Consider the following 48403-nt stretch of genomic DNA (forward strand, 5'->3'; position numbering starts at 1 on the left):
CCACACTCAACCCAACATCGAGGTGATCCACGCTCGCTTCGCGGCACTCGCCAAGAAATGGGCGCCGCGCCCGCGGAAACCCAAATAACCCTACGTCAACGCCGCCTTCCGTCGGCGCTTACTGACAACCCGCCGGGCAGGCGGGATTGGCAGCCACTGCCGAATGACCCGATGCCCAGCTCTCGGGTCTCAGCGCATTGAGGAAAAGCTACTGGGCGCCGGCATGTCTGCTTTGACCCGCGGCATGTTCGAGCGTGCGAGCCGCGAGAATGATACCCGAGAGAAGGGATATGAACGCTGCGGTGGGGATCGGAGCATGCGAGTCCTCACGAACAGGGTGAAGGCAGCCGGCGCAAGGCTGTGCTGGTCGATGAGTGGAGACGATGACCTGAAAGGCAGCGCAAAGGCTTCAGCGCCCTGGAATGAGGCGGCCGGAGGGTACGCTGTCGCATATTAGGAGAGTAGGGCAGGCGCTGCACCGGCCCGCACCGGGCTTGGTTGGAAACTGGCCCTGTCGCATCGCCTCGATCCGGGTGGCAACGGCGCGTTCGAACTGGCGAAGCGCGCTGGCGTCTGCCTTGACGCTATGACCTTGGGCGCCATCGGCAAGGGAAATGCGCTCCAGGCGCACGCCAGGATTGTCCTTGGGCACGCGGATGCTGAGCAATCGTGTGGCCAACCCCACGACATCGTCAGGCCGCAGCGCCCGCGTTTCGATAACGCGCGCAACCATGCCGCCATCGTCCGAGATCATGTCATGCGCGCGTGCGGTAATGCGCGTTCCGCTCGCGAAGAGCTGCACTTTAGGCGGCGTCGCAATGGTCATGCCTGCCAGGGATGCCGCATAGTTGCCGACGAGGCGCGCTACCAGTGCTTGCAGCGCTTCGCCATGCGGCATGTCCGTGATGCCGGCACGCATACACTCTCGGGCGATCATCTGATCGATCGTCTCGGACGGCGGCAGATGGGGAAGAGCGGCTAGTTCTTCGCACAGCGTGCGGGCGACGCTATGAGCGGCCCGAGACGGCGACAATGCCGCCGATCCGCCCGATCCGATCAGATGACGGTAAAGAAAGCGCCGAGGACAGCGCATATAGTCGTCAAGCTTCCAGGCTTCGATTTCCCAGCTCGGCGGCAAGGCAATATCGACGTCCGGGGCAGTCGTGCGTGGGATAGAGAGCGCAGGGGAGAGTTCGCGCCTGTCGATCAACGCACCAAGCCGCTTCACGAAAGAGGATGGCGGGCGTTCTTTTGTACTCCCGCGCTTCCGCCGAGCACGGTAAAGATGCAAGCGCTCTTGGGCGCGCGAAAGGGCTACATAAAAAAGGCAGTCCTGCTCTTCCAGATGGCTTGCAAGCGCTTCTTCCTGCGCGGTGCCGCGTGCCGCCACGACAAGACCTTCGGGTGGCGGAAAGCGTATTGCCTGCGGCTCTCTCGGCATGGTGTCTTTGTTCAGTCCCGGGAGATGCACGCTGTGGAACTGCAGCCCCTTGGCGCCATGGATCGTCATGAGCCTGACCGCATCGATCCCCTTGGCGGCCGCCGGAAGCTGGCGGATATTTCGATCTTCCCCCAAAGCAAGTAGGCGTCGGATGCGGGCGATCAGGTCCGCAATGCTTCGCGTATGTTCTTGCTGGGTACGCACGAAGGCCATGAACTGCCATACCGCCATGGCTGCGGCCTTGCCGGCCGGATCCGTGCGCGCGGCAAGCCGTGCTGCGATCCTGGTTCTGTCGAACAGCAACTGGGCAAGAATGGAAAATGGATGGGAAAAGGGGTTGAGACCTCGCAACACGCGTGACAGCGCAAGGAAACTCGCCGCGCCGTCGGATGTCAGCGCGCTGGCGATCGGCGCGGGATCATTGATCCACGCCGGCGTCCTGCTATTTTCCGTCCTGAGCTGAGCGATTGCCTGTTGAACATCGGACATTGGCATCGCAAACTCGGGAGAGCAGGCGGTGCGTACGAGCGCTGCGGCCCATGGGTCTGTCAGCAGCGATAGAAGGGACAGCAGATCCTTGACCTCGCCGCGTTCGAAGACGCTGCCTAGAAATAAAATGGGAAGGCCCAGGCTTTCCAGCTGTGCGCCGTAGCGTGCAAGCTTGTCATTGCCTGAGACCAACAAGCAATGATCGCGATAGCGATGGTCCGCCGTAAGAGACTGCCGTATCTTTTCGGCAATCGCCGGAACGAGAGCATCGCCATCGGGTACGATCGTGAGATCGGGTTTGAAGCCGCAATTCCCGTGATGGGGCCCCAAGGGTTCATAGCGTGGAGGAGGGGGATCGTTCTTCGCGACCTTGATCGTCATCGTCTTGCCGAAATGCGAAACGAGCGACACGATTTCGGGCCTCGAGCGATAATTGACGACGAGATTGCTGCCTGTCGCACCGGGGAAGTCGTGCTTGAACCGGGCCATGCTGCGCGAAGACGCGCCCCGGAAGCGGTAGATCGACTGCCGGGCGTCGCCGACCGCCCAAAGGCCTTCGCCGCTGCCTGCAAGTATTTTGAGAAGGCGCACGCTCGCTTCGTTTACATCCTGATATTCATCGACCAGAATATGACTATAACGCGCGGCGGAGCGCCGGGCGTCCTCGTTGCCTTCGAGCAGCTGGACCGAGAGCAGGACGAGGTCGCCGAAATCGACATAATCCTTGTCGATCTTGAGTTGCTCATAGCGTTCGTAAACGGTGGCTATGTCCAGAATTTCCTCGGCCGAACGCACGGCATCGTCGCGCGCCGCGCCGGCGGTCGTCTTTTTCGCCTTTTCGAGGGCCGCGACCCCAAGATCACGATAGCGCCCGGATGGGCACATTTCATCCTGCGCCCGGGAAATGGCGTCGAGTATCGGGTCGATAAGCCTCACGGGATCATAGCTGTCATTGAGATGTTTGAGGCCGAGCCTGGGAAGCTCATGTTCGAGCAAATCGATCGCGCCGGCGCGATCGAGCAGGCGAGGGTCGCGGCTCCGCCCGATACGATTCCCGAAGATACGCAGAAGGTCGAGGCCAAATGCGTGAAACGTACCGATCCACATCGCCGCGAACGCGTCCGCATTATCGCCGGCGATGCGCTCAGAGAGCTCACCTGCCGCCTTGTTGCTATAAGTGAGGATGAGGATTTTGCGCGGATCGACACCGCGTCCAAGAAGGTGGGCGACCCGGGCTACTAGCGTCTGCGTCTTGCCTGTGCCTGGCCCCGCTTCAAGAAGATAGGCTTTTCCGTGATGGTGCGCGGCATCGGCCTGACTGCGAGTGAGCTTGGTCGATCGCTCGACCGCCTCTTCGCTTATCTCGGGGATCAGCAAGGCGTCGAGCAGCTGCTGCGCGACGAGACCGGGCGGCGCGCCAATCCTATTTGCGATGTCGTTTCCCGAGAGCTCTTCGTCTAGATGGCAGCGGCGCACAAAGGGGCGCGGTAACAGCAGTTCGCGCGCGAACATATCCATCTGGATTTCGCGGCGTTGACGCGGACCGTGCGCGACGATCTGGTCTTCGCTACCGGTTTCCGCGTCCGTTTTGCCCTCGATATCAACTTGGCAGGCGCCGGCGGCATCCCCGAGCAGCGCGTGGCCCAGCTCATGAGCGATCAGGAACGCCCGGTAAAAGGCCGTCCCGGTGTCGCTGTAGAGAATGAGCCCGATGTCCGGGAGGAATTTCGCAAGCGCGCCGTCAAGCTGCGCCGCATTGGGTTCGATGGGCTCGGCGGCAAAGCCGGCGTGCTCGACCTCTTCGATAACGAATGCGAGCGGCGACCAGGGATCGGCTCCGCGCGTCAGCGCGTCCGCATGAATTGAGGCCGCCCGCCGCCGAGCGGCCTCAATAGCATCCATCAGTCGAGATCCGCCATGATCTGGGCGCGACGCTCCGGCGGCACCTGCGCCTCTATCAGAATTTGCTCGAACGGAATGGGTGACTGAACGGCCACGGCGCCGGTTGCCTTATATTGCGCGGCGAGAGTCGGACCCGCGCCCATGCTCGCAAGAAGATCAGCCACACTTCCCTCGAGCGCATCGGCCATGCGCCTCAGGAACCCGCCCGGGATTGTCTCAGGGATCGCGCGACGATTGCGAATGGCGGCGATGACCTGACGCGGCACGTTCAGCGACTTGGACAGTCGACCATAATCAGCAGGTCCCAAGACGGCAAAAAGATCCCTCGATCCGGGAGCTTGAGCCGGCCAGATCACGCTCGCCTTGTCCAGTGCGCCATCGACGACGGCGCGCTCATTCGCTCCGAGCATTCGAGGTTCATCGTCAAGCGGACGCGCCGCCTCGAATTCGAGATCGAGAAGTTCGAGCGCAAATTGAGGATATTGCGCAACATAGCGCTGCACGGTCGTGGTTCCGTCCCTGTCGAGAAGAAACGCCTCGAGCACCTGCTCGAGTGTCATAGCCGCAGTCACAACTCATCTCCCTCTACGGCAGCACGGATCGCGGCATAAGCCTTGTGCTTCCAATTGAGGATGGTGCGGGGCGTGGTCCCAAGCATGCCCGAGATGCTGTGTTGCCCCTCCGCGCCGGTTCCGACCGGCAATCCCGAATGCATCATGATTATGACCCTGTTTTGTTCCGTTGGCAGGGCGTCAATCGCCGCCCACGTCCGAAATCGGAAATCTTCGTCGGCGAGACGCGCCGGATCGAATGGATCAAAGCTGCCCACCGACCGCTCGACCTCGGCTATGATGGCGGGATCATCAGCAATACCGACGGTGTCTGTCTCCTCTGCGCTATAAGCGCGGCGAAAGGCGTCACGGCGCAGATTGGCGAGCGCAAGATCAAAACGGGCCTCCCAGATATCAAGGCGTTCATCATATGCCTCAAGATCCGGCCCCAGCATCGCAACGAAACGGTCGAGCGCATATTCCGCGCGCTCGAGGTTGGCGACTGGTACGCTACTTTCCGGTCGCTGCATGAGCCTTGCGCCTATGCGCTCGAGCACGAGGGCGCACCAGCGGTTATAAGCCCTCCGGTCTCGATTACGGCCGGCACGGCGCATCATATGAACGAGACATTCGCCCGGCAGCCATCCGGGTGCCGAGCGGCGCCTGATCGCGGCGCGCGCGAGAAGCTCGCCTTCGTCGATAGACATCAGGCCTACAAGCAGGCGCTCCATGTCGGGAGGTCGCAGATACAGCGTCCCGTCCGCCTTGCGCTTGCGCAAGGGCTCGACCGTCTCGCTTCTTCCTCCTTCAGATTGCGCCATTTTCCATCCTCATATCAGGCGATAGCCAAGGAGTTCGGCTTCGCCAACCAGACAATCGAGAAAACATATCCGTACCGGAAATAACGACATGAAATATCTGGCGTCGCTTCGAAAAAATCCGCACACCTCCGCGCCGAACGATCTTCGAGGCGGTCGCGAGAAGAGGCATAAGAGGGCATTAGGGCATATGTTGCATTTCGATCGCACTGATGAGCCCGCCCCAGCCTGCCTGTCCGATGAGCGTACGGCGCGCGCCCGCGACATCCTGCGCGAGGCTTTCGCTCGCGATGCGGTAATCGCCGCCCAGACCCGGATCGGCACCAGCGAGCTTCTCCTAGAGGACCCCGAATTACAGGCTGCTCTCGAGCGTCTGTTTAGGGGCAAATGCGCGTTTTGCGAGCGCCCGGCAAACACGCAGGCCTATCGCTTTCGCCCGAGCGAGGAAGCCGGGCCGACATCTGACGCACCTGAGGCGTTCGCCGACAGGGCGCATCTCTATTATAGCTGGCTCGCCAATTCCTGGGAAAATATCTATCCCGTCTGCGCCGATTGCCGCCCGCTCGAACCAACGGTTTTTCCAGTCCGCGGCCAACGCTGTCCTCTCCCCGAACGCCATGAGATCGAAAATTATGCGGACAGGCCGACAGGATTGTGGCGGGGGAAGATGAGGGAATCGCCCTTGCTGCTCGATCCATGCGGCAAAGATGATTTGCGATCCCATTTGCAGGCTCTCCCCGGCGGACAACTGATGGGCTTGACCGAACGCGGCCGCTTCACGATCCGGCATTTCAACCTCGACCGCGACAATCTTCAGTATGACCGCCATGATGCCCTGCGAACTTATTTCGAACGGCTGACTCGTGACGAACCCGAAGACATGTCATCGCTGTTTGCATTTGCAGACATGGCCCACGGCGGCAGCTGGTATCTCCTTCTCTGCCAACTGGCCAAAGCGGTCGGCAGCCAGGCCGGAGCGCGCCCGGCCCTATCCCAAACGCGCATCGAGGCCTTTTTTCGCGACGGACTGCGCCGCGCGGATTTTCATGACGCGATAACGCAGGTGTTCACCGATATTTCGGAACGGGATGAGGTCCTGCCAGTCCAAGACAAGGTTTCTCGGCCACTTTCGAACAGTGCGCCTTATCCGATCGCGTTCCATATACGAGATTTCAAAAGCCTCGAGGACTTGGAAGTCCGCCTGCCCATGCCGGCGGTCGCCCCCGAGGAAGGCGAGCCGAGCGGGGCCGCCCTCATGATCCTGGGCGAAAATTCGGCGGGCAAAAGCTCCATCTTGGAAGCGATCACGCTGGCTCTCACCTCTAAAGCGGCGCGCGCGGGAATGTCCGAAAACGTCAGCCGTTTCATGCTCAACCCTGCCTATCTGGGCGGGTCCGGCGTGCCGCGCTGCGGTAGTATCGAAACGAGGTTCGAGGACGGCAGCGCCGAAGCCCTGGGCGTTCAGCCGGGCTGGCCTGTTCGCATCGGGAGCAGGGCGCCAGAAGGGCAGTTGCCGCTCTTTGCCTATGGCGCGTTCCGGATGTTCCTCTCAGGCGACCGGCGCGGCGGCGTGACCGGATCGATCCGATCCCTCTTCGAACCTAACTATGTCCTCCCCAATCCTGAGGACTGGCTCGCGAAAATATATGATACACCGGCATTTTCCGAGGTCGCGCGCGCACTGCGGTCCATCTTGGCCATCGATCAGCCCTTCGATGTCATCGAGCGGAATCAGAACGGCGAATTCTGCCTCTCGGTTCTATCGCCCGGCGATCGGAAGGCGCCTATCAAGATCCAGACGCCTCTAAAGGTGGTGTCGTCCGGCTTCCGCTCGGTACTTGGCATGGCCTGCGCCATCATGCGGGGAGTTCTTGGTCAGCAAGGATCCCGAAGCGCTACCTTGGCGCGCGCACGCGCCGTGATCTTGATCGACGAGATCGAAGCGCATCTGCACCCGCGCTGGAAGATGCGGATCATGACAGGCCTGCGCCAAGCCTTGCCGAACGTCATTTTCATCGTGACAACCCATGATCCACTCTGCCTAAGGGGGATGGCGACTCATGAGGTCATGGCATTGCGTCGCACGCACCGGCCCGATGCCGAGGGGGAGCAATGTGCGGAAATGGTGGAAGTTCTCGCCGAAATACCGCCCATCGATGCGCTTACGGTCGAGCAGCTGCTGACCTCGGATCTCTTCCAGCTCTTTTCGACCGATGCTGCCGACATTGAGGACAGCTTTGCTCAGGCCGCCGACCTTCTCTCTCTCGATGCAGCCGACATGACCGCACAGAGCGCCGAAAAACTCAAGGACATGCGAAGCAAGCTGCGCGAACAGGTTCGGCGATCGATGCCGGTCGGCTCGACGCAGGTCGAACGCCTGATCCAGGAAGCCGTCGAAACATATCTTAAGCGTCGCAGGATAAGCACTGCGCAGCAATTAATTGCTCTGGATGCCGATACGCGGGCCTCCATCGTCGCGGCACTGGAGCAGCTCTAGTGCGCCGTGTCGATCGCACTGTCGTGGGCGCGCCTGCCAGTCTCACCGACAGCCGCCGTAAGGGGGCATTGGAGCTGAAGCGTGCGCGCACCTATTTTGCGCGACGGCCACGTCCCAAAAAGGCTTTCACCTTTCTAGCTTATAAGGAAGATGACGTCCGCCATGCGCTCGAAGCCCTCTTCCACGGCAAATGCGCATATTGCGAGACGCGCTACAATGTGAGCGGTCCGGTCGATATCGAGCATTTTCGTCCCAAGGGTAAAGTGGAGGAGGATCTCGGTCATCCAGGCTATTGGTGGCTTGCTGCCGTCTGGACAAATTTGCTGCCCAGCTGTCTCGACTGCAACCGTCGGCGATTTCAGGCGACGCCTGACAGCTTGTCGAGCCTGACAGGCGTCCTGGAGATGCAGCGCCAGAACAAGCTGCAAAGGATCAAGACCGGAAAGGACGCATGCTTTCCCATTGGAGGCGCGCGAATGGCGGCTGAACCGCCGGTGGGCGGGCTCAGCCTTGCTATGGCCGCAGAAGAAGCTCTTCTGATCGACCCTTGTTCCGACGATCCCGACGAACATATCAGTTTTCATATTGACCGACAGGATCCGCTCGGCGTCGTATATGCCGCCCCTTCTGGCGCTGGTGCGACCGGCGCGCTGCCTGCGCTCTCCGAAAAATCCCGGGATGTAGAGTTCGCGGCGCGACTTGCAGGGATCAGCGTGCGCGGAGCTGTCTCTATCCAGACCTATGGCTTGAACCGGCTCGCCCTGGTCCAGGAACGCACCCGGACCCTGCGACGGCTTGAGACATTGGGCTATATCGTCATCGAACTCTCCAGCGCCGCAGACGCTCTCGGCCAGCTGACCCTGAGCGCGGAAGGCGATGTCGTTCTTCGGCAAAAGGCCCAGGACCAGCTGCGCGGCGTCGTTGCTCGCACGCTCGCCGATATTCGCGCCATGGCACAGCCCCATGCGCCGTTCTCGCGCATGGTGGCGGAGTGGATCGAGGCGTTTAAACGCGACATGGCGGTCTGAGCCGTGCGGCCGCTGCTACGGCCGAGTTTCGACATCATCACCTTGTTCGATGCCATATGACGACTGTTAGCGCCCAAGGGAAAGCTACGGCCCACTCGCTGCTGCCAGCTGAGCCGTCGCCCGGTCGACTGCGAGGGGGTGGGTCGAATGGGTGAATTCGCTTCAGAAGTTCGCCTCAGTCGATGCCAATGTTCAAAACCATTTCGCCTTTGAGCGTTATCTCGTCGATGGACAGCAGGCCAGAACGACGTTCCGCCGCCTTGGCGGAGTGGAGCATCATCGTAAGCTAAGCCGCCAGCCTCAAAGACCGAACTGCATCATGTAGAGACGGGTTCGCATTAGATTGACAGCACCAATCGCGGATATAGCCCAGTGACTGCCTCCAGCTTGTGTATGAAGCGGCGGCAGCTTTGCCACTCGCTACGCTTGAAACCGGACTGGCAGAAAGTCGGCCAATGTGAGCTCCGAATGCTGGCAAGCGGACGGTCGGCACCTGGTAATCGAAAATCGTACCCTGAACGGCTGACATGGGTCGAAGATCGAGCTCGAAGCGGTCTACCCGATGGCATACGGGACATTTCAAGTTCCGACACGGGAGAATTTCCAGGGAACTGGTGCAGCAGATCGCAGGCTCATTGCCATCACCAACTGTCCTATTCTGATCGCCAGGAGGTTTGCGAAGATCAGTATCCGCAAGGCAGAAGCTGCGCTAGAGCGGAGTATCACATCGGCGCACGAGCCCACGACACATGGCAACTCGCGACCGCTTTCAGGGTCCTGTTACATGTCTACCGCGCCGATCATCGATTTTCCGTCCGTTCGCGCGACCGCGCAATTCCTGAGCGGCGGTGGCAATTGTGCGCGGCTTATTGCTGACCGGGACTGGTCCGCAACATCGCTTGGCCCGATCGAGCGTTGGCCGCACAGCCTGACCAGTGCGCTATCCATACTTCTGCGATCGCGCGTGCCTATCGTCATGCTTTGGGGGCAGGACGGTGTCATGCTGTACAACGATGCCTACTCGGTATTCGCGGGAAACCGCCACCCGGCATCGCTCGGCTCGAACGTGCGCGAAAGCTGGCCCGAACTCGCCGACTTCAACGATACGGTTCTGGCCGAGGGTCTTGCCGGGAACACGCTCCACTTTCGGGATCAGGAACTGACCATCCTGCGCAACGGGTTGCCCGAAACGGTCTGGATGGACCTCAACTATTCGCCGGTGCTGGACGACGACGGCATGCCAACCGGGGTCATATGCTTCCTGGCCGATACGACAGAACGAGTGGCGGCAGAACGGCGCGCGGAATTTTTGCTGGCACTCTCTGACGAACTGCGGCCATTGACCACACCTGCGGACATCATGAACCGGACGGCCGCCAGCCTCGGCGAACTCCTGGGCGCAAGCCGGGTCTTCTATGCCGAGATCACCGATGCCGGGATGATGACCGTCGAGCGCGATTATGCGCGAGGAGTGGCATCGATCGTCGGTGTGCACTCACTTGCATCATTTGGTCCCGACCTACTTGCCGCCTATCGCGCCGGAGAGCCCGTGGTGGTGCGCAACGTCGGCGGGGACGAGCGATTGAGCGCTCCGGCCCGCTCAGGCCTCACCTCGCGTGAGGTCGGCGCATTCATCGACGTCGTTTTGTTCAACGAAGCCCAATGGGTCGGCCTTCTCGCTGTCCAGAATGCAAGCCCGCGCATCTGGAGTGAGGCAGAGGAGAGACTGGTCCAAGAGGTGGGCGAACGCGTCAAGGTCGCGATCGAGCGCGCCCGGGCGGAACGCGATCGGCTGTGGGACCTTTCTCAGGACATGCTGGCGAGAGCCGACTTTGCCGGAATGATGTCGGCGGTCAATCCTGCGTGGACCAAAGTCCTGGGGTGGAGCGAGACGGACCTTCTGACCCGCGGCTATGCCACCTTCATGCATCCGGATGATGTCGTGCCGACCACTGACGCGATCGCCGAAATGGCAGTGACCGGGAAGCCTGCACGCTTCGAAAACAGGATTGCCACTCGCGACGGCGACTGGCGGCACATTGAGTGGACCGTCGCGCCCGAACCTGATGGCGAGAATTTCGTCGCTGTCGGCCGCGACCTCTCTGACGCGAGGGCGCGAGCGGCTGAGCTGGAAACCGCTCAGGAAGCCTTGCGTCAAAGCCAGAAGATGGAGGCCGTCGGTCAGCTCACCGGCGGGATCGCCCACGACTTCAACAATATGCTGACAGGCATCATCGGCAGCCTTGATCTCATCCAGCGGAATATCGGCGCTGGACGATTGGAGCGGGTCGATCGGTACATCGATGCGGCAAACGCATCCGCCCAGCGCGCAGCCGCTCTGACATCGCGTCTGCTTGCATTTGGCCGGCGCCAGTCACTGGATCTGCGGGCACTCGACATCAATGCTCTGGTTCGCAGCATGACTGAGCTGCTGGATCGGACGCTTGGCGAGCAGACGGCTCTTGAAACCCATCTGAAACCGGACCTGTGGGTCGCCTCCTCCGACGCGAACCAGTTGGAAAGCGCGCTTCTCAACCTGTGCATCAATGCTCGTGATGCGATGCCAGGCAGGGGAAAGCTCGTCGTAGAAACCGATAATGTCATTTTGGATGAGCACTACACCACGAACCACCCGGGCCTCGCGCCCGGCAGTTACGTGGTGCTGAGCGTCAGCGATACCGGGATCGGTATGTCAGCCTCGATCCTCGAGAAGGTTTTCGAGCCGTTCTTCACGACGAAACCGGTTGGACAGGGCACGGGTCTTGGCCTGTCGATGATCTACGGGTTCGCCAAGCAGTCGGGTGGTCACGTACGCATCTACAGCGAGCTGGGAATGGGCACGACCGTCAAGCTGTTCATCCCCCGCTCGCACGAGGCAACCGAGCCTGCAGCGGCTCCGAAAACGGAGATCTCGAGTGGTCAGGGCGAGATGGTGCTGGTGGTTGAAGATGACCCCTCAGTCCGACTCATCGTCACCGAGGTCCTGGAGGAAATCGGATATGGCGTCATCGAAGCGCTCGATGCGACTGCTGCGCTGCCGATGCTGCGGTCCGATATGAGCATCGATCTGCTGATTACCGATGTTGGCTTGCCCGGGATCAACGGTCGTCAGCTTGCCGAGATTGCGCGCGAGACCAGACCGGACCTGAAGGTGCTTTTCATAACCGGCTACGCGCAGAATGCCGCGGTACGATCAGGATTTCTGGACGAGGGCATGGACATGCTCACGAAGCCATTTGCCATGGATGCTCTGGCAATGAAAATCCGCAATATCTTCGATTCCTGAGCAAGCCTCACATTCTGAAGCGATCGGCGGCGGGCTTCGTTATCTCGGGCACTTCTCGAGCGACGTTGGGCTTGTTGGGGGGATTTGTATGACGTGACTGGTCGCGAGCTGCCGGGAGAGCAGACCGTCCGTACCCGGGAAGCGAAAAATTGGGTGCGAACGACCGATTAGGGTCGACATCGCATACTAAACAGGATTCCTAGGTTCGTCCGCAGCTTCATGCTGATCGGTAAGACGTAGCCCCTTGATGTTTACTGGAACTGCGCGATTTGCACGACTGCCCTCGGTTCTCTCCTAGGCGGGTAACCCTCTCGACGAAACGGCCCATCCACCGCCTCCGGTAAGTTGAGAAAACCGTTCATAAGTAGCTGTTTACGAAGCTTCGCGTCGTCCACGATACGCATGCCATCAAGATGGCAGCGCGCTCGGCCTGATTCGACGACGCTGGCTTGGGTGATAGACAAGGATAGATCTTGTTTATCACTGGCTGAATTTTGGGTGCTGTTCAGATCGGTCGACAACAATCAGGTTGGCGTTTGTGGACGACCTGCGGCTGGCGGGGCGGCCTTAGTCACTGGTTCTTTGTCAGGAACGATGCAAATCAGGCGCAAGCCTTATATGCATCGCACTAATCCACTAATATCCGATATTGGTGCGCTGCTTATTCCGGCTTCCATGAGGCTGGATGCGGAATAAGATAATCAAGCCAGATACTGGTCAGGAGGCACGGGGTACTGATCCGACGTTCGATCCGGACAGGCCATCATTTCAATTGCAGCTGCGTCCACTCGCCTGTGCGGGGTGTGGAGTGCTGTCCGGTTCATGAGGGGTGTGAAATTGACCAGAGTTCGTAAATCGTCCGATCGCAAGATGCTGGCGTGCGTATCGGCGTTGATGGCAGGGGCTTCGACCCTGATCGCTTGGCCGCAGGTGGCGCAGGCTCAGAGTGCTGATACCCGGCCCGCTGCGGACAGCACGTCTGCAGATGGCGACATCGTAGTCACTGCACGCCGACGCGAGGAGCGCATCCTCGACACGCCGATCGCGATCACCGCCCTCACCAGCGAGGCGTTGGAGCAGCGCGGCGTGAAGAACCTGCAGGACCTCGGTACTTTCGTACCCGGCATGAACATCGTCGGTCAGGCGACCGGCGGCGGCGCGCGCGCCGACCGTTCGTTCGTGGGCGTCATCCTGCGCGGCATGCAGCCTTCGACCTCCTCCGCGCAGACGACCTCAATGTTCATCGACGGCGTTCCGGTCACGCAGGCGACCGCGCTCCAGACGATCACCAACCCGGCGCGCATCGAAGTGCTCAAGGGACCTCAATCGGCCACCTTCGGCCGTCAGACCTTCGCAGGCGCTATCAACATTGTTACCAAGGAAGCCAGCGACACTCTGTCCGGATCGCTGAGCGGCATGGCCGGCACCCGAGCCAACTACGACGTCTCGGGCGAACTCAGCGGTCCGTTGCTGGGCGACGTGCTGAGCTTCCGCGCAACTGCGCGCGCTTTTGGCAAGCACGGTTCTTACAAGAACGCGGCCAACCCCAACGGGACGCTGGGCGACCAGTCGTCCAAGGCGGCCACGTTGCAGCTGACCTTCAAGCCGACCGATAGCCTGACGATCAAGGGCTTCGGCCTCTATTCGCAACTGAAGGACGGTCCGCCCGCCAACGGCTACATCAGTGCCTACGCGCTGCGCGATCCGCAGGGCAACCTCGTTCGCGAGGACCAGTCGAACTGCAACGTGACGGGTTCGAGCGGCCGCACCACCCGCTTCTTCTGCGGCGTCGCGCCTTCGCTTTCGTCGCTGGCCCCGCAGGCGAACACCGCCAATACCAAGCAGGTGGTCGACTTCGTCAACAATCCGGCGGGCCGCCTGTTTCCGAACAAGCTCCAGGGCTACGGCCTCATCAACGACTACTACCACCTGCATCTCGACGTGAACTGGGACATCGGCGACAGCGGCTTCTCGGTCCGCTCGCTGAGCGGCTGGAACCGTGAGCAGAAGAGCGAGCTGGGCGATCTCGACAACTTCAACGGCAGCAGCTTCACCGGGACCGGCGCGTACTACCGCGAAGGGTTCTACAACTTCCTGTTCCTCGTCGAGGCCGAAAGCCGGGACTTCTCGCAGGAAGTGCGCCTGAGCTACGACAACGGCGGCAAGCTGCACGCGGCTTTCGGCGGCAGCTATCTCAATGCCCGCCAGCAGGGTTCCAACGGCAGCCCCAGCATCATCGGCGCCCGTCGCAGCGGCGCCACCCAGTCGCGCACGCTGGGCGCCTTCGCCAACGTCAGCTACGATTTCACGCCCGAATTCTCGCTGGCGTTCGACGGGCGCTACCAGATCGACAAACTCTATGCCTACGCGGGCGAAGGCGGCGCGAACTCGAGCGGGGCGACCATCCCGGCGGGCTTCTATGCCGAGGACGAGCGCATCGCCAAGGGCACTTACAAGAACTTCCTGCCGCGCGTCATCGCCAAGTACGATTTCGGCAGCAGCATGGTCTATGCCTCCTATTCCAAGGGCGTGAACCCGGGCGCGTTCAACACGCTGTTCATCACCTCGCTGCCGCCGGTCGTCGCCGAGGCGGAGCGCCTGGGTTACTCGGTGCAGGTCGATCCCGAGAAGATCACCAACTACGAGATCGGCGCCAAGGGTCAGTTGTTCGGCAACATCGTAACCTATGACCTTGCCGCGTTCTGGGCCGACTGGACCAATCAGATCCAGAACCAGTCGACCGTGATCTTCGTCGATACCGACGGCACCGGCGTACGCCAGCTGCAGGTCTCGGGCCAGACCAATACCGGCAAGACGCGGGTGAAGGGTATCGAGGCCAACGTCTCGGCACGCCTGTCGCGGGCGGTGACGCTGGACCTGACGGGCGCCTACATCGACAGCAAGGTCCGCGCCGGCACCAATACCGCCGCTACCGCGCTGACCGGGATGACCGACTTCCGCGGCAAGGAAAGCCCCTTCACCTCCAAGTGGTCGGGCACGGCGGCGCTCAGCTACAACGCGCCGCTCACCGACGAGCTGGACGGCTTCGCGCGAGCGGACTTCGTCTACAAGTCCGGTTCGTACACCGACATCTCGAACATCGTGCGCTCGCCCGACATGACCCAGGTGAACCTGCGCGCGGGCGTGGGCAACGACACCTACCGGATCGAGGCGTTCATCACGAACCTGTTCGACAACAAGGCGTACTACAACGTCTCGAACAACAGCCTTGTCGTGCCGGTGAACCCGTCACCGAACCCGTCGGTGGTCGGCGGCCTCGTCGCCCAGCTGCGCGAACTGCGCACGGTCGGCATCCGCGGCTCCTTCAACTTCTGAGCGACCCCATGACTGCACCCGGTCCGCTTCGGCGGGCCGGGTGATCTTTATTCAGGAAGGCGCGATCCGATGCCCATCGAAATCACGGGGATCATGTCCCATCACGTGTCCAACGAGGACATGGTGCTGCCGCCCAAGGTCTTCGACAAGGCGGTGCTGCGCTCCCATGCGCAGGCGCACGAGCAGGCCGGGTTCGACCGCGTGCTGATCGCGCAGAGTTCCTACTGGCCCGATTCCATGCCGGTCGCCGCCTACATGGCGGGCGTGACCGAGCGACTGGGTTTCATGGTCGCGCATCGCCCCGGCTTCGTTTCGCCGACAATGGCCGCGCGCCAGTTCGCGACGCTGGACCACCTGAGCGACGGGCGCGCCGCGATCCACATCATCACCGCCGCCAACGACCGCGAGACGCAGTGCGACGGCGATTTCCTCACCAAGGAGGAACGCTACCACCGCAGCCGTGAATTCGTGGAGGTGCTGCGCCGGATGTGGGCCGCGAAGGAGCCCGTCACGCACGAGGGGCGGTTCTACAAATTCAACGAAAGCCTGCCCGAGATCGGCCCTTACGAACGCTCCGCAATCCCGGTCTACTGGGCGGGCGGCTCGCCGGTCTCCATCCAGTACGCGGGCGAATGCGCCGATATTTACGCGGTCGGCATGGAATCGCTCGCCGATACCGGCGCGGCGATCGAGCGGATCAGGGCATCGGCCGCCGAGGCCGGGCGCACCATCGCGGCGCAGGGTACGGTGCGCTACATCCTTGGTCGTACAGAGGGCGAGGCGTGGGACAACGCGCGCGAGATCCTGCGCAAGTTCGTCGCCAATGGGGAAGAACGCCTGAAGCTGACCGGCAACAGCTGGTTCCAGCCCGGTGGCCGCACGGAGAAGGACTTCTCCAACGCGGCGGGCATATCGAACGAGGATCGCTTCGGGGCGCTGACCGGATCGGACTCGGTGCTGGACGAACGGCTGTGGATCGGCCCGCAGCGGCAGGGCATCCCCATGGCACCCTCGCTGGTCGGCACGCCCGAGCAAGTGACTGAAGCGATCATGCGTTACTACGACCTTGGCATGACCGGGGTGCTGTTCCGCGGCTTCGACCTTTACGAGGACGCGCTGCGGGCGGGGGACGAACTGATCCCGCGCCTCAAGGTCGCTGCGCTCGATCGCGATGCTGCTGCGGTACGCCAGATCGCGGGCGAACCGCAGCATGCCTGACGCCGATCAGCGCGCGCCGCTGTCCGTCGCCATCGCCTGGGGCTCCGGTTCGTTCTGTCAAAGTCTGGTGATCTACGCCTACAGTGTACTCGTACTGCGCTATCTCACCGATACCGTCGGGCTCGCGGCAGCGCTGGCGGGGACGCTGATGGCCGTGTTCAAAATCTACGACGCCCTGATCAACCCGGTGATCGGCTGGTTCACCGACCGGATCGACACCCCGATGGGCAGGCGCAGGCCCTGGCTGCTGCTGGGCGGGGTCTTCTCCGCCGCCTCGCTGGTTCTGGGCTTCAACATTCCGGTTGATGCTCCCATGGCGCAGAAGATCGCCTGGGCCTGCCTTGGCCAGTTCCTGTTCTCCACGGGCTTCTCGCTTTTCGCGATCCCCTGGCTGGCGATGCCGCAGGAGATTTCGGGCAGCGGGCGGCAGCGCACGCAGATGATGGCGTGGCGCGTGGGCTTCTCCTCGCTGGCACAGGGCGCGGCATCGCTCAGCGGGCCGATGCTGCTGGCGGCGCTGGGCATGGGCGCGGCGGCCTATGGCGCGATGGGCTGGACGATGGGGGCACTGTGCCTGGCGGGCGCGCTCGGCACGGTGATCTTCACCCGCCACGCGCGCACGCGGGTGGTCGAGAGCGGCGCCCGCCCGGCGCTGGGCGCGCAGTTCGGGCTGCTGCTGACCAACCGCCCGTTCCTGGTGCTGGTAGGGGTGAAGGTGTGCCTCTACTTCGGGCTGGCCGTGGCCGCATCCGGCATGGCGCTGCTGACGCGCTGGGTCTTCGCCTTCAGCGACTACTGGCTGGGCATCTACACGATGGTGAGCACGCTGGCGCTGCTCGCCTCCCAACCCGTGTGGCTGTGGCTGAGCGGCAGGCTGGCGACGCGCGGCGCGCTGGCCTGCGCTTTCGCGCTCCATGGCCTTTCGCAGCTCTCGCTGTTCTTCAACGCCGGTTCGGTGCCGCTCCTGATGGTGCAGGCACTGCTGCTGGGCGCGGGCGGAGGGGGCGTCTTCATGCTCAGTCAGGCGTTGCTGCCCGACGTGATCGAGCACGATTACCGCCGCACAGGCCTGCGCCGGGGCGGGGCCTTCGCGGGCGTCGTATCGCTGCTGGAAACCGGATCTTCGGCGCTCGCGCTGTTCGTGCTGGGCCTTGCGCTGTCGGCGGGCGGCTACCTCGCGGGCGTGGCGGGACAGGCGGGGCAGCCGCCGCAGGCGATCGAGGCGATCCGCTGGTGCGCCTGTGTGCTGCCCGCTGTGGCCGAACTGGCGGGCATCCTGCTGCTGACCCGGTTTCGCCTCGACCGCGAACCCGAAGGAGCCGTCGCATGAGGACCATTGCCGCTCTTCTCCTCGCCCTCTCGGCAGACGCCGCTGCCGCGCAAGACATGCCGCCCGCCTACAAGCGCAACTTCGATACGCAGGACGGCTCGCTCGACCGCGTGGCGCGCTGGGACAAGTACGTGCCGACCGAAAGGATCGAAGGTGCGCCGGGCCGCCCGCTCGCCATGGCGCGCGTCGACGAGCGCAGCATCCGGCCCGAAGCGCTGGCCGCCGCGAAGGCGCAGGCGGACGCTTCCAACACGATGGCGCTGTTGGTCTATGCGCACGGCAAGGTGCAGATGGAGGAATACGCGCCGGGCTTTTCGGCCGCGTCGCAGTTCGACAGCTATTCCAGCGCCAAGGGGCTGCTTGCCCTTGCCGTGATGATCGGCGTCGACAAGGGCTATCTGCGGCTCGACGACCCGGCATCGCGCTATATCCCTGCATGGCGTACCGACGGGCGCAAGGCGATCACGGTGGGCGACCTGCTGTGGATGCAGAGCGGGCTCGCCATCGGCAGCTTCGAGGTCAAGCCCTACAATCCGGTGCTGGACATGTTCATCGGGCTCGACATCAAGCCCTTCGGCGATGGCGCCCCGCTGGCCCGTCCGCCGGGCGAGGCGTTCGAGTTCAACCACATGAACGCGCAGGCCCTGCACGACGTTCTCGTCGCCGCCAGCGGCGTGCGCTACGCCGCGTTCCTGTCGCGCCACTTGTGGAAGCCGCTGGGCCTGCGCGACGCGATGGTGGCGCTGGACCATGAAGGGGGAGAGGCGCGCACGGTCTGCTGCTTCGTCAACACCCCGCGCAACTGGCTGCGCATCGGCGTGATGCTGGCGAACGGGGGCAGGTTCGCGGGGCGGCGCATCCTCTCCGAACGCAATGCGCGCCTGCTGGCCATCCCCGCGCCGCGGAGCCCAGCATTCGGGATGTTCATGCAGGTGGCCAACCCGAACGGAAAGCCGGGCGATCCCAATACCGGCTTCCACGCTGACGACCTCTACTACTTCGAGGGACACGGCGGGCAGCGGCTCTACATAGTCCCGTCGCGCGGCCTCGTAGCGTACCGTACCGGGCGCGTGGACTACAAGTGGGACGACGTGCGCTTCGCCAACACCCTGCTGGACGGCCTGAAGTGAGCAAGCCCGCAGGCGCGCGGGGCATCGCCTGGGCATCCGGCGCGTTCCCGCAGGCCATCGCCTTCAACGCCTTCGCGGTGTTGTTCTTCCGCTACCTCACCGATACGGTCGGGCTGGAGGCGGCGCTGGTGGGCACGATCATCGGCGCGTCGAAGTTCTACGACGCGCTGATCGCGCCGGGCATCGGCCACCTGACCGATCGGATCGACACGCCGATGGGACGCCGCCGCCCTTGGATGCTGGCGGGTGGGCTGGCCATGGCGGCATCGCTGGTCGCCTGCTTCAACATCCCGGTCGAGGCGTCCTACGCCGCGCGGATGGCGTGGGCGGCGGCGGGATACTTCGCTTTCGCGACGGGCTATATGGTCTTCGCCATTCCCTGGCTGGCGATGCCGCCCGAGGTCACGCCGAGCGTTCAGGCCCGCACCGGCATGATGGCCTGGCGCGTGGCGTTCTCCTCGGTGGGGCAGGGACTGGCGACTTCGATCGGTCCGATGCTGCTGGCTGCCGTCGGGGCTGGAGCGATGGGATATCGGCTGCTCGGCTGGGGGCTGGGTGGCCTGTGCTTCTGCGGTACGCTCATCACCGTGATCGCGACGCGCGGTGTCGCCCGCACGGCCCTTCCTGCGCGCCCGCCAGCGGGTGAACGAGCGCAGTGGCGCAGCCTGCTGGCCAACCGGCCTTTCGTGACGCTGCTGTCGCTTAAGGCGGCGCTCTATTTCGGCCTTGGCTTTAACGGAGCGGCGCTGGCCATGCTGACGCGCTGGGTGATCGGCGTATCGGACTACTGGTTGGGCATCTTCACGCTGGCGCTGGTCGCCATGTCGCTGCTGTCGCAGCCGGGTTGGGTCTGGCTGGCGGGGCGGTTCGGCAAGCGGCGGGCGCTGACGGTTGCCTTCGCGGGGCTTGCGAGCTTCCACCTGACGCTGGCTTTCAATGCCGACTCCACGGCGCTGCTGGTGGCGCAGGCCTGCGCGCTCGGCGTGTTCGGAGGAGGCGTCTACATGCTCACGCAGTCGCTCCTGCCCGATGTAATCGAGCATGACGCGAAGCTGACGGGTCGGCAGCGCGGCGGGTTGTTCGCGGGCGCGGTCTCGTTCCTTGAAACCGCGTCGTCCGCGCTCGCCATCTTCGTAATGGGCCTGATGCTGTCGGTCTTCGGCTATGTCGAGGGGATGACGCCGGGAACCGCGCAACCCGCATCGGCGCGATTGGCCATCATCCTGTGCGGAGCGGTGATCCCGGCATGCTTCGAACTGATCTCGCTCACGATCCTGCGCAAGCTCGATCCGGACTTATAAGGGTGCCGCCAGAGCGCCGGCCAAATGCGCGGGTTCGCTATCTTGCAGGCTCGGATGGCGTGCGTGGTCGCCGTGGTCCCGTGAGCCACGTCGCCAGCAGCGCTTCCTTCCATGCCATTGAATCGATCGCACTATCAAATCGTGGGCCCAAGCAACTTTTTCACTGCATTGCCACGCGGCATGAGCGAAAACTCAGTTTTGAGGAAGGGGGTCGCGCCGGAACATCTGTTATCAGAACAACTGTCTTCGAATAGCGGACCGGCTGCATTTGAGGTTCGACAATTTTGCATCGAATGACCGACAAGGGTCGACCGCAGAACGCTTGCTAAGCGCCCGTCGACATGGTTCCGAGATAGGCGAGATTTCTTAAGCCGTTCAAGGCGGAGAAGGGCCTTTCGATGACTCCTTGCTCATTGACTTCCCTCTTCCGTGAGTGTTGCGAAGGTGGGGTAGTCAGTTCGTTCTGGGCAATACGGCCTGGCCGTTTTCGCACGCGACCGTCCCCTCTATGCTCGCCACCTGCACGGGAGCGGAACAGGCGATGCGAACATTCCCGTGGGTGCCGCTGAACTGAACCTGTGTGCTGGCTCCCATCGCGAGATGTGCGGTGAGCTTCGCCAGCGAGTCAAAAATGACCGCGCCGGAGCGGCGGACATAGCTGGCATCCACAACCATGATCTCGTCAGGGCCCGTGATTGCGTCACGGCGCGCGGGGTGGCTGACAGCCAGAATGTAAGCGTCAGTGTCGAGCCCGGCTATCGTGGCATTGGCATTGCGATGGCGAAGTCTTCCGTCTGCCAGAAGGTTGAAGTAGACCTCGGTGATGCGATCGGTGCCAGTGATGCGCACGCCGATCCAGTCCGTGCCTTCAATGCGCCCGATCCTTGACGCAAGCTTACCGTCGACGCGGGGTTGCAGGGCAACCAGGAACTTCTCGCGATCGCTCTCCCCGACGGGCTGGAAGCCGAGGTAGGTTTGCTTGATTTTCGGGTCCTCGTCGGCGAGACCCTCATGGCTGACGAGACGCAGGGCATAAGGATAGTCGGTCGGCAAGCCGCCGTCCGGCAGAGCCGCCGGGAACAGCGGCGTGACATCGACACCAGCGTCCCCGTCGCGAATTTCGACTGTCTGGCCTTTGCGCGTCGCCGTACCGCCATGATGCAGCAGCCATTCGAACTGGCCGGGATCGCGGCTGCGCAAGTCGTCGATGAGGAGGATCGTGTCTCCCACCCACAGGATGTTGCGGTAGTTGCGCTGGAAATATCGGCTCGTCGGACCGGTGGCATCCGCCCAAGCGTAGCGAATGTTGGGGGTATCGAGCACGTGGTCAATCGTGCCCATCGATGCCGACCCGTCATACAGGTCGCTGGCAGGCTCAGCCCGGCCGTCGATAGTGACGACGTTGTGGGCTTCGCTTTGCCGGTAGTAGCCATCGTACTCCGGCGTTGAGTAGCTCGAATGACCGGAATCCGCAATCAGCGTGCGCCCTTTATGGTAGAGGATGAAGCTGCCGGCATCGGCGTGGTTGTGGTTCCAGGTGAACCCGGATTTGACCCCGAGGAGCGTGGCATCGGCGGACCAGTCGCTGCGCATGGTCAGCAGGCCCTGGTCGCGCGATACGTAAGTGCGCGATGCGCCGCTGGATGCTGATATTGACGCGCGTGCCGAGGCGTCCGGGAGATAGGGAAGGTTGGTGGCATCCTTCCATGCATCTTTCGCGGGCACGCCAGAGAAACCGGCGATGTACTTCAGGTACTCGGGATTGTGGTCGCCGAGCGCCCACAGGTCGGCCAAGGTGTGGCAACCGCAACTTGGCGGGCGGCTGTCTCCGAAGTTGAGCGATACCCACCCCTTGCTGCGGGGATAGCTGGTGGCGAGAAAATATCCCGCGATCTTGTCGAGACCCTTGATGGGGGAGGGCGCTGTGCCCATCGCCTCGGTCCACGAGCGGCGGAAAAGCATCAGGCTGTGCAATGCCAACTCGGCGTAGGAGACAGTCTCCGAGTAGGCCCCGTCGCTTCCGAAGGTGGGAGGCTTGCTGCCGATGCGTGTGCCCGGGAACTCGAACCATTCCACGCTCGCCTCATCGATGCGGCGAGCCCACTCGAGGCCACGCGGATCGTCCTCGCGCACGGCAAGAGCGGCGACGCCGGCGCCGAAGACGATATGCGCCCACCAGTTATGCCCCATCGTGTCGAGCGCATGGATGCGCTTTGCGCCATCGACCCAGTCGTCCATGATCGGGAGGATGGCGCCTCGGATGAGGCCCTGGACGATGGTCTGGCGGTCGGCTTGCGACAGCGTGTCGCGCACGGCGTCATAAGCAATGCCGGTGCTCGCGGCGGCATAACCCATCCCGAGGTCGGATCTCCAGGGCGGATCGCGGCGCGCGAGGGGGGTGTCGGTCAGCCAGTCTTTTCTGGCCGCGCGATGCAGCAGGAGGGCCTTGGCTCCTTGCGCGTACTTCGCCTGTCCCGTGACGCGGAATGCGAGCCCCAGCGCTTCCAGAGCACTGTCGATCTCGCGGTCGCCGCGCGGCGGCGAGGACAGCGCCTTGTCCGCCGTCTTGCGCAGGGCATTCCAGCGCGCGCGGGCTTCCGGGTCGCTGGCGACGAGTTGCTTCACCCGCGCGATGTTGCCGGGATTAAATGCCAGGGTGGCAGGCGATGATCCGATCTGCTCGTGCGCCTGGCCCTGTGCCATCGCGGGCGCGGTTGACAGTATCACGGCCATGGCGGCCAGAACACTTCGCATCATTTCATCCATTCCCCGTCCAGGCCGTAGCGCCTGGACAATTTGCCGCACGGTTCGTTGTCGGGCCCATGATCACATCACGCGTTCGAAGAGGATCGCCTGGCCGCCGCTCGGTTGCATCACGACGGTCAGGGTAGCCGCAGGAGTCACGTCGCGCCGGGAGATGTCCACCTTGGTCAGCCGGGGCTCCTGCGCTCGGGCGCCGTCGGCAAAGACTTTCGCCTGCCATTTGCCTTCGCCCAGGAACGCGAGGGGAACCTGGATCGTGCGCGCTTCCTCGTTGGTCATCGCGCCCAGGAACCAGCGATTGCCGCTTCGCCGGGCGACCGCCACATATTCGCCGGGCTCGCCAGCGATGGGATGGGTCTCGTCCCAGGTCGTAGGACACTCGTCGAACCAGTGCAGCGAAGGCCAGTTTCCGGTGCGGTACTTGGCCGGAGCGTCGTACCAGTAGAGGAACGTGAGCGGATTATAGTAAACGGCCGCCATCGCCAGTTGGTGCGCGTTGGTGGTCTTGTTCATGTAATGGTCGTAGCAGATCGTATAGTCGATCGGACCAGACAGCGCGCGGGTGAAGGGCAGGGTGACGTTGTGCCTTGCGGTTGGGAACTGTTCGTTCCCGCGCACCCCTTCGAGTGCGACGTAGTTCGGCAAGGTGCGCTCCAGCCCGGCAGGACGCAGGTTGTCGTGCAGGTTCACCAAGAGGCGGTTGTCGCCGCAGGTCTTCACGAGGTTGTAGATCCAGTCCACATCCTCCTGCCGTCCTTCCCAGATGAAGCCGAACTTGATCCCGGCGATGCCCCACTTTCTGTAGGTGGTGACGATGGCATCGAGCTGGCGCATCGCGGGCACACGGTCGACGTAGACGATTGTGCCAATCCCCTTCGCGCGCGCGGCGGCAACGATGCCCTCGATGTCGAAGCCGTCGATGGGGCGGGTCGCATCACTGGGGTCGGTGCCGTCGCCATACCAGTGCGCATCGAACTCGATGTAGTCGAGCTTGCGCTCGTAAGCGAAGGCGATGCCTTCCATCGCTCCGGCGTTCGAATAGGGTTTGCGGATGCGGAAGGCGCGGCCCGGGCGGATCCAGTCTTCGGAGCCCAGCCTGTCCGGCGTGGCAAGGGTGGGGACGAGTCCAGCCTTGTCGATCAGCGCGGCAGGACGTTCGCCGACCATTATGACGCGCCAAGGCGTCGTGAAAGGCGCTTCGACGGCGAACACGGGAGCAGCATGGGTGTCACCGGGCCCCGAATAGCCGGTGGCGCGGCCGGGATAGTGCATCAGGCGGCTGACCATGGTCTGCTCGTCCTCGCCGGGCGCGAACATCATGCGCGGGTAGTGCAGCCGGTCGGATTCGCACAGCAGCATGGCAAGGCCTGCAGGCGTCTGGGCCAGCGCCGGCGTGTCGGCCAGCGCGCCCTTGTCGGTGCTGGCGGTCAATTCGGGATGGGGCGCAGGTGCTATGCGGCCCGGCGAGGAGACGGCGTATTCGCCCTCGTCGCGGCTGGTCCAGACGCGGGTCTCCGCTGGCATGCGGAATTCGATCTGCTCGCCGCCCAGCGTAACGGACTTCTTTGGCGCGGAGATCAGGACGAAGCGGCAGGCGATGCCGTCATCGTGCGCAAGCAGGCGGATTGCGAAACGGATGCGCGTCCGGCGGTCCTCGAACCGGGCTTCCAGCTGGTTTGCCCTGCCGTCATAGCGCGCGGCAATGCCGTAAGGGGGCTGCCAGGTGCCATCGACAGGCGTGATTTCCGAGCCGAGGAACTTCGCATCCGGTCCGAGGCGTTTGCCATCGCCCAGCACGAGCGCCAACCGCGATGGCTCCAGCATGACGGCATCGCCGTGCCGGGCCGCCCAGCGCGGGTGCTCGCCGCGCGATGCGGGAACGAGCAGTTCGAGCGTGGTGCGTCCATCGGGCGATGAGACGGTCAGGCCCTGACCCGCTCCCGGAGAGTTGGCCTGGGCTATAGGGATGGTTGCGACCATGCCCGTAGCAGCAGCGCCAAGGCTTGCCAGGACGGTGCGGCGATTGGTCTTCATGCTTATTCTCTCCCGGCGGGCGTGCAGTCATCAGCGGATGCGGAAGCCCTCGACATGCTTGCCCACCACCATATCCGCCGCCTGCGGGGTGTCGATGCGCTGACCGGCGATGCTGAGGTTCTCGATCGTGACGTTGCGAACGGCGGTCTTCGCGGAAAGGCCCGAGATGATCGACTGGCTCGGCATGCCTTCGCCAGTGAAGGTGACGTTGCGGATGGTAACACCGTCGATCCCGCGTCCCGGCGCCTTGTTGTAGCGGGCGTTGTTGCCGGCGACGATGTTGATCAGCTTGCCTTCCTCGATCCTGTCGACGCGGATGTTGCTGAAGGTGATATTGCGGATCAGCGTGCTGTCGCCCGAATAGGCCGCGATCGCGCCCTCCCAGTCGGGATCGTCCTCGTCGAGATTGGCGATGTCGATGTTGTCGAAGGTCACGTCGCGGATCGTGCGCGGGTCGGCATTGTCGCCGAAATGCCCGATATAGAGCGCGTGGGCCACATCGTTCCAGATGCGCAGGTTGCGAACCGAGATATCGAAGGTGTCCCCCGGCGGGTCGATGTCGGGAATGCCCGTCTGCGCCGCCCGCTGCCGGCACAGCGGACAATCGGCAACAGCGTAGACCACCACGGCGTCATCGGACACGCGCAGATAGCCGCCGTCCACCGAGACATTTTGCGAGGTGGAGATGTTGATCCCGTCCGACCACTTGCCCGAGGTGAAGCCTGTGACATTGCGCAGCGCGACATTGCTGGAGTTGCGGATGTTGATGACCCGCGCGGCGTCCTTGCGGTCGCTGTTGACCATGATCAGGTCCGAGATCGCGACGTTCTGCGCTTTCTCGAGGTCGATCCCCCGTCCGGGATCCCAGAGCATCCCGCGCCCCGATATCTTGACGTCCTTCACGCCTTCCAGTGCGAAGGCGCCTTTCAGGACGGCTCCGCCTGCAAGGTAGATGCGCTCTCCCGACTTGACCGGGAACACGTCGCTGCCCTCAGGCGGGACATGGAGCCCGGGTTCGAAGACGCGCACGTTCGGACCGTTCGGTGCGGCTGCGGGCACGGCGCCGGCCAAGATGTGCAGATTGTGAAGCCGGTCGTCATCGAACTGGAGCGAGAAGCTCTCCGGACGGGTCAGCGTCATGCGCACCAGACTTCCGTTGCGTTCTGGCTTCACTGCGCTCGACAGTGGTGCAACGGTGATCTTATCGAAGCGGCCGTTATTCTTGAGGACTTCGATTTCCACGGTGCCCTGAAAATCGAAATACACCATGGAGGCATTCTGCCTCGTGTCCGTGTCGACCTGTACGCGGTACTCGTAGAGATCCTGCCATGCTCCGCCCGGCTTGCGCACGCGGACGGTGAAGTCGTCGTTATGCGCGGCATAGAGCAGTCCCTTCGGCACGGGATAGACCTGCAGAGCATCGTCCGCCGCGAGAACGGCAGGGGCCGCCGCGCAGGACAATGCGATAGCGGCAAGGCCGATGCCGGTCCGGCGCAGGATCGCGGGTTTGCGCATCGAAGTGGCTCCTGAGCTGTGCGATCGCATCAGAAATTCGCTGTCCCGGTCAGGAAGAACGAGCGCGGCTGGGTGGTAAGGATACCAGTGGTCGCATTGGGGTACATGCTGATGATCTGGGCCTGCGACAGTCCCGAGACTGGCAGGTTAGGGTTCTGGATGGAGAAGATGCCGATGTCGTTGAACACGTTGTTGACGTTGAAGCCGAGGCGGAAGTCGGGCGTCACTTCGTAGGACAGCGACAGGTCGGTCTGGGTCTGCGTGGGGAACGTCGTCAGCCCCGTGAAGCTCGACGGACGGGAGCCCAGATAGGTGAAGTTGACGAGAGCCGTGAACGGACCCGTCGCGTATTCCACGCCGATGCGTCCCTGCACCTTTGCAAGGTTCTCAAGCTTGCTGTCAGGATAGGCTTCCAGCTGATCGTCTGCCCGGCCCGTCTGCCCCATGTTCCAGTTGTACCATTCGAGCGCCTTGCCCTTCTGGAGCGTCACGGCCGCCGTCAGCCGCAGCTGGCGCGTCACGCGGACATCGCCCTCGATCTCGACCCCGTAGACCCTTGTCTTGTTGAAGGCGGGCGTGGTTACGTAAGTCGTGCCGTCAAGGTCGGTCCCCTGGCCGACGACGTTCACCTTGTCGAGCAGGGTGAGGAACGGGGTCAGCGTCAAGCGAACAGCAGGGCTCACATAGCTGAAGCCCGCTTCGTACTGGGTGATCAGCGGCGGCGTGATCGGCTGGTTCTGCGCCTTGAACACGGTGTCGTACCCGCCCCAAAGTCCGTCGCCGTTCTTCTTGCCGCGGGCGTAGCGGACATAGGCCGAGAAGCGATCGGAGAAACGGTAGTTGGCGGCCGCCGTATAGTTCACGAAGCTCAACTTCTTGTCGAAGGGCACTTCGCGGTTCAGCACGCCCACGAGATTGTCGTAGATCGTCAGCGGGTCGCCATCGACGCCGCCGTAAGCGCGGTCGCGCGCCTGCGGGTTCGCCGAGGCAAGCAGGTTCGTGCCCTTGTAGCCGAAGCGCTCGTAGCGGATGCCGGCGTCCAGGGTGAGATGGTCGGTCGCCTTCCAGTTGAGGCCGCCGAACAGCGAGGTCGAGCGGTTCTTCACGGTGTTGCGTACCGGCGCGGTACCGATGGAACCGAACCCGGCGGGATTGGTCATCTGATAGACATTGCCGGTCGCGGCGTCGGTGAATGTGACTTGGGTTGCCTCCATGTCGGACTCGATCGGGGCGATGTAGCCGCCGGGCGGCAGCAGTTCGCGCACGAACTTCGAACGCGAGAGATAGCCACCGGCGGTCACGGTCAGACGGCCGATCCGCTTGGAAATCGTCAACTGATCGATGAACGACTGCTCGTCGAAATCGGTCGAGGTGCCGGTCCCCGAAGTGACGCCGTTGGCCAGAACCTGCTGGTTGGGCAGATTGTTGGTCAGCACCGTGTAGCCGCTGGCGGCGCTGGCCACGCGGGCGAGCAACTGGCCGTTGCTGCCGGTCACCGTGATCGTTCCCGGAACGCGGCTGAGCCCTGCGGCGCTGAAGCCCAGGTTGTTCCAAAGGTTCTGGTTGTCCAGGCCGAACGTTCCGACGCCGTTCTGATTGAGCTTCAGGCGGTTGTCGTTGTACCGGAAGTGATTGCTGATCTGGAGCGTGTCGTCGACATCGTGCTCCCACTTGAGGCCCACGGTCCGCGCGACGGTGTGGTCGAGATTGTCCGGATCGAAGCGCTGGCTGTCCACGACGCCTGATCCGGGGATGGTGAAGGCCGATTTGCGGCCTAGCGTGTAGTTGTCATAGCGCGACAGGCCGGGCGCGATTTGCGGCTCGTCGAAGCCGATCGAGGGGATACGCTCGGAATCGTAGGATCCGTTGTGATCGTCGAGGTACTTGCCGTAGAGGACCAGCGAGCCGGAGCCGTAGTTCCAGCCCAGCGATGCCTTGATCTGCCCGCCCCGGTTGAACGGATAGGCGGTCGGCCGTGCGCCGAACGAACGGCGATAGAACCCGCCTATTGACCCGTAGACGCCGCTCTCACCGAATTCGGTGCCGTAGTAGGCGTCCGCACGCTGATAGGGCTGGCTTTTGCCTTCGAGACCGAGGCGAACCGAAGCCACGCCACCGTCGTGATCGGTGAGGGCGTTCTTGGAGATGTAGTTGAACAGACCGCCGGGTGCGTTGGGCCCCGTAACAGTCGCGCTGCCGCCGCGCAGCGCCTCGACGCGCTTCAGCGTCAGGTCCTGACGATAGAAACTGTCGGGCTGGAAGCCGCTGCCCTGGATGCCGATCACCGGCAGGCCATCGTCGAGCAATGCAACGAAGTAGTAGCCCGATGTCGCGGACTGCGTTCCGACCGACAAGCCGCGCGCATAGACGATGTTGCGCGCCTCGCCGATCGACGAGTTCACATAAACACCCGGCACGTTCTTCAGAAGGTCGGCCGCGCTGACCGGGGCCGAGCGCTGCACCGTATCTGAATCTATGGTCGAGATGGCGACGGCGGCGTCACGCTTGGCCGTGCGGTTGAGCACGCCGGTGACGATAATCTCGTTGGCCGAGGCATCCTGTGGAGCCTGGGGCGCAGGGGCGGCGTCCTGCGCAAAAGCCGGAAATGCCGAGCACGAGGCCAGAAGCAGCGAGGCCAGTCTGGCTGTTGTGGATACGCGTCCGCGGCAGCGGAGCGAGGCGTTGCGATTCATGTGCGCTCTCCCGAGGGCGTCTGGTTGTTGCAAATCTGATATCGATATCAGTCGATACGTGCAAGGGGATATCGATACCATGGGTTTGTCTTTCCGATGTTTCGAGGTCGGACGGCTTGCGCGCTGGCCTAGCGCCGCACGTCGCCGCCACTGGCCGAGAACGCCTCAAGTTCGTCCGGTCCAACAAGACACATGTCGCCCGGCACGGTATGCTTGAGCACGGTATAGGCGAGGCCCGCCTGCGCGGTGGCGACGAGGTCCGCGCCCCGTAGCCACTTGTGCAGCACGCCTGCGGCAAAGGCGTCTCCGGTGCCGATGCGATCGACGATGCCGGTAACGTCCACCTCGCTCGTCTGGTGCGCCGCGTCCCGCGCATCGAGGCGTGCGGCGATGCGGTGATGGCCGGAGTTCACAACGTGCCGCGCGGTCGAGGCGATCAGCTGCAGCTTGGGGAACGCCGCGAACGCGGCCAGCGCCGCTTCGCGCCGCCGGTCGGAGCCGTCGCCGGAGAACGCCTCGCCCAGCAGCAGCGAGATGTCGCGGTGGTTGCCGATCATGACGGTGGCCGACTGCATCAGGTCGGTCAGGACGGCGCGCGGATCGCTGTCCCAGGCATCCCACAGCAGGGCACGGTAATTGCCGTCAAAACAGACAGGCACGCCGGCGCTGTTGGCCGCGGCGACGGCGGCCCCTGCAAGCGCGACGCCTCCGGGGCCGAGCGCCGGCGTGATGCCCGACAGGTGGAGCAGTCGGGCGCCCTCGAGCGCGGAGGCGAAGTCGAACTGGTCCGCCCTGGAGGTTGCGAACACGGAACCCGCGCGATCGTAAGTGATCGACGAAGGCCGAAGACCAGCCCCGCTCTCGAGGAAGTAGAGGCCCATGCGACCGGCATCGCGCCCGACGTGGGCGGTATCGATCCCGGCGGCATTCAGGGCCGCGCGCGCCTTGTCGCCCAAGGGACTGGACGGCAGGCGCGTCAGCATCTTCACGTCATGGCCCAGCGAGGCGAGCCCTGCCGCGACATTGGCCTCGGCCCCGCCGACGACCATGTCCAGCGCATCGCACTGCACCGTCAGCCGCGCGCCCGGCGTGGCGAAGCGCAGCAGGACTTCGCCGAAGGTGACGACGTGGCCAGAAGCGCTATGGGTCATCAGCGCGCCAGCCAGCCGCCGTCGACGGCGAGGACCTGACCCGTCACGTAGTCCGATGCCTGCGAGGCGAGGAACACGGCGGCGCCCGCGATATCCTCGGGACGGCCCCAGCGGCCGGTCGGGATGCGCTCGAGGATCTGGCGGTTGCGCGTCTCGTCGGCGGATAGCGCAGCGGTGTTGTTGGTGGTGATATAGCCCGGCGCAATCGCGTTGACCTGCACACCCCTGGGCGCCAGTTCGTTCGCCATCGCCTTGGTGACGCCGGAGACGCCCGACTTCGCCGCCGCATAGCTGGGCACGCGGATGCCGCCCTGGAAGGTCAGCAGCGAGGCGATGTTGACGATCTTGCCGTAGCCACGTTCGGTCATGCCCTTCGCCGCCGCCTGGCTGAGGAAGAACAGGGTCTTGAGGTTGGTGTCCATCACCGCGTCCCAGTCCTCTTCGGAGAACTGCAGCAGGTCGTCGCGGCGGATGATACCGGCGTTGTTGACGAGGATGTCGACCTTGCCGAGACCCGCCACCGCTTCGTCGATGACCCGCTGCACCGGCTCGATGCTCGACAGGTCGGCCTTGATGTTGACCGCCTTGCGGCCCGTCGCGGCGATCAGCGCCAGCGTCTCGGTCGGCTCGGAACGGCCCGCGACGGCGACATCGGCGCCTGCCTCGGCCAGCGCGACGGCGATGGCCTGGCCGATGCCGGTGTTGGCGCCGGTGACGAGCGCGGTCTTGCCCGTCAGGTCGAAGGAAATTGCCATGATACCCTCTCTCGTCATTGCGAGCGCAGCGAAGCAACCCAGAGCGGTTGCGACGCTGGCTCGATGGATTGCTTCGTCGCTGCGCTCCTCGCAATAACGAGCGTAGGGGGGTAAGCGAAGGCTTACTGGAGCTGGCAGATATCCAGCACGTTCATGTCGGTGTAGTCGAGGTTCTCGCCGCCCATCGCCCAGATGAAGGCGTACTTCTTGGTGCCCGAACCCATGTGGATCGACCACGGCGGGCTGATGACGGCCTCTTCGTTGGCGATGACGATGTGACGCATCTGGTCCGGCTCGCCCATGTAGTGGAAGATGCGGTCGTTCTCTTCGGGCAGCTCGAAGTACAGGTAGATTTCCGAGCGGCGGTCGTGGAGGTGCGGCGGCATGGTGTTCCAGACCGAGCCTTCTTCCAGCACGGTCAGGCCGAGCAGCAGCTGCGCGCTCTCGCACACGCCGGGGATCACAAGCTGGTAGATCGTGCGCTGGTTAGAATTGGCGAGGTCGCCGCGCGCCAGCGGGTTCGCCTGATCGAGCGTGATGTGCTTGATCGGCAGCGCCTTATGGGCCGGGACCGACGCGATGTAGAAGAGCGCGCCCTCACCCTCGAAGATCACCTCGTTCGTGCCCATGGGGACGTAGAGGCATTCCTTGTTCTTCATCTCGAAGCGCTGGCCGTCGACGGTGATCGCGCCGGGGCCGCCGATGTTGGTGATGCCCGCCTCGCGGCGCTCGAAGAAGGACTTGCCCTCGGCGCTCTTGGGAACGGTCTGCAGCGGCAACGGGAGCGGCTCAGCGCCCGGAACCGCGCCGCCGATGATGAAGCGCTCATTGTGCGAGTAGTTGAGGTTGACCTCGCCGGCCTTGAACATGCCGGTGACCAGGTAGCGGTCGCGCAGTTCTTCGTTGGAGACACACTCCATCATGTCCGGATGGGTGGCGTGGTACGTCTTGCAGAACACTGGTTTCCCTCCTTGGGGTATCGGTTTGTCTGAAGCTGTTCGAATTCGTGGTCTAGTCTCGCCCCAGCGGCGACACGCGGGCGACAAGCGCATGCATTGGCCCTTCGGCGGCAATGTCGCAGGGGCCCTCGGAAACCCAGCACTCGCCCGCGGTCCAGCGATGTCCGTCGATGAGGCCGTGACCCTTGATCGGCACGAACCAGGAGACGTCGTCGGCGAGGGTGAACGTATCGCCATCGGCCCCGACGATGCTGTCCACGCTGAAAGGCGCATTATCCGGCTCGACCAGGCATTCGTGCTCGTTTGCGGACACCGTCCGTTCGGGCATGCAATAGGGGCCCAGCTGTGCCACGGCGAGGCCGGGTTCGAGGTGGAGCTCGCGGGGGCGGCCGTAGTCGTAGAGGCGATACGTGACGTCGGCGCTCTGCTGGATTTCCACGATCTGCAGGCCCGCTCCGACGGCATGGATCGTTCCGGCCGGAATGTAGAAGAAGTTGCCCGGGCTGACCGGCTTCCAGTCGAGGAGATCCTGCAGCGATCCGTCGAGAGCGGCGGACCTGACCGCAGCGGCATCCATGTCAGCGAGCAGGCCTATGCCCAGCCGCGCATCCGCCTCTGCTTCGACGACATACCAGCACTCCGACTTTCCACGCGGCAGGCCTACGGCCAGCGCATCGGCATCGTTCGGGTGCACCTGGACCGACAGCTTCTCGCTCGTGAACAGATACTTCACGAGCAGTGTCGAGGCATTCATCGGTGCGTCGGTGAACCAGACCTCGCCGACCCGGTCGCCGGACAGGGACGGGAATGCGGACGGGACATCGGTGATCCCCCAGGGCTTCGATACACTGCGTGTAGTGAGGCGATGGACGGTCATTGACTGCTGCCTTCCACGGCTTTCGCGAGATTGATGATGACCCGGCGGTATCGGGTCAGCGCTGGAAATCTACGGTCGGTCACCTGCAGGATGGCGTAGATCGGCTTCGCCAAACCATGCGTCACGCCCAGTAGGGCGACCAGGGACGACGCAGGCGCATCAGGCCCTCGAGATAGAAGTAATCGCCCCAGATGCAGGCTTCATCGACGCCAGCCTTGTTAGGCATGTGGTAGACGCCGTGAAGGAGCAGCGCGTTGGACCCGTCGACAGGCGCGAGATAGTCTTCCGAGAGCGTCTTCATGATTGCGACGGCCCAGGCCTCGTAGGTCTCGCGAAGGGCATCGGACAGCGGCAGTGCCTGGGCCAGCTCCAGCAGACCGCAGGCGGCGATGGCGGCTGCCGAGCTGTCCCTGTCGACACCCTCGTTATCGGTAAAGATCAGGTCCCAGCAGCAGATGCCATCGTCGGGAAGACGGTTGAGGAAGTGGTTCGCCAGCCGCGAGGCGAGGTCAAGGTAGTGCTGCCTGCCGGTGTGCCGCCAGGCGAGAGCGAAGCCATAAATGCCCCAGGCCTGTCCGCGCGCCCAGCTGCTGTCGTCGGAGTAGCCCTGGTGCGTGCTGCCGTGGCGCGGTTCGCCGGTGACGGTGTCGATGTAATAGGTATGGAACGTCGAGGCATCGGGGCGCACCAGCAGGCGCGCGGCCTGTTCGAGATGCTGGTCGGCCGCGGCCGCGAAGCGGGGGTCGCCTGTCTCGCGGGTCGCCCAGTAGAGCAGCGGCACGTTGAGGTTGCAGTCGATGATCATGCGGCCGCGTTCGGCGGGCACGTCCATGTCGCCCCATGCCTGGATGACCTTCGCCACCGCGTCGAAGCGCGCCAGCAGCTGTGCCGCCGCGGCGACGCCGGCATCCCTCGCGTTGCGATCGCCCGTCAGGCGATGACCGGCGCAGGAGGACAAGGTGTAGAGGAAGCCGAGGTCGTGATGATCGACGTTGATGCGCTTGTCGATCCGGTTGGCGAACGAGGCGAGGTTCTGCACCGCGATCTTGCGGTACTTGTCCGCCCCCGTGAATTCCCACGAGAGCCACAGCATCCCGGTCCAGAAGCCGTTGGTCCACTCGACATTGTCGATGGGGCCGTAGATGTCGCTCTCGCTCGAGGGCGCGGGAAAATGGGTATCGAACTGCGGCAGCATGCGGTCGACCCGCGCCAGTGCCGCGGCGATCCAGGCGTCGACCAGATCCGGACCCGGGCGTTCGAGCGCGCGGAGAGCCAGGTCCTCGAAGGTAACTTCACTCATCAAAGAGCATCCTCATAGCGGCGAACGTCCGGTGCGGAGGCGATCGCGGCGGTGTCGGGCGCCTGTCCAGCCTTAGGAGAGACAGGCGTGTATTCGGGCGGGGTCGCGGCAAGGGAAATCGCCGACCAGATCCAGAAGAAGAACGCGAAGCCCGCGATCAGGAAGTACGTGTGCTGGAAGCCGAACAGGTCGTAGCCAGTGCCGGCAAGCGGCGAGAGGATGGCAAGGCCAAGCGAATGGCCGAAGCTGACGCCGACCATGTAGACCGTCGAGGCGAACCGGCTCTCGAAGTGGTAGGCGATGTAGCGAAAGATCGAGACGGCCAGGATCGGCAGTTCCACGGCGTGCGCCATCTTGCACATAGAGATCGTGACCGGACCGATCGCGAAGCCCGACCCCGCGATGCGAATGATCATGATCATCGCCGCCAGCAGCAGCCCGCGGGTGGCGCCGATCCGGCGCACGATGAGCGGAGCCACGAACATTCCCCCGGCTTCCACGAAGATCTGCGCCGCGTTGAGGTAGCCGAACATCGCGTTGCCTTCCTCGGGCGTGGCGAAGAGCGAGGAGAAGTAGAACGGGAACTGCTGGTCGTAGACGAGGTAGAGGTTGGTAACCCCCAGGATCAGGATCATGAACCGCCAAAAACGGGCCTGGCTGAACAGGGCGAGCGTGTCGCGCAGCTTCAGCTGGTCGGCCGCATGCTGCGCTTCCTCGTCCGGTTCAATTCTGGCAAGGCGGATCAGCGGGATCAGCGCCAGGCCGGCGAGGCTGGCAAGGAAGAAGTTGATCGCCGGATCGAGGTTGTAGAGACGGCCGGAGAATGCCGCAGCCGTCGCGAAGCCGATCGAGCCCCACAGCCGGGTGCGGCTGTATTCGAAACCGTAGCGCCGGCCGACACGGTCGACGTAGCTCTCCAGGGCATAGCTGCCGGCCATGAAGGTGAAGCCGAGATAGATCCCGCCCGCGGCCGCGCCGAGCGGCAGGCTCCATCGCAGCAGCGGCGCATAGACATACAGGAAGAACGGCCCGGCAAGGATCACCAGCGAGGCGATCATGACCGGCACCACTTTGCGAAAGCCCATGCGATCGGACAGGAAACCGTAGGCCGGCTGGGCCAGCATCGCCCCGATCGAGTTGACGGCGAAGACCGTCCCGGCCTGTGCGCCATTCAGGTGCAGCGAGCGGGTCAGCCAGATGGACAGCAGCGACATCGCCATCGCCTGCGCGAAGAAGAACGCGAACAGGAAGGCGCCCAGAACCGCGTAGTTTCTTTGTCGATTGGCAAGCACGGCATCCTCGTTCGCTGCGTGGCGGCTGCTTCGATCTCGCGAACGCGCCGCATTCTGTTATCGATATCACGTATGCAGCTGCGATTCCGGTTTGGCAAGGGCCTAACTTGACACATGGCCAAGAGAGGTTATCGATATCAGTAAGGGAAGTGCGTCACCGTACCGGGTGCTCGCTGGCCGTGACGGCCCCTGGAGAGGCAATTTGATGGCAAATGAGTCGAAGCGCAAGGATGGCGGCGCGAAGAGTGCGCATCGCCCTGTCGTGACGATCCATGATGTGGCGCGGCATGCCGGCGTATCATCGATGACGGTGTCGCGGGTGATGACCGGCAAGCGGCATGTCAGCGAAGCGATGCGCGAACGGGTGAATGCCGCGATCGCCGAACTCGAGTATTCGCCCAATCTCAATGCGCGCAGTTTTTCGAGCGCGGTGCGGGTAGGGGCGATCTATTCCAATCCCTCCTCGTCGAACCTCGGCACCTTCCTCATGGGCGCGTTTCGCCAGAGCGGGGAGAGCGGCTGCCAGTTCCTCATCGAGCCGGGCGCGAACGAGGCGGAAGCCATCGCCAGCCTCCATCGTCTTGTCGAGGCGCGCATCGGCGGGGTCATCCTGCCGCCGCCGCTGTGCGATTCGCAGGCGCTCCTCGATCTCGCGGCGAGCGCGGACGTGATCCCGCTCGCCTTCGCGACGGCCATACCTCGCGAAGGCATCTCGGCCATCATCGTCGATGACTACAAGGGTGCCTTCGACATGACGCGCTACCTCATCGGCAAGGGGCACCGCGCGATCGGCTTCATCCAGGGCGATCCGGCGCATTCGCCGTCCCAGCGCCGAGAGCAGGGCTACCGCGCGGCCATGGCAGGCGCATCGCTGACGATCCGCGACGAATGGATCGCGCCGGGGCTGTTCAGCTACCGCTCGGGGCTCGATGCCGCGCACAAGCTGCTCGATCAGGCCAACCGACCGACCGCGATCTTCGCCAGCAACGACGACATGGCGGCGGCCGTCACCGCGGTTGCCCATGGCCTGGGCCTGCGGATCCCGGGCGACCTCAGCATCGCCGGCTTCGACGACGCGCAGATCGCCGCCACCATCTGGCCCGAGCTTACCACCATCCGTCAGCCGATCTCGGACATGGCGTCGCGCGCTGTCGCGCTGCTGAGCGACCAGGTGCGCGAGGCACGGACCGGCGCACGGCCGGAAGTGAAGCATGTGCGCGAGATGCTGACACTGGTCGAACGCGCCTCGACCGGCGCACCGATCGACTGAACCGGCTGCGCCTGCAGCCATCCAGACATTTCGCGAAAGGAAAATCGCATGACCATCTTCGGCGCGATCGAAGCGGGGGGCACCAAGTTCGTCTGCGCGGTGGGCAGTTCGGGTGGCGGCTCGCTGCGCACCGTCACCATCCCGACGCGCGATCCCGATGCCACCTTTGCGGACGTGGAGACATTCTTCCGCTCGGCGGCGGACCTTGGCCCCTTGGCGGGACTGGGTATCGCCAGCTTCGGGCCCGTCGGCGTCGACCCGGCCGGGCCGCAGTACGGCCACATCCTGGCGACGCCCAAGCCGGGCTGGGAGGGCACCGACATGATCGCGCGCGCGCGCGGTTTTCTTGACCTGCCGATCGGGCTCGATACCGATGTCAACGCCGCCGCCCTCGCGGAGATCGCGGCGATAGGCGGGGGGCTGCGGGATCTTGCCTATGTCACGGTCGGCACCGGGATCGGGGTCGGTCTCGTGAGCGCCGGCCGTACCGTCCATGGCATCGGTCATCCCGAGGCCGGGCACATCCCGGTCCGGCGCCATCCGGCGCATGGCGATTTCGCCGGACTGTGCCCCTTCCACGGGGATTGCCTCGAGGGCCTTGCGGCGGGCCCCGCCGTGGCCGCGGCGTGGGACCTCACGCCGTCCCACGTCCCTCACGACCATCCGTTCTGGGATGTCGAGGCGAGCTATCTCGCACAGCTGTGTGCCTCGCTGTTCCTGACCACCGGGCCGCAGCGCATCGTTCTCGGCGGAGGGGTGATGAAGCAGGAGCGCCTGCTGCCGCTGATCCGGGCCCGCACGCTCGAATTGCTGGGCGGCTATGTCCATGCGCTGCGCACGATCGACGACATGGAGCGCGCGATCGTGTCGCCCGCATGCAGGGAGCCGTCCGGACTGGTCGGGGCCTTCCTGCTCGCCGAGGACGCCGCAGCCTGACCCGGGAGAAGACCATGCTTCGCACGAGCTTGCTTTCGCTCGCGGCGCTTGCCGCATGTATGACCGCAGGCGCATCCGCTGGAGCAGGTGCCGGTGAGGGACGCTGGATCGCCGATCAGGGTGACGGCACTTATCGCAATCCGGTGCTGGCGGGCGACTATTCGGACCCCGATGCCGTTCGGGTCGGCGACGATTTCTATCTCGTGTCGTCCTCGTTCACGGATGTGCCGGGCCTGCCGATCCTCCACTCGCGCGACCTCGTCAACTGGACGCTGATCGGTCATGCCCTTCGCCGTCTCCCCCCTGACGACCATTATCGCACCGCCCGGCGCGGAGGAGGAGTGTGGGCCCCCGCAATCCGTCATCGCGATGGTCGCTTCGTCATCTACTATCCCGACCCGGACCGTGGCATCTTCATGGTCTCGGCGATCGACCCGAAGGGGCCATGGAGCGAGCCGGTGCTGGTGGACGGGACCACCTGCGCGATTGATCCGGCGCCGTTCTGGGACGATGACGGCACCGGCTGGCTCGCATACGCCTTCGCGAAGAGCCGGGCGGGCAAGGCGAACCTCATCGCGCTCAAGCGGCTGAATGCGGCAGGCACCAGGACTGAAGGCCCCGAACGCATCATCATTGACGCCGGGCGAATGCCCAAGATCGCGACGAGCCTCGGGCCGCGTCCCTGGCAGACGACCGAAGGGCCCAAGCTCTACAAGCGCGGTGGCTGGTACTACGTGTTCGTGCCCAGTGGCAGCGTCAAGGGCGGCTGGCAGGGCGTGTTCCGCAGTCGCAGGATCACGGGTCCCTATGAGGGGCGCAATGCGATGGATCAGGGCGGCACGGCGATCAACGGGCCGCACCAGGGCGCGTGGGTCGACACGCCGGGCGGCGAGGACTGGTTCCTCCATTTCCAGGATCGCGATGCCTATGGGCGGATCGTCTCCCTCCAGCCGATGCGCTGGAAGGACGGCTGGCCGGTGATCGGGACCGACACCGATGGTGACGGCCGCGGCGAGCCGGTGCTCGTGCATCGCAAACCCGGCGTGGCGACACAGCAGGTCGCGGCGCCGGTTGCCGATGACGAATTCGATCAAGGCTTTTCTCTCGGCTGGCAGTTCGGCAGCAACCCCGGAGACGACTGGGCCAGCGTCGAGGACGGATGGCTGAAGCTCAAGTCGGTGACGGGATCCGCGGACCTGTACGAGACCGGGGCGGTGCTGTCGCAGAAGCTTCCGGGACCGGCGTTCTGCGCGAGCACGCTGATGCGCTTTGCGCCCCAGCGGATCGGCGAGCGGGCCGGGCTGGCGGTGCACGGGGTCAACTTTGCATGGATTGGCCTGGAGAACCGCCCCGAAGGCATTCAGGTAGTGCAGGTGCGCAAGGACGACGAGCGTCCCGGCATGCCGATCGCCGAGACGGCCGGGCCGCTGCTGAAGCAGGATCGCGTCTGGCTCAGGGCCTGCGCCAAGCCGGTCATGGTGGATGTGCCGCCCCCCGACTTCGCGCCCTACTGGCCCTCGATGCTGCGCGATACCCGCATGGCGGTGCGCTTCGCCTACAGTCTTGACGGCGTGCGGTACGAAGAGCTGGGATCGACGTTCGAAGCCAGGCAGGGACGCTGGGTCGGCGCCCAGATCGGCCTTTTCGCGCAGGCTGCCCTGGGTACGCCGGCCGCGGTCGCGACGAGTGTCGGATACGCGCGGTACGACTGGTGGAGGATCGGGCAGTGAAAGTCCTGGCGGTCGTCGCGCTCGGCGCGCTTGCCGTTGGACTTCCCGCACAGGCCGCGCCGCCCGCCGCGCCCGGGGTTCTCGAGGTCTACCCGCCGCCGCCGGGCAGCGACTACTACACTTCGTTCGACGACACTTTCACCGTACGGGTACGACAGCCCGGAGGGGAATGGCGGGACCTGTACGAATACCGCGTCATGGTCGATCTCGACAAGCCGCAGCCCGCCTCGATGGTCACCTTCGGTATTCGCGGTCCGGTCGAGGTGGCGATCCAGAAGAACAACGGCGCGGTTCGTCACGTTGCCGTTCGGCCCGCGTCGCGCGGCATCGAGGCCAGGCTCGTCGGCGCGATCGCATACCTGAAGCTGGATGGCCCGGCGAACCTGTCGGTCGAGTTCGACGATGATCGTCTTCACAACCTCCATCTCTTCGCCAATCCGATCTATCCGGCCGCCAAGCCCGCGAAAGGGCGCAAGCTCGTGGCGTTCGGTCCCGGCATTCATGTCCCGCCGCCAGGGCAGGACAGCTTCCGCTTCGAATCGAATACCGACGTGCGCCTTGCCGGCGGCGCGATCCTCAAGGGGCAGGTCGATGTCGCCAACGCCCATGACGTGCGTATCGTCGGGCCGGGTATCCTCAAGGGCGGCAAGGAGGGGATAACCGTTCTCCATTCCCAGGCCATCGAGATCGACGGTCCGATCGTGATCAACCCGGGCCATTATACCTTGATGTGCGGACAATCGCACGGGTTGAAGGTTCGCAATCTGCGCACCTTCAGTGCGGGCGGCTGGACCGACGGCATCGACCTGATGGCCTGCTCGGACGTCCACATCGACGGCGCATTCCTGCGGACTTCCGACGATGCCGTGGCGATCTATGCCGATCGCTGGGACTATCATGGCGATGCGCGCAACTATCTCGTGGAGAACTCCACGCTCTGGGCGGACGTCGCTCATCCGGTGAACATCGGGCTTCACGGCAGCAAGGATGAGCCGCGTACGATCGAGAACCTGGTGTTCCGCAACATCGACATCCTCGATCACGACGAGGACGACCGCGACTATCAGGGCGCGCTGGCGATCACCGATGGCGACAACAACCTGGTCCGCAACGTGGTGTTCGACGACATCCGCATAGACCGGATCGAGGAGGGCATGCTGTTCAATTTCCGGGTGGTCTTCAACCAGAAGTACAGCCTTGCTCCGGGGCGCGGGATCGAGAGCATCGTGATGCGTAACGTCCGCTCGCGCGGCGGGAACGCGAAACGCCCCGTCATCGCCGGATTCGACGCCCACAGGAGCGTGCACGATGTCAGCCTTGTCGATGTAGGCGGACCGGATGGGGCCCGGTCGCTCGAGGATATCGATGTCGGACCCTACGCGGAACGGGTCTCGACCTCACCGCAATAATCCTGACCGCGCTGATGTGAAAAATGGGTCGCCGGCGGAGGAGCCGGCGACCCATCAGGCTTGAGAGGGTTTCATTGGGAGGAGTCCCCTCTCGTCCCGGAAGCGTCAGCTTCCGAAATTGTAGCGCAGCGTCGCGCCGAAGTTGCGGCCGTTCATGAAATGCTGGCGCTCGATCCCGGTCGCGAGATCGGGTTCGCCCACGAAGCGGTCAGCCGCCTGGTTGGTGAGGTTCGAGGCGGTGATCGCGAGCGAGAAATTGTGACCCAGGTTGAAGTTGATCGAGGCATCGAGCAGCCCGAAGCTGCGGATGTAGCGACCGTCGATCGGGTTGGCCGCCAAGCCGAACAGGATCGCCTTCGAGCGCCAGGTGTAGACGAGGCGTGCCGAGATCGTTTCGTCTTCGTAAAGCCCGGTCACCGAATACGAATACTTGGACGTCAGGGGCTGCATCGTGTTGACGCGCTGGCCGTTGAGCGTCAGCGGGTTCTTCGTTTCCACATAGGTGAACGAGCCCTGCACGCCGAAATGATGCGCGAATTCGGGCAGGAAATCGTAGTCGAAAAAGGTCTGTCCCGCCAGTTCGATGCCCTTGGCCGTTCCCTTTTCCGCATTGATGGTCTGGGTGATGAAGTACTGGTCGCCCGAGCAGCTTGTGTTGGTGGTCGGCGTCGGGGCTCCCGCCACGCTCTGGCACGAGGATACGCCGCTGAAGAAGCCATCGATCTTCTTGTAGAACAGCGCGGCAGAAACGTAGTTCACCGGCGAGAAGTAATGCTCGAACGAGAGGTCGAAGCTGTTCGCCGTCTGGGGCTTGAGGTCCGGGTTGCCGACCGTGCCCACGCCGCTGACCGTATTGATGATCAGGGAGGGGTTGAGCGATGAGAACTCCGGACGGGTGATCCCCTTGCCGTAGCCGAAGCGCACCAGCGTGTCGGGCGTGATGTAGCCTGTCAGGTTGAAGCTGGGCAGGGCGTAGGTATACGAGGACGTGCTTTCGCTGGCGGTGATGTTGCCCGTATTCAGCGGATCGATCATCGCCCGTACGAAGGTGTCGGTGTTGACCACGCGGACGCCGGCATTGCCCTTGATCCGGTCGTCGAGAAACCCGAAGTCGGCCACGGCATATCCGGCGTAGCTCTTCTCGCTGAAGTAGCGGCGGTTGAGCACGATTTCGGCCAGCGAGTCTTCCGGCAGGATACCGGCGTTCGCGAAGCGTGCACGCACGTTGTCGCCCAGCAGGGCATCCGGTGAGAACGTCAGGTAGCCGCCCGAATACCCGGCCTCTCCGTTCATGAAGTTGGTCGGCGATGTTTCGACCAGATCCGCCATCGAGGCGACTGAAATGGCGTTCGAGCGGTCCGCTGCCAGCGCCAGGCCGTTGGTGGTGAGGTTGCGGTTGCTGAACGAGTAGTTGCGGTAGCGGTCCTTCTGCGTGGCGTATCGCGCCCCGAACTTGATGTCCTTGAGGAAGGAATCGTCGAACTTGTAGACAAGGTCGAGTGCAGCGGCGATGCCGTCATCGTGCCAGACCTGATTGGTGGCGTTCGAGTAGTTGTTGAACACCCACGAACTGGCCGAAGACAGGTCGGGGCCGGTGATCGAGACTTGCTGCGGGCGGCCCAGATCGCGTGTGATGTCCCAGGTCAATCCGGCCGCCGATGCCAGCGTCACCGACCGGTTGTCCTGAGACTGATCGGCCTTGACGTAGGAGAAGTCGAAATCGACGTCGAGGTGATCGCTCGCGGCCCACTTCGTGCCGCCTGCGATGACGAAAGTCTTGTAGCGGCGATGCTCGTCGCCGCCGGTAGTCGACAGCCCGGAATTCAGGAACGTGCCGCCGGTGATGCGCTGGCCGGACAGCAGGTCGTTAGACCCGCCGTTTGCGTTGCGGTTGGCCAGCATCTCGTCGATCGTGAAAGCCTGTGTCGTCAGATCCTGCGCATACCGGCTGTCGGTCGCGTTGAGGAAACGATAGTTCTGGTGGTAGAGGTACGAGTTGTAGTTGCCCTCCACGTAGAACTCGAGGCCCGGGCCCGGGCGCCATTGCAAGGCGCCGTTGAGGCCCTTGCGGGTGCGGGCATAGTCCTCCTGAGCGATGTTGTTCTGCACGCCGACCGACGTCAGCAGGTTCTGGCGCTCGCTTGCCGACACGGTGGCCGGATTGACATCCGCCAGATACGTCACGTCCGAACGGCCCAGATAGGCGCCGTTGAGGTTCAGCCCGGTGCCGACATTGGCCGCGTATTCGGCGCTGTCCGCGCGGATCGCGCGGCGGAACTGGGTGCCGCCGACAGACGGCGTGTTGTCGCCGCGATTGAAGCTCTTGGCGTAGCTTGCCGCCAGCAGCACGCCGATCTCGCCGCCGCCCGGCAGGTCCCAGCGGTTCGACACCATTCCAAAGTATTCGGGCGTGAGCTTCTTGCCCAGGTCGTTGTAGCGTCCGCCCGCGGCTGCGGATACGGCCAGGCCCTTGAAGTCGAAGGGTTTGCGCGTGCGGATGTTCACCAGCCCGCCGATCGCGCCTTCGATGTGCTCGGCCGTCGGGTTCTTGAACACATCGAGACCGGCGACCATGCCCGGGCTTGCGCCCTCGACGTTGAATTCGCGGCTGCCCGCAGTGAAGTAGGCGCGTCCGTCAACGCGCGATCCGGTCTGGCCCGTTAGGCCGCGGATGGTCAGGCCCGAACCGTTGCCGACGGGCGACGACGCCTCGCCGCCGAAGCGATAGGCCTGGACGCCCGGGACGCGGGTGAGGGTCTCGGCGACGTTTGGATCCGGCAGCTTGCCGATGTCCTGCGCGGTGATGGAGTCGACGACTTCCATCGTGTTCTTCTTCATCTGGACGGCGCTTTGCAGACTGGCGCGAATGCCGGTCACCACGATGTCCTGGCTCGCGGTTTCCGTTGAATCGGTCTCGGTCTGGGCAAGTGCAGGCATAGCAATGCAGCTCGCGAGAAGCGCGGACGTCAAGCGTACGATGTTAGTCATATATCCCCTCCTGCAGTTCGGACGCTTTGGCGCGTCCTGAACCTCATTTGACTTCCTCGAACCCTTGCTGGTATCGATACCCAATCTGATATCGATACCAATCGCTCTGCGCAACCGGAATCTTTCACTCGAGCAGAGGCGCTGTGAAATGATCAATTGAATCATGACCATGTCGGAAAAACGATGGGGCTCGGACTGCCATGTGCCGAATCCAGGCAGGCGACATTGCCGATGTGGCCAAGGCGAGATGCCGGCGGTCGTGAACTCGGGTGGCGCGGCGATGACACAGGGGCTGGCGCAGTTGTTGGCGTACCGGCGGTCCGGGCGCACCAGCGCCGGATGATCGGGGGGCATCCGGCCCGGCGTGGAACCGTCCCGTCTTGCCGCGACCTGGACCGCGAATCTCGTTGAACTCAAAAATCCTATTGTCGAAAATATCTGATATCGATATCAGGATTCGTAGCAGGCCCACCTGCCAATCAAGAACATCACGACAGGAGAGGATGATGACGCGATCGCGCATCACGACCATTGCAATGCTTTGGGCAGGCGTCGCACTGCACGCACTCGTACCGGCAGCGGCGCAAGCGCAGGGCGCGGCGGCGAGCGCTGCGCCTGCCCAGGAGGAGGCAACCACCGAGGAGATCATCGTCACCGGTGTCCTGCGCGACACCGCCGCTTCCAAGGCGCCGGTCGCGGTGACCACGGTCGGTGAGGAGAAGATCCGCGATACCGTCCCGGTCAGCGCCGCGGATCTGCTGACCGAGATTCCCGGCGTCGTGGTGAACAGTGACGCCGGCGAGACCAAGAACACTGTCTATGCGCGTGGTCTATCCAACGGCACCGCCTCCGGAACGTACGGCTATTACTGGACGACGATCCTCGAGGACGGCATGCCCGTCGTGCCCGCGCCGTACTCGAATTTCCAGCCGGACATGTTCCTGCGCGCCGATGCGACCATCAAGCGGGTCCAGGCGGTGCGCGGCGGTTCCGCCGCCGTCACCGGCCCGAACGCTCCGGGCGGCCTGTTCAACTACATCTCGAAAACCGGGCTCTCGGATCCCGGCGGACTTGCCATCGCGCGCCTGGGCATCGAGGGCGAGGACAATCCCTACCAGAAGTTCGACCTGTACTACGGGTGGCGCAACGAGGAGCGCAATCTCGGCTTCTCGATCGGCGGAAACTATCGTCGCAGCTTCGGCTACCGCGACATTCCCTATCCGCTGAACCGGGGCGGGCAGATCAAGGCCAACGCCAACGTCAACTACGATTCGGGGTTGGGATCGGGCGGTTTTCTCGTCAGCTTCAAGTATCTCAACGACCACACCGGCAATCTCGATAATTATCGCCCGCTGGCCTACGGCTTCGACAATCCGCAGTTCACCGAGCAGTTCGGCAATTCGGTCAACTTCCTGCCCACCGGAAACCTCTCGCACACCGTGCCCTTCGGCGGCGATGGCGACACGCGCGAGTGGAATCCCAGCAGCTTCAGCCACGAGAAGTCGATTGCCGGCGGCATCAAGTGGGATCACGAGTTCGGCGGCGGCTGGTCGTTCACCAACAACCTTCGCATCCAGCGCAATCAGGTCAACCATACCTACGCCACCGACATCGGCTACCAGAGCCTGCTGAACGCCGACACCTTCCGCCTGCTCGGAACCCAGGCAGCAGGGCTTGCCAACACGCCCGGCTTCTTCACGCTAAGCGACCGGTCCACCGGTCAGGTGCTGGCCCGCGTCTATCGCGTCACCGCCGCGAGTCAGAACGGGGTCTGCGTGACGCCGGTGAGCAACGGTTACTGCATCGACCGCAACACGCCCAACCTCCTGCCCAACCAGAGCATCGTCAACCAGGCCCCGATCGACAGCAGCAACCTCATCCTGACGGTGGGATCATCCAATGCCAGCGGCGTGATCCGCAGCCGCGACATCACCGACCAGTTCACCCTGACCGAGGACTTCGGTCCGGTCACGGTGACCGCGGGCACCTACTTCAACCTGACCCGCTTCTCCCGGGACTTCGCCTATGCGGGCCGCGGGATCATGCCGCTGCAGAACAATCCGACCACGCTGGACGTCGACTTCCAGACCACGACGACGACCGCGGCCGGTGGCGCCGCTGGCACCGTCTACCAGCTGACCGATCCGACCGGCTTCGGCGCGTTGGGGAGCAGCACTGGCCTCACGCTTCGCGACCGGGCCAACGTCCGCGAGATCTCGCCGATGTTCGGGATCAACTGGGAGCCGACCAGCCGCCTGCTGTTCGACTTCGGCGCCCGCTACACCTTCTACCGGGGCTGGGGCGTCAACCGGCGCTACTCGACCAATCCGAATGCGGCGTCACGCACCTTCGGCGGCATCGATGGCGATCCGCTGACTCTGTACGACAACCTCTACGCGGTCGAATCGGCAGCGACGACGTTCCGCTACGACAAGAGCACGAGGTTCCTGCAGTACAGCGGCGCCGTCAGCTACATGATCAGCAGCCAGGCCGCGCTCTACGCCCGCTACACCAAGGGAAGGAAGAACAACGACGCATTCTGGGACGGCTTCAACGTCTCCCAGACCCTCGCAGATCAATTCTCGCTCGACCCGCTGCCGACGATCGAGCAGTACGAGCTGTCGCTGCAGTTCCGCAACAAGTGGCTGACCTTCAATCCGGTGGTGTTCTACACCTACCTGACGAACGTGGCGGTGCGCAACAACAGCGGCCTGCTTGCCGACGGCGTCACGCGCTACACGACGCGCCCGTTCTTCAGCCATTATCGCTCGTACGGCGTGGAACTGGACAATGCGATCCGCTTCACGCGCTGGTTCGACATCCGCAATGTGCTGACCCTGAACAAGGGCAAGACCGTCTCGTTCGCCTCGATCAGCCTTGGAACCTGCAACGGGGTGCCCACCCCTGAAAAGTGCCCCAACGGCATACTGCCTCCCGACGACGATACCGCGACCTATCTGTCCGGACCGCAGGAGCGGGCCGCCGTCGTCACCTACAACGGAACCGCGAACCTTCATTTCGGGCCGTTCGCGGCATACTACCGCTTCCGCTACATCAGTTCGCGCCCGGTTACCGTTCGCGACACCTTCCGCCTGCCCGCGCAGAAGCTCTCCGATATCGGCCTGCGCTACAACCTAAGCAAGGCGGTCACTCTAAATCTCAACGTTAACAACCTGTTCAACGACATGAACCCGACGCAGCTCAGCCAAGTTGGCACGCGTCCTCCGGAACTGACGGAAGAACAGTTCCTGGAAATGTACCCCAATGCGCTTTCGCAAGTGCAGACGAACGCTCCGAGATCCTACTTTTTCACTGCGACCGCTCGCTTCTAATCTCCGCTGCATACGTCTCGTCGCTGACGAAAATCCTCGGCGGCGTGACAACGTGCCAAGAGAACCGTGTGCAATCCTATCTTCTCATCCTTCGATGGGTCCCGAGATAAATTCGGCCAACGAAAGGTGTTTGGGTTGGAAAAGCTGAACGTCTGCAACTGGGAACGGAAATTTTGCAGCTGAACGGCCGGAAAGGGTCGGTTCGGGCAAGGGCGAGCGCCGGATCGAGCGCCATTTTTGAGCAGTCGGCTTTGTATTAATAATTCGAGAGGTTGCACCGTTTGGCCGCCTTTATACTCTATAGGCTTCGAGAAATTCATGAGAGCGCAGGGCTTTGGCTGCTGGCGGGTTATTGGGGCAATATGCGAATGCCCCCATCATCGTCAGATTGTTGAGCGGACCGGCCGGACGATCAGCGTATTAACGTCCACATCCGCTGGCTGCTCCACCGCATAGGCGATGGCGCGCGCGATCGCGTCCGGGGTGAGCGCGATGGAGCGGAAATCGACCATGGCCTGCGCCGCGACCGGATCGGTGATCGTGTGGGCCAGTTCCGATTCCACGACGCCCGGCGCGATGATGGTGACGCGAATGTCGTCATGCTCCATGCGCAGCGCCTCCGAGATGGCGCGCACTGCATATTTTGTCGCGCTGTAGACGCCGCAGGTCGGCCACACGGCATAGCCGCCGATCGAAGAAACGTTGACGAACTGGCCGCTGCCCTGGCCCTTGAAGCGAGGGAGGGCGGCGGCTATGCCGTGCAGGACACCGCGGATGTTGACGTCGATCATACGGTCCCATTCGTCAACCTTCAGGCTGTCGAAGCGCGACAGCGGCATCAGCCCCGCATTGTTGACAAGCACATCAACGCGGCCGTATTCGGCCTCCGTCGCGGCGATGAACGCCTCGAAATCGCCGCGGTCGGTGACGTCGAGCGACCGGAAGGCGACTGTGCCTCCCGCTGCGTTCAGTTCCTCCGCCAGCGCTGCGAGCCGGTCGGTGCGGCGTGCGCCCAGCATCAGCTTCGCGCCGCGCGCCGCGAGCAGCCGCGCCGTGCCTTCGCCGATGCCGC

The 48403-nt window shown here is 63.7% G+C and carries 29 protein-coding genes; 13 read left to right on the forward strand and 16 right to left on the reverse strand.

Annotation, left to right across the window (positions count from 1 at the left end; translation table 11 throughout):
* Window positions 1-409: 409 nt before the first annotated feature.
* From ACYPYD_RS07490 to ACYPYD_RS07500, 3 genes are read right to left on the reverse strand one after another with little or no spacing between them, the layout of a single operon-like run.
* Window positions 410-3832, reverse strand: coding sequence for a UvrD-helicase domain-containing protein (locus ACYPYD_RS07490; protein ID WP_459662655.1), 3423 nt, complete (start codon window positions 3830-3832; stop codon window positions 410-412).
* Window positions 3832-4392 (reverse strand): hypothetical protein, encoded by a 561-nt coding sequence (locus ACYPYD_RS07495; RefSeq protein WP_459662656.1) that lies wholly within the window; start codon window positions 4390-4392, stop codon window positions 3832-3834. Before ACYPYD_RS07495 ends, ACYPYD_RS07490 begins: the two co-directional genes overlap by 1 nt.
* A gap of 8 nt (window positions 4393-4400) precedes the next feature.
* Window positions 4401-5204 carry an RNA polymerase sigma factor gene (locus tag ACYPYD_RS07500; RefSeq protein WP_459662657.1) on the reverse strand — a complete coding sequence of 268 codons (804 nt, stop codon included), beginning with the start codon at window positions 5202-5204 and terminating at the stop codon, window positions 4401-4403.
* Window positions 5205-5292: 88 nt separating this feature from the next.
* Between ACYPYD_RS07500 and ACYPYD_RS07505 the strand changes: the two genes are divergently transcribed.
* The 8 genes from ACYPYD_RS07505 to ACYPYD_RS07540 all read left to right on the forward strand — a co-directional run bounded on the left by ACYPYD_RS07505 (window position 5293) and on the right by ACYPYD_RS07540 (window position 20327).
* Entirely contained in the window at window positions 5293-7698 is a 2406-nt protein-coding gene (locus tag ACYPYD_RS07505) for an AAA family ATPase (protein ID WP_459662658.1), read from the forward strand.
* Complete coding sequence (locus ACYPYD_RS07510) at window positions 7698-8726, forward strand: HNH endonuclease family protein (protein ID WP_459662659.1); 1029 nt, start codon at window positions 7698-7700, stop codon at window positions 8724-8726. Before ACYPYD_RS07505 ends, ACYPYD_RS07510 begins: the two co-directional genes overlap by 1 nt.
* A 784-nt stretch (window positions 8727-9510) precedes the next feature.
* A complete protein-coding gene (locus tag ACYPYD_RS07515) occupies window positions 9511-12012 on the forward strand; it encodes a GAF domain-containing hybrid sensor histidine kinase/response regulator (RefSeq protein ID WP_459662660.1) in 2502 nt (833 codons plus the stop codon).
* Window positions 12013-12906: 894 nt separating this feature from the next.
* On the forward strand, window positions 12907-15348 hold the full coding sequence (locus ACYPYD_RS07520; protein ID WP_459662661.1) for a TonB-dependent receptor: 2442 nt from the start codon (window positions 12907-12909) through the stop codon (window positions 15346-15348).
* 69 nt (window positions 15349-15417) lie between these two features.
* Complete coding sequence (locus tag ACYPYD_RS07525; RefSeq protein WP_459662662.1) at window positions 15418-16566, forward strand: LLM class flavin-dependent oxidoreductase; 1149 nt, start codon at window positions 15418-15420, stop codon at window positions 16564-16566.
* Window positions 16559-17896 (forward strand): MFS transporter, encoded by a 1338-nt coding sequence (locus ACYPYD_RS07530; protein WP_459662663.1) that lies wholly within the window; start codon window positions 16559-16561, stop codon window positions 17894-17896. The genes ACYPYD_RS07525 and ACYPYD_RS07530 overlap by 8 nt, the downstream gene beginning before the upstream one ends.
* A complete protein-coding gene (locus tag ACYPYD_RS07535; RefSeq protein WP_459662664.1) occupies window positions 17893-19026 on the forward strand; it encodes a serine hydrolase domain-containing protein in 1134 nt (377 codons plus the stop codon). The genes ACYPYD_RS07530 and ACYPYD_RS07535 overlap by 4 nt, the downstream gene beginning before the upstream one ends.
* Window positions 19023-20327, forward strand: coding sequence for an MFS transporter (locus ACYPYD_RS07540; RefSeq protein ID WP_459662665.1), 1305 nt, complete (start codon window positions 19023-19025; stop codon window positions 20325-20327). The genes ACYPYD_RS07535 and ACYPYD_RS07540 overlap by 4 nt, the downstream gene beginning before the upstream one ends.
* 453 nt (window positions 20328-20780) lie before the next feature.
* Here the strand turns inward: ACYPYD_RS07540 and ACYPYD_RS07545 are convergent, their stop codons facing one another.
* The 11 genes from ACYPYD_RS07545 to ACYPYD_RS07595 form a co-directional block, all read right to left on the reverse strand.
* Window positions 20781-23093 (reverse strand): heparinase II/III domain-containing protein, encoded by a 2313-nt coding sequence (locus ACYPYD_RS07545; RefSeq protein WP_459662666.1) that lies wholly within the window; start codon window positions 23091-23093, stop codon window positions 20781-20783.
* Between the two features lie 60 nt (window positions 23094-23153).
* Complete coding sequence (locus tag ACYPYD_RS07550) at window positions 23154-25124, reverse strand: glycoside hydrolase family 97 protein (RefSeq protein WP_459662667.1); 1971 nt, start codon at window positions 25122-25124, stop codon at window positions 23154-23156.
* A 30-nt stretch (window positions 25125-25154) separates the two neighbouring features.
* Window positions 25155-26639, reverse strand: a complete 1485-nt coding sequence (locus ACYPYD_RS07555) for a glycosyl hydrolase family 28 protein (RefSeq protein WP_459662668.1) — start codon at window positions 26637-26639, stop codon at window positions 25155-25157.
* A 29-nt stretch (window positions 26640-26668) separates the two neighbouring features.
* Window positions 26669-29332 (reverse strand): TonB-dependent receptor domain-containing protein, encoded by a 2664-nt coding sequence (locus ACYPYD_RS07560; protein ID WP_459662669.1) that lies wholly within the window; start codon window positions 29330-29332, stop codon window positions 26669-26671.
* A gap of 128 nt (window positions 29333-29460) precedes the next feature.
* Window positions 29461-30483: a sugar kinase gene (locus ACYPYD_RS07565; protein ID WP_459662670.1), complete on the reverse strand. Its 1023-nt coding sequence runs from the start codon at window positions 30481-30483 to the stop codon at window positions 29461-29463.
* A complete protein-coding gene (gene kduD / locus ACYPYD_RS07570; RefSeq protein WP_459662671.1) occupies window positions 30483-31238 on the reverse strand; it encodes a 2-dehydro-3-deoxy-D-gluconate 5-dehydrogenase KduD in 756 nt (251 codons plus the stop codon). The genes ACYPYD_RS07565 and kduD overlap by 1 nt, the downstream gene beginning before the upstream one ends.
* 122 nt (window positions 31239-31360) lie before the next feature.
* Entirely contained in the window at window positions 31361-32197 is an 837-nt protein-coding gene (kduI, locus tag ACYPYD_RS07575) for a 5-dehydro-4-deoxy-D-glucuronate isomerase (RefSeq protein ID WP_459662672.1), read from the reverse strand.
* A 52-nt stretch (window positions 32198-32249) separates the two neighbouring features.
* The gene (locus ACYPYD_RS07580; protein ID WP_459662673.1) at window positions 32250-33074 is read right to left on the reverse strand and encodes a class I mannose-6-phosphate isomerase; all 825 of its coding nucleotides are present in this window, start codon (window positions 33072-33074) and stop codon (window positions 32250-32252) included.
* Window positions 33071-33199: a hypothetical protein gene (locus tag ACYPYD_RS07585; RefSeq protein WP_459662674.1), complete on the reverse strand. Its 129-nt coding sequence runs from the start codon at window positions 33197-33199 to the stop codon at window positions 33071-33073. Before ACYPYD_RS07585 ends, ACYPYD_RS07580 begins: the two co-directional genes overlap by 4 nt.
* On the reverse strand, window positions 33196-34374 hold the full coding sequence (locus tag ACYPYD_RS07590; RefSeq protein WP_459662675.1) for a glycoside hydrolase family 88 protein: 1179 nt from the start codon (window positions 34372-34374) through the stop codon (window positions 33196-33198). Before ACYPYD_RS07590 ends, ACYPYD_RS07585 begins: the two co-directional genes overlap by 4 nt.
* A complete protein-coding gene (locus ACYPYD_RS07595) occupies window positions 34374-35666 on the reverse strand; it encodes an oligosaccharide MFS transporter (RefSeq protein ID WP_459662676.1) in 1293 nt (430 codons plus the stop codon). Before ACYPYD_RS07595 ends, ACYPYD_RS07590 begins: the two co-directional genes overlap by 1 nt.
* Window positions 35667-35871: 205 nt before the next feature.
* Here ACYPYD_RS07595 and ACYPYD_RS07600 point away from each other — a divergent pair, with 205 nt between their 5' ends.
* The 4 genes from ACYPYD_RS07600 to ACYPYD_RS07615 are packed head-to-tail and all read left to right on the forward strand — an operon-like array spanning window position 35872 to window position 41011.
* A complete protein-coding gene (locus ACYPYD_RS07600; protein WP_459662677.1) occupies window positions 35872-36936 on the forward strand; it encodes a LacI family DNA-binding transcriptional regulator in 1065 nt (354 codons plus the stop codon).
* Between the two features lie 48 nt (window positions 36937-36984).
* On the forward strand, window positions 36985-37872 hold the full coding sequence (locus ACYPYD_RS07605) for an ROK family protein (protein ID WP_459662678.1): 888 nt from the start codon (window positions 36985-36987) through the stop codon (window positions 37870-37872).
* 59 nt (window positions 37873-37931) lie between these two features.
* Window positions 37932-39602, forward strand: coding sequence for a glycoside hydrolase family 43 protein (locus ACYPYD_RS07610; RefSeq protein ID WP_459662679.1), 1671 nt, complete (start codon window positions 37932-37934; stop codon window positions 39600-39602).
* A complete protein-coding gene (locus ACYPYD_RS07615) occupies window positions 39599-41011 on the forward strand; it encodes a glycosyl hydrolase family 28 protein (protein ID WP_459662680.1) in 1413 nt (470 codons plus the stop codon). The genes ACYPYD_RS07610 and ACYPYD_RS07615 overlap by 4 nt, the downstream gene beginning before the upstream one ends.
* A gap of 105 nt (window positions 41012-41116) precedes the next feature.
* On the opposite strand, the gene ACYPYD_RS07620 is transcribed toward ACYPYD_RS07615, so the two are convergent.
* Window positions 41117-43999: a TonB-dependent receptor gene (locus tag ACYPYD_RS07620; RefSeq protein ID WP_459662681.1), complete on the reverse strand. Its 2883-nt coding sequence runs from the start codon at window positions 43997-43999 to the stop codon at window positions 41117-41119.
* Between the two features lie 506 nt (window positions 44000-44505).
* Here ACYPYD_RS07620 and ACYPYD_RS07625 point away from each other — a divergent pair.
* Window positions 44506-47331 carry a TonB-dependent receptor domain-containing protein gene (locus tag ACYPYD_RS07625; protein ID WP_459662682.1) on the forward strand — a complete coding sequence of 942 codons (2826 nt, stop codon included), beginning with the start codon at window positions 44506-44508 and terminating at the stop codon, window positions 47329-47331.
* A gap of 383 nt (window positions 47332-47714) precedes the next feature.
* Here the strand turns inward: ACYPYD_RS07625 and ACYPYD_RS07630 are convergent.
* On the reverse strand, window positions 47715-48403 hold a 689-nt coding region (locus tag ACYPYD_RS07630; protein WP_459662683.1), incomplete at its 5' end, for an SDR family oxidoreductase.

The organism is Novosphingobium sp. 11B (assembly GCF_054589055.1).

Excerpts from the sequence above, each read along its gene's own strand:
- ACYPYD_RS07490 (WP_459662655.1), bottom strand. The coding sequence starts at position 3,832 with ATGGATGCTATTGAGGCCGCTCGGCGGCGGGCGGCCTCAATTCATGCG.
- ACYPYD_RS07495 (WP_459662656.1), bottom strand. The coding sequence starts at position 4,392 with ATGACACTCGAGCAGGTGCTCGAGGCGTTTCTTCTCGACAGGGACGGA.
- ACYPYD_RS07500 (WP_459662657.1), bottom strand. The coding sequence starts at position 5,204 with ATGGCGCAATCTGAAGGAGGAAGAAGCGAGACGGTCGAGCCCTTGCGC.
- ACYPYD_RS07505 (WP_459662658.1), top strand. The coding sequence starts at position 5,293 with ATGAAATATCTGGCGTCGCTTCGAAAAAATCCGCACACCTCCGCGCCG.
- ACYPYD_RS07515 (WP_459662660.1), top strand. The coding sequence starts at position 9,511 with ATGTCTACCGCGCCGATCATCGATTTTCCGTCCGTTCGCGCGACCGCG.
- ACYPYD_RS07520 (WP_459662661.1), top strand. The coding sequence starts at position 12,907 with ATGGCAGGGGCTTCGACCCTGATCGCTTGGCCGCAGGTGGCGCAGGCT.
- ACYPYD_RS07525 (WP_459662662.1), top strand. The coding sequence starts at position 15,418 with ATGCCCATCGAAATCACGGGGATCATGTCCCATCACGTGTCCAACGAG.
- ACYPYD_RS07530 (WP_459662663.1), top strand. The coding sequence starts at position 16,559 with ATGCCTGACGCCGATCAGCGCGCGCCGCTGTCCGTCGCCATCGCCTGG.
- ACYPYD_RS07535 (WP_459662664.1), top strand. The coding sequence starts at position 17,893 with ATGAGGACCATTGCCGCTCTTCTCCTCGCCCTCTCGGCAGACGCCGCT.
- ACYPYD_RS07545 (WP_459662666.1), bottom strand. The coding sequence starts at position 23,093 with ATGGATGAAATGATGCGAAGTGTTCTGGCCGCCATGGCCGTGATACTG.
- ACYPYD_RS07550 (WP_459662667.1), bottom strand. The coding sequence starts at position 25,124 with ATGAAGACCAATCGCCGCACCGTCCTGGCAAGCCTTGGCGCTGCTGCT.
- ACYPYD_RS07555 (WP_459662668.1), bottom strand. The coding sequence starts at position 26,639 with ATGCGCAAACCCGCGATCCTGCGCCGGACCGGCATCGGCCTTGCCGCT.
- ACYPYD_RS07560 (WP_459662669.1), bottom strand. The coding sequence starts at position 29,332 with ATGAATCGCAACGCCTCGCTCCGCTGCCGCGGACGCGTATCCACAACA.
- ACYPYD_RS07565 (WP_459662670.1), bottom strand. The coding sequence starts at position 30,483 with ATGACCCATAGCGCTTCTGGCCACGTCGTCACCTTCGGCGAAGTCCTG.
- kduD (WP_459662671.1), bottom strand. The coding sequence starts at position 31,238 with ATGGCAATTTCCTTCGACCTGACGGGCAAGACCGCGCTCGTCACCGGC.
- ACYPYD_RS07580 (WP_459662673.1), bottom strand. The coding sequence starts at position 33,074 with ATGACCGTCCATCGCCTCACTACACGCAGTGTATCGAAGCCCTGGGGG.
- ACYPYD_RS07590 (WP_459662675.1), bottom strand. The coding sequence starts at position 34,374 with ATGAGTGAAGTTACCTTCGAGGACCTGGCTCTCCGCGCGCTCGAACGC.
- ACYPYD_RS07600 (WP_459662677.1), top strand. The coding sequence starts at position 35,872 with ATGGCAAATGAGTCGAAGCGCAAGGATGGCGGCGCGAAGAGTGCGCAT.
- ACYPYD_RS07605 (WP_459662678.1), top strand. The coding sequence starts at position 36,985 with ATGACCATCTTCGGCGCGATCGAAGCGGGGGGCACCAAGTTCGTCTGC.
- ACYPYD_RS07610 (WP_459662679.1), top strand. The coding sequence starts at position 37,932 with ATGACCGCAGGCGCATCCGCTGGAGCAGGTGCCGGTGAGGGACGCTGG.
- ACYPYD_RS07620 (WP_459662681.1), bottom strand. The coding sequence starts at position 43,999 with ATGACTAACATCGTACGCTTGACGTCCGCGCTTCTCGCGAGCTGCATT.
- ACYPYD_RS07625 (WP_459662682.1), top strand. The coding sequence starts at position 44,506 with ATGACGCGATCGCGCATCACGACCATTGCAATGCTTTGGGCAGGCGTC.